Here is a 50,670-nt window from a genome sequence, read left to right as displayed (position 1 = left end):
CCACTTGGGGGGGGGGGCGCGGGGCGGGTTACCCCCGGTTCGCGGGCCCGGGCGCCATCACCCCCCGCCCCCCCCCCCCGGGGGGCCCGCCACCCTTACCGGGTGGCGGGCCGCACTGCTGCGCTCACTCCTCGCCGGTGTCCGGGCTCCAGACGGCCGGCTCGCCGCTGCGCCACTCGATCAGGAGCGGGTCGTCGAGGCGGACGTCGGGGTCCAGGCCGGCTCGCCGCAGGAACTCCAGAAGGTCGGCGGGGCCGAGGATCTCGCCGTCGCAGCGCACCCGGCGCCCGCCCTCGGCGTCCGGCGGATAGACGACCACACGCAGAGCAGGGCTCATCCCTCCACCCTGCCCCTACCCGCTCACTCCAGCACTCCGAGGGTGACGTGAGGACGGCACTGGGGGCAGCCGGGTACGCCCTCGGCCAGGGCCCGGCGCGCCTCCTCAGTGCTCAGGGCCGAGCAGCGGTTCGCTGTGTCCCAGCAGTCCCCGGGGTGGACGCGGACCGGCAGCCGGCCCGCGCCGACTCCGTGCTTGATCAGCCACGCGGGCGGCTCACGTGGCGGGCGCCGCTGGGCGGCGAAGGCCTGTCCCATCCCGACCGGGGAGGCTCCGTTCGTGCACAAGGTGCTGATGGACGAAGCCGAGGGTTTTCGGCCGCGGTTCAGCGCGTACGACGGCCTGCCGAGCGGCGGACCGGAGACCGGGGTGCTGCTGGAGGCGGCGGACGGCTTGCTGCAGGTGCTGCCGGTCGCGACCCCGTACGGGATGCCGCGCAGATGGCGGCGCCCGCCGGCGTTCGGCTGGCCCGGCCACTGTGGACCTACCGGCTCCACACCCTCAACATCGCGTACGGCTCCGCCCGGGAGGACCTGTTCCTGGGCACGCCCACCCGGTACGTGGACGAACGCGCCCTGCTGCGCTGAAGCTCAGAGATCCCCCGTCAGGGGGCCCGGTTCGGGCAGGGGGCGGGTCGGGTCGTCGTACAGCAGGGCGGGGCCGCTGGCCCAGTGCGCCTCCGGGGCGCCTTCGGCCAGCTGGGCGCGGAGTTCGGCGAGGGCGGCGGGGAGGGCCGCGGGGGTGCGGGCTTCGCGTACCAGGTGGTCGATGCCCTGCTCGAAGTCGGCGTACGACGAGCCCGGGGCGACCGGTTCGCGGCGCCAGAGGACGACCGAGTGGCCGGCGCCGATCAGCTCGTGCAGCATTTCGGAGCTGGGGCCACTGCCGACGAGCACCGGGAGGGTCTCGGGCGGCAGGGTCTGTAGCTCGGCCTGCCGCTGCCCCGGGGGGCGTGCCCTTCGCCGTCCAGCACCACAGGGACCGGCGGGCAGCTGTGGAGCGTGCGCCAGCGCTCGCGGCGTTCCTCGGTCAGCAGGGGGTCGTCGGTGGTCGTCTGGCGGTCGGCCAGGCGGACGATGACCGGGCGCGCGGCGCCAAGTGTGCGGTCGCCCAGCTGCCAGCCGTCGACAGGGATGCCGAACAGATCTGGCTGGACCGCGAGTTGCAGGGGAGCGGGACGGTCGGCCCTGTCGCAGCGGCGGAACGCCTCGGCGAGTGCCAGGGTGAGTGGGCTCTCCGGGTCCGCGATGTCGATGCCCGACATTCTGCCGCTGTCCACTGGGGAAACCCTGGCGTCGCTGTTCGACACAATGCCGACACGCCAGTGGTAGATGTCGTCCCAGCCGGCCGTGAGGATCTCCAAGAGCACCTCGGGCCGCCGCTCGTCGGAGGTTCGCGGCCGGGTGGCATCGTTGCGGGCACGCAGCCGGGACTCGTAGTCCTCAGCGAGGACGCGGCGCACCCCGCGGTTCTGGCCTTCGGCGATGGTCCGGGACCAGTCCCACAGGGCGCGTTCCGCCGCGGTCACCTCGGCGTGCGGCCGGCCAACGGTGGCGGCGTGGACGGCGTACCGCAGCGCCGACTCCAGTTCGCCGGGGGCGTGCTCCAAGCCGTAGATCATGCCGAGGCCGTCCCGCCAGGCCCGGGGCCGGGGAGATTGGCCCGGGACCGCGAAACCATGGACCGCGGTGACGATGTCCTCCAGGACCTCGGGGCCGGCAGGGGGCGGGAGCCGGGCGAGCATCCCGAGCAACTCGGTGCGCCCGCCGGCGGCGAGGGTGTTGCGAACGGTGGTGTCGAGCGCGCTGCGCGCCTCGGTCCAGGTGGCATCGGGGCCGTGGTCGGAGGAGTGGCGGTCGGCGTGGTACAGGTCGTGGGCGGTGAACACCTGCTGATACAGGTCCGCGTACGGGTCGGCGGGGAACGGCAGCCGTCGCAGTTGCTGGACCGGTACGGCAAGAGCGCCGTTCCCTTCCCTGGAGCCCGTGAGTACCCCGATGACCTCGCCGTGGGTCATGTCCACCACCGGGCCGCCGGACATGCCCGGCGGGAGTTCGGTCGCATGGGTCAGCCTCAGCAGTTGTTCGCCGTCCGGTCCTTGGAGCCCGCCGTCGAGGGTGCCGCCGTGGAATCCGCGGAACAGAGCCTCTCCGTACTCCGCGCTCCAGCCGAACCACGCCGTGTCCCGGCCGGGGACGTAGCTGCCGGGGGGCCGTTCGGTGAGCGAGACACAGGGGTGGTCGACGGGGTCGAGCACCCGGATCAGCGCCATGTCGGGCGTCGACCGGCTGGGGGTCCAAGGGCGGCGATCGGAGCTGGGCCACTCGACGACGCCGCTGATCAGCCGGTCGCCGAAGCCGATCCGCACCCTGCGCGGCCCGTCGCCCGGCAGGCCGGCGGCTCCGGCCAGGGCGACGTGGGCGCTGGTCAGCACCCAGCCGGGCGAGACGAAGAAGCCACTGCCCATGAACCGGTTCCCGATCCGGTCACTGTGGACACGGACGGTCGCCGCCGCCACGAGTGCGTGGATCAACTCCAGGGGATCCCGGCGGTCGTCCAGTACCAGGGTGCTTCGCGCGGAGGCTTCCCGGGCGCCGTCCGGCCCAGGGCCGTGTCGTGCGGTGAGCGGCTGGACCGGCGGCGCCGTCGGCCGGTCGCCGGTCTCCGGTGCGTCCGCTGCCTCGGCCAGCGCCTGCGCCAAGGCCTTGTACTCCCCGCCGACCCCGGCCAGTACCTTCGCGGCGACCCGGGCGAAGGGCTGGCTGTTCGCCGGGAGTTGTCGGCCGTCGGGGACGCCTTGGGCCGGGACGAGAGCCCGGAAGTCGAGCGTGCCGCCGAGGCGTCGGGCGACCCGGCCGGAGACACGGCTGACGACGTCCAGAGCCCGCAGCGACTCACGGCGGGTCAGGGTGTCCAGCAGCGCCTCGCGGACGCCGGGCCGGAACTCGTACAGCGTCAGGTCCGGATCGCCGCCGGAACCGGGCTGGGCCTGGGCTTGGACCAGCAGCCCGGACAGGAAGAACTCGGCGAGGTGGGTGCTGCCGGACCGGGGCATCATGGCCCGTTGGACCGAGTGCATCACGGGGAGCACGAGGGGTACGGCCGCCAGGTAGCCGGCCAGCTCGAACGCGCCGGGCGACGCCTCGCCGCGGAAGCGCTCGACGAGCGTTGCGGGGTCGGTGGCCGTAGGCCCGCGGTCCGCGGCCGGAGGCGGTTCGGCACCGACCGGAAGGGCCATCATCGGGGTCCAGTCACCCGCGTTCCCCGCCACCAGCCGGGCCCAGGGTGCGAGCCAGTCCGGTCCCAGTTCCAGAACAGGCACCCAGCGCTGCCGCCGGGTCGGCCCCTGGTACGCCCGGCGGTGCGGCGTCTGCGGGCGGAACAGTGCGGTGGCCAGTCCGCGCGCGCCGGAGCGGGCGAGGACGGGCTCCGGAACGAGGCCCGTTCGGTGCCACAGGCTGCGCGGCAGGACCTGCAGGACGGCCACGGGTCGGGTACGCGACCGACCGTGTCGGCCAGGTCGGCGAGGTTGTCCAGAAGGGGCTGGAAGCACGTGATCTCGTTCGTCTTGTCTCCGACGTCCAGCTGGGCGAGGACCAGACGGCTGGTGTGGTCGAGTGCGGCCAGCAAGTGGATCTTGCGGCCGTCGGCTCTGGCGGCGCCGCGCAGGCTCTTGCCGTCCACCGCCACTGCCCGGCGAGTCTTCGGGCCGGGCTGAGTGCGGCGATCGGCCAGCCAGGCGCCGACCGCCCGGTCAAGCGCATCGGCATCAAGGCGGGCCAGGGTGCGGCGGATCGTTGTCTCGCACGGCACCGGCCGGATGCCGGTCAACGGGCAGCGACGGGCGCCGATGCGGTCCAGGACCGCCGATGGCGCATCGGCAGCCCACTCGCTGATGGCCAGGAGCGAGGTCGCGCCGGTCAGCACGGCGCAGGCGGCCAGCGCCAGCACATACACCAGGCCGTGGCGCACACCGCGGGGCTTGCGCGGATCGGGGACAGCGGCCAACCGGGTCAGCAGCCCGGGCAGTTCGTGTTCCGCGGCATCGAGCTGGTCACGGAGTTGGTCAAGGACGGGCGGGATCGGAGAGGATACGACGGCAGGCACGGACTTTCGTAGGGATCACTGGACTCGACACCCACATGATCTTGGAAGCTCGCGCCTGTCCTGCGTCCGGGCCACCGCCGGCACACATCGTGAAAACCCACTCAAGCCGCGACTACGCCGAAGCCCTGACCCGAGAAGTGCCTCCGGCTGGAGCAGGAATAAGGACCTCGACAGTCCTCATTCTTGCTGGTCAGAGGCACTTTTTGCTTATCTGATCACCCGTCGGGCAGCCCACTTCGTGAAAGCCCGAGGCTAAAAATCAGGAGACGCATCTCTGTAAACATCGGACTCCTGTCACATCTGGCCTGAATCCAACTCTACCGAGCACCCCTCCCTTGCCCTAGCCTTGCGCTCTAAGGAAAACATATATGAGAGGGTCGAAAGCCATGCTTCTTTCGGATCGAATAAAAACACCTGCAGCGAGACGCCTTGGCTTCCTTTGTTCAGCAGCGGCAATGGTTCTGGCATCAGCGGTGGCATTGCCCGGTACCGCCCATGCGGCAGGAGGATACAACGGCGAGTGCGGTAGCGGGTACAAGCTCATTGACACCCTGTGGACCGGAGGTATTTTCAAGGTTTATCTGACTTACTCGGCCGCGACCGGCAACAACTGCGTTGTCACGATTCGCGCAAGTGTCGGATCTCCGGCCCCCATGAATGCCTGGATCCAGCGATCGAACGACGGATCTTCTTACAGGGATGATCCCGGCCAGTTCACCAACTACGCCGGGCCGGTATACCTCCACGCCAAGGGCTCGTGTATCGACTGGGGCGGTGAATTCAACGGCGGTGATGCGGAGCAATTCTATTCTCATTGCAAATAGAACGCCTACCAAACAGCCGCAGGAGCGCACATGCATGTAGGCGGGGGAGCGCATAGAGCGACCCTGATTACAAAACATCCTTGTACAGGCATCCAAAACTCGGCACAAGGAGATTAGAATGAGGCTCGGATCGAAGATCACGAAAGCCATCCAGTCGAATACCAGAAGGCGACTGTCTGCGCTCGGCGTAGCCTTGGGTTTAGCTGGTGCCTCCGTCATCGCAATGCCGGGTACGGCGTCGGCCGCAGCTGCTTATAACGGGGCATGTGGGTCCGGATACAAGGTGGTTCGCCAGATGGATGTAGGAAGCGGTGCGAGAGCCTACCTCACTTATTCGAATGCAACCGGATACAACTGCTCCGTAACCATTCGAAATGCAACAGGCCCTGCGGAGCTGACGCAGACGTCGCTGATGCGTACTGGGGATTCCGCGTCATGGACCTCTGATATCGGAAATTACACCTCCTATGCCGGTCCGTCCTACCTTTACGCAAAAGGTTCATGCATAGACTGGAGCGGGTTCTTCCGAATAGAGGTTCGGGAGCAAGGGGTCGCGTGCGGCTAAGGGCTCGTAACACGATCATGACGCGTTCGTCTCCCTCGCCTGCAGCCTCATCTGCTGGCGACGCCTCAACAAGCCCGACTCATGATCCTGTTACGAGCTCTTATGCCCTGGATGTGCAGGTGCTCGGCGAACCGCACGCTCGTATATTGCGACCCGGCATCGCTGTGATGGATCAACTGGCCTCGCGGGACGGGGTTCCTTCGTGGCCGCGGCGCCACAGTGCCATCCGCAGCGGCACGTCGACCAGCTCCACGTCCTTCCTTACGGAGGCGTGCCAGCTGACGATCTTCTGGGAGAAGCAGTCCACGATGAACGCCACGTAGGTGAAGGACTGGTAAGTCCGGACATAGGTGAAGTCGGTGATCCATTTCTGATCCGGTGCCGGCGCGGTGAAATCCCTGTCCAGCAGGTCCGGAGCCCGGGTATCCGCCGGGTTCGGGACCGTGGTTCTCGGTCTTTTCCCACGGACGACGCCAGCAAGGCCGAGCGAGCGCATCGCACGGTCGACGGCCCCGAACCCGGCCTCGGGCAGCAGGGTCCGGCGGATCAGGGCCAGCATCTTGCGCCGGCCATAGAGCCCTTCCGGAGCCAGCACACGCCGCCCGACCGCGTTGGTGCTGAAGGCCAGTGACCGGACCGCGTCCTCGACCTGGGCGTCACTCACGGTCCGGGCCGGAAGCTGGTTCGTGCTGGCGGCTGGGGCACACCAGGCCCGCAAAGTTCGTGCCGCGATCTTCAGCCCAGCCTGATTCAGGGCAGTGAGGATCGACTCGACGGCATACCCGGCAGCTCTCATCTGATCGGCGAACGCCACGATCAGCGGTTTCGGGGGTCGAGCTCCCCCGCGAAGAAAATCGTCGCGGACTTCAGCACTTCGTTGACCTCACGAAGCCGCTTGCTCTCCGCCCGCAGCCGACGCAGTTCCTCACGATCGTCGCTGGTCACACCTACGACTTGGCCGGCATCGACCTCGTACTGCATCACCCAGCGCCGCACTGACTCCCGGGAGACACCGAGCGAATCGGCGACCTGGATGTGCAGTGCACGCTCGGACGAGTACTCCGCACGATGCTCTGTGTGAAGGCGAGACGGTGCTTCCGGTGCCCCGGGCGGAGCCCGTGCTGTCCCGCCCGGCGGACGCTGAGTGCCCGGACCTGCGGGTCTGGCGACTCCCGATGTGCTGGCGATCTTCCGCTGCCTTGACGACGAGCTCATCGACCTCGACCTGCGGGAGTGCCGGGCCAGGCAGTTCCTCAGCAAGAGGTCGGCAGCAGGGGCGGGGGCCGGCAACGTGCATGACCAGCCCCTTCATCCCTGGCGCGCTGGCTGATGGTGCCGCGCGGCCCTATCGCGCGCCACCACCTACTTCCGCAGGAATGTGAAGCGCTGGTCCAGGAGGGCAACACACTCTTTGAAGTCAGGCCGCGGCAGCCCGGCGCGCTCGCGAATCACCGCGATGGCCTGCATGTTGCGCCTGATGCCAACCAGGTGGTCCACCTCTGCTCGCGCTTCGACCGAGAGCCTGTTCCACAGAGAATCATTCACTCGCACATCCAACCGTCCGAGCAGCGCGAACATCACAGCGCCCCCTCTCCAGAGGCCAGTCCCCCCTCGCTTTGATCAAACTGCAGGCAACGACCGGTGCCGAGAGCTGGCAGGCCGGGTGGTGAGGGGGCGAGCCACATTTGGGCAGAGCCGTACGGCCGACGTGCCCAGAATTCATCTGCCCCGTGAGGTAGACGGCGTCGGTGGCGTCGACCGTGTACCGGGTGAGGGCCTGGGAGTCGGGGTCGTAGCCATAGGCCCCAGGCGACCCAGGGCTTGCGCCCAGGCTGGAGGCGGGCGACGACGGCGACTGCGTTGGGGGCGGCACCGTCGTACCGGGGGTCGGAGAGCATCCGTCCGGCGGTGGGCTGGCGGGAAGGCGAGGGCGGCCAGGCGCGCGGCGGTCACGGCGAGGGCCGGGACCAAGGCGTGCAGGACGTCGGAGTGGCCGATGCCGTCGATGACCGCGGCCCCGGTGGCCATAGACGACGCCATCCAGGCGCGGGCGTACCCCTTTCCGGCAGGCGTCCCGCCAGGGCGTACCCGCGCACCGGTTCAGTACCGGATCACGAGTTGTCGGTGGTGGGGGAGAGGATGCCGGTATGACACTGTTGCCGATCACCGCGCCCGCGTCCCTGCTGCACGTCCACCATGTCGACCCCGAAGCCGGCGGATGGGGATTCAGGGTCGATCACGCGGTGGCGACGACGGCCGGCGACACCTACGTGCTGACCGGCCTGCGCCGCTACCGCGGGCGCCCAGCCGGCTCGGCCGAACCCGCCGAGCAGGATTTCGGCTACCAGCTGATCACCCGCCACGGCTCCGACGGAAAGCCCACCGCCACTGCCGTCTTCGGACAGGCGGTGCCGGGAGGAGGCCCGTCGGCCATACCGGAGGGCGACGCGGCGACCCTGGCCATCCTCCCGGACGGCGCGGTCGCAGTCAGCTCCAAGCCCGGCAGCACCCACCTCCTGGCCCCGGACCTGGATGAGGTCCTCGCCGCCTGGCCGATGTCCTGGGGCTGGAAAAAGCAGCAGGGCCACGGGGACGACCCGTTCGCCGCGTCGATCGCCGTCACCCCCGCGGGTCGGCTGTTGTGCATGACCTCCGAGTACGGGCTCAGCAACTGGGCCGGCGCCCACCCCAACATCGTCGCCGTCTCCGAACCCGGTACAACCCTCGGCCCGGGCCGCAAGCCCGTGTTGAGCGCCATCGCGACCCTGGACGCGCGCACCGACCGCCAGAGCGACGCCGACTCGTACGCGCACGTGAGGTACGGCGACGAGCCGGTGGGGTGCGGCAATCGGCCGTCGCCTTCGTTGACCGAGGCCCTGTCGGAACTCACCGGGACCAGCGGCAGCCTCTACGGCTACCTCGACTCCAAGATGACCCGCCCGGCAGCGCTCGGCGACGACCTGTTCGTCGTCCCGGTCTTCGGGAAGACCTACCGTTCGACCAATCGGGGGCAGGAGTTCAGCTTCGCCCTCGTTGACGACCAAGGCGTGTTGCAGGGCCGGCTGGGAGGCTTGCACCTGCGTGAGGACAGCCCGTTCACCGGCTTCGACTTCACCGTCGTCGCCGACCCGCACCGCGCCCGTGCCTTCCACCTCAACCGCTACGGCCTGTACGCGTGGAGCGCCGACGGGGTGCTGCGCGCCAGGATGTCCACGGCGGAGAAGCCGTTCAAGCCCCTGGTCCACTTCGCCCTGCTGGAGTGCACACCCGCAGGGGAGCTGCTCCTCGCACACCGCAAGCAGCACCTGCTGCTGCGGGTGTCAGTGCCGCAGGACCTGGGCGACCTGGCGGTGGCGGTGGAGGCCGCGCTGAAGGGCTACGGGCGCCAGCGCACCGCGCTGAAGAAGCAGTACGCGCCCGTGAACTGGCTCTGGTCGGACAGTGCGGCCACCGTGAACCATCTCTGACGATCCACCATTTCGATCGCCTTGCCAGGTGCGGAGTGGCTGATAGTCCGGCGCGTGGAATGTGACCAGGGTCCGCCGGGGGAGGTCGGGCGGCAGGACGCACACGGTCAGCTCCCGTACTGCGCCCGCCGCGCGGCTTTACAGGCCTCGTACAAGGGGCTGGCCCCGACCCCGTACCTGCACGTCGGAGCGTGGCTTCTCTGCACCACGGCACCAGGAAGTGCGGCTTGACTCATGAAGTGGGTGTAGCAGCAGGGCGCTGAGCCTCGACGATGAATGCCGTGCCACACACGGCTTGGTCCTCGTGCATGCTGATCACCAGCCCGCGTTGTAGATGCCGCCCTTGGAGGATATCGAGGGGGGTGAGCCGGAGAGTGGCTCGTCCACCGGGCTCCGGGGCCGGCGCAAATCCCACCCCTCGGAGCCAGCGCCTCCCCAGCGTGCCGGCCGGCACGAACGCGAGCCCCGTGGTGGGTGTCTTGTCCCGAACCGCAGGTCCCTCGGACTCCCCCATGCGAGAGTGTCCGGGCAGGGTCCACGCGGTAGCGCCCCAGCACGTAGTGGGGAGATCAGCGCGGGCGTGTCAGCGACGGACGGGTCTTCATGGGGGCAGGATGAGCGTGCGCAGACTGCTGTCGTTCTCGGACGCATTGGTGCTGCTCGGCGGCGATCCGCCCGTCGTCGCCGCACTGGACCGGGCTTTGGGCGGAGCGCTGAACGCGGCAACGGGCGGTATCGGGGACGGGGTGCTGCGAATCGCCGACGCCCGGGGCCGCATCGTCGGCCTGGGCCGCGACGCAGTACGGAATCTGGGGCGGCGCCTGGGCCGGTCGGAAGGGCGCTCCGAGCGCACGGAACTATTGCAGGCCGCCCATACCGTGATCGTCGTCGTGGCATGGTTCCAAGCGCTCGGTGAGTCGGACCTGCCTTTCGGCGTCGATGACCTGGAGCTCACCCGAAGTGAACAGATCGCCCTCGCGGGCGCCCCGGATCCGCCGGGCGGTGCGGCGTTCGCTCAGTCGCTGGCTGCGGTCGACGCGCCCCAGCCCGCACCCCACCGCCCATTCGAGGACGTGACGGCGGAGATGCGGCGCTGGTATGGGGGACTGTCGGAGCGATTCCTCGGCTTCGTGGAAGGGCTGCAGGTCTGGGGCGACCTGACGGAGTTGGACCGGACCTCGGCACGGCGGGTGCTGGCTACCGAGCTGCCCCGCAGGGCGGTCCGGCAATACGAGGGCCTCTACGCGCAGCTGGCCCAGCAGGCACCCGAGTTCGGATTTTGGGTGGCACAGGTTGAGCACCAGGCCACCCGAGACCGGGTACGGCTCGCGCTGGTCGGCGTGGAGGAGCTGCTGTCCGAAGTGGCCCGGGCGATGCGTCCGCCGACGGACGTCGCGGCCGCCCTCGCCCTCGCCCATGAGGCCGCGCTCACCCGGCCCGTGCTGGAAACCTCAACCGCGCCCGACGGCATCAGCGTGCCCGCCCTCCAGGACATGTACCTGGATCCGGACTTCCGAGTGCGTGCAGTGGCTGGCACCGGTGCCCCGTCGAGCGAGGCCTGGTGGGAGGAGATGCCCGTACGCCGCGACCTGACGGGCTACCTCGCAGGTGCCCTCACCTCCCCCGCCGGAGTCGGCTCCCCGCTGCTTGTGCTGGGCCAGCCCGGCGCCGGCAAGTCCGTTCTGACCCGAGTCCTCGCTGCCCGGCTGCCGTCTGTCGGATTCCTTCCCATTCGGGTGCCGCTGCGCGACGTACGCGCCGAGGACGACCTGCAGGAGCAGCTCGAGCAGGCGGTACGGGCGGCCACGGGGGAGCGGGTGTCCTGGCCGGAGCTGGTCCGCTCGGCCGGCGGTGCGGTACCGGTGCTGCTCTTGGACGGTTTCGACGAGCTGCTGCAGAGCACCGGCGTCCACCACAGCGACTTCCTCGTCCGCGTCGCCCGTTTCCAGCAGCGCGAAGCGGAGCAGGGCCGGCCGGTGCGAGCGCTGGTCACCAGCCGTACGGCCGTCGCCGATCGCACCCGGTACCCGGAGGGACTCGTCGCCCTGCGCCTGGAGCCGTTCCGTCCCGCTCAGATGCGCCGTTGGCTGGAGCTGTGGAACGAGGCCAACGCGAGCAGCCTCGCGGCCCGGGGGCTGCAACCGCTGCCCTGGGATGCCATCGCCCGGCACGAGTCGCTGGCCGCCCAGCCGCTATTGCTGCTGCTGATGGCGCTGTACGACGCCACGGACAACGGCCTGCGACGCCACAGGCGCGAGGGACGCGATGGCCACGACGCAGACGACCCGCTCGACGAGGCCGAGCTGTACGAGGAACTGCTCACCTCGTTCGCCCACCGGGAGGTGGACAAGACCGCTCGCGGGGCCACGCCGGAGGACGGACTGGCGGAGCGCGTCGAGCAGGAGCTCCAGCGCCTTTCCCTGGTCGCGTTCGCTCAGCTCAACCGGCGTCGGCAATGGGTGTCGGCGGCGGAGCTCGACGAGGACCTCACGGCACTGCTAGGCCGCCGCCCCACGGGCACCTCCGGGTTCCGTGCCCCACTGGGTGCGGCCGAGGTGGCGCTGGGTCGGTTCTTCTTCGTCCATCGCGCCCAGTCCATCCGTGACGGCCGCGTGCTGTCCACGTACGAGTTCCTGCACGCCACGTTCGGCGAGTACCTGGTCGTACGGCTGGCGCTGCACGTCCTGACCGGCCTGCTCACCGACCGGCCGGCCCTGTCCCTCGGCACGAGCCGCGTTGATGACGACCTGGCCTACGCGCTGCTGTCGTACGCCCCGCTCTCCTCACGGCAGATCTTGCGGTTCGGGGAGTCGATGGTGCGTCGGCTGCCGGACGGCGAACGCGAGCGGCTGGGTCAGCTGCTTATACGCGTCTTCCGGCAGCACACGACACGGACGGGCGACCCCCACCCTGCGTACCGGCCCGCAGAGAGCCGCACGTCGGCACGGCACGGCGTCTACGGTGCCAACCTCGTCCTGGTGGTGCTGCTGCTGGCGGAGGGCATCACCGCGGACAGGCTGTTCCCGGACTCATCGGACCCGGGTGATGCCTGGCACCGGCACGCCCTGCTCTGGCGGTCGTCGTTCGACGAGCAGCAGTGGGCGGACTTCGCACTGTCGGTCTCGGTTCACCGTAGCCGTGCAGAGGGCGGCCGACGGCTGGAGATCCGCCTGCGCACGGGGGTGCTGTCCCCGCCGGACCCTTTGGACATGTACTGGCTGTACCGCCTCCCCCGGCGCGACGTCGTGCACTGGTCCCGGCCCTACTGGGAGACGGTGTGGCACAAGATGGACGTGTCCGGAGGCACAAACGACTTGGTGGTACGGCATGCGATGGATCCGGTCATGGAGTGGCTGGGGCCAGCCGTGACCGTCTTTACCTCGCTCGGTGAGGGACAGCAGGCAACCTCACTGGCCCACGATGTGCTGCGGCTGCTGATCGGTGGCAGCGTCGGACTTGCGAGCGATGAGCTGGCAGCGCTGTACCTCAGGGTGGATCGCGCTGTGGCGCTCCTGCCCGACGACTCACCCGCCCGGGAACCGGTGACCCGGCTGCTCGCCGACATGCTCGGCAGGGACGGCTCGGCCCTCCCGAGCGACACGGTCCTCGCCCTCGCCCGCGGCTCACTGGCGCGGCCCCACCTCCGCGTGCGGCTCCGGCGGGCAGTCCAGGCCCATCATCCGGATCTGGGTCTCAGGCCGGACCTCTGATGGCACTGCCCTCTTACTGATCGTTCCAGAGGGTTACGACTGGACGACCTGTGGTTCTACAGCACGTTCGAAGGTGCCGGACCCTGACCGGATGACCGAGTTGGTGCAGTCAACTGACCATTTTGCACACGGGCCGGTCTGGCACGGGGGCCAGGTGGCGACCTGCGGTCTGGCGACGGGGCGGGGGAGATCATGGCGCTGCTCCTGAGTGCCTCTATTCCACACGTGTTCGATTATCTCGCGACGGCGTGCCGCAGGTCAGAGGTAGGTCTTGTGACTCAGCGCCATACCTGGCCAGTGAGCGTTCCAGTGGGCCGGATTCGTGCTCAGGTGGCCGAGGTAGCGGCTGAGGCGCCTTGTGCGACGGCTGAGGTGTGGCAGGAGCGCGCGGCAGACGGATCTGTTGGGTGACTGCGGTCTGGTGGGCTTCGGCGTACCCTGCCCCGGCACGGCAGCGCGGTCGGGGCCGTCGGCGGCTGTAGCTCACCGGGGCAGGCCTCAGTGCGGCCACCCGGCTCGGTGGAGGACGCGGACGCCCCCGGTCGCTCGCCCCCGCTGGCCGGCGGCGCGGTCACGGGTGAGCATCGAACGGTCGGAGCCGACGGAGCCCACCGGAAGGACGCCCATGAAGAGCGGTTCGCTTACCGAGATCGATGCCCTGGTCCGCGACGGAAGGATCGTGATGTCGGGGGACGACAGCGCGGTCGTGGCGGCCGTGCAGGACGCGTTGAAGGCCGGCAGATCGGTGACGTTCTACCTCTCTCTCGGACAGGCCGAGGCGTTCAAGGCGTGGTACTGGAGCCCCAGACGCATCAAGGAGCGGGGCATGGAACCCGTATCGCGCGAGGAGCGGGAGAGGATCACCTCGGAGCTGGGGGTCAAGGACATCGGGCCCGCCCACTCCAACCGCATCGACTGCGAGTGCGGGGCCCAGTACGGCGCCTTCGAGTTCATCGGACAGGGCATCAAGGAGCACGGCAAGGAGTCCGTGGACGCCGTCCTGGCCCTGGAGAACGCCTACGTCCTGCGGGTGAACCCGGTGACGCCCGCGGTCTGCGACGCCTGCGGCGCACGCATCCTGGTCGGCCACGAGTACGACATGACCAACAGGTACGGATGCTGCCGCTCCGAGAATCCGGTGTGAACAGCCGTGGCGCACGGCCCCGTCGACCGGCGGATGTCCGGCGGGTGCATGGAACGACAACATCGACCTGCCGCCCCGAGCGTCCCGAATCCGAAGCGGCCCCACAGCGGTAGCGAGCTGAGCGCGTAGTTGGCCAAACTGGCCAACTACGGCGCTAACGACGTGGTGCGCGATAGTCGGATGGTCAATCGGCAAGGCGAAGGTCGGTGACGAGGCGGAAGCGTTCCAGAACCGTGAGCGTTGCGTCGTCAACGGTGAACGCGGGGTCCTCCAGCGCCGCACGCATCTCCTCGCTGTGCCAGAACCGCTCGTGGCCCGTCCGCCACTCTGCGACGCTGGTGTCCCCTTCCCCCTCGTCCACCACGTGGGCGAGATCCACCTGCGCCAGCGGGACGACGCGCACGCCAGTCACCTCGATGACCGCGACCGGCCGGTCGTTCGAGTCGATGACCACCGAACGCTTCCCGACCTCCGGCAGGGGCTCCCCCTCATGCTCGTAGTCGACGACGAGCCCTGTCGTGGAAGTCTTGGAACCGCTGAGGATCGCTGCGACGAGCTGGTCGCGCAGTGGGCCGGGGAAGGCGAACTCGGCCCTGGGCATCGATGCGAGGTTTGTGAGTGAGGCGGAGTCAGGCGTCATGCGGTCACAGTAACGACCCCTTCCGCATGCGCCTGGACGTCACGACGCAGGACGTACCCCGGTTCGGCCAGGGTCCGGCTGCGGCGGCCGGCTGACCGGCGCATCCCGCTGCCGGCTTCTTCGTTTCGCCGGGCATGAAGATCCTTGGTTCTTCCACGCTTGCTGTCGCGGCCCTGCTTCTCGCCGCTGTTCCCGCCTCAGCCGACGACACCCCCAGAGGGGGCGGCGGCATTGGGCAAGCCCGCTCAACGTTGGATAGCGGCGGTTTCGGGGACACTGCTGATGGCCGCGCGTCCGAGCACCGCAATCTCGTGAAGATGGGCGAACCGGGTGCCATCTCCGACCTGGTCAACAACCTGACGAACCCGCAGCCGAACTGAACAAGCTCTGAGCTCTAAGCCCTCGTTGTGCCTGGTGGGGCGGCTGTTGGGCCGTCGACGGCGGCCGTGCTCTGAAGTCTTCCCACGGATAACACCCCAATATCTGCGGTAGTTTGATCCATCATCTGCGGTGACGCCCTCCGGGTCCTACACGAAGCGGCTCTGTTATCTGCGGCAAGGGGGGAAGCAGTGCCCACCGTCGTGCAGCTGCCAACCGGCAAAGCGCTCACCGTCCGGACGGCGGCCGATCTCTTTCTCGACTCCCTCGGCAACCCGAACACGGTCCGCACCTATGGGATCGGGGTGGGCAAGACTGCGCTGCGGCTCGGCGCGGGCCGGCCGCTCGGCTCGGTCGCGGACGACGAAGTGGGAGAAGCCCTCGAACTGCTCTGGGGCACCGCGGCAGTGAACACCTGGAACTCCCGTCGGGCATCGGTGCTGTCCTGGCTGGCGTGGTGCCGCGAGCGCGGCTACGAGTGTCCGGCGGTCCCGGCCTGGGCTAAGCGGCTGGCGGTGCCAGACTCCGAGACCACGGCCCGCTCGCGCATGGCCATCGACCGGCTGATCGCGCGGCGCGACGTGCACCTGCGGGAGAAGAGCCTGTACCGGATGCTCTACGAGACCGCCGCTCGATCCGACGAGATTCTAGGCGTGAACATCGAGGATCTGGACTTCGCCGGGCGCCGCTGTCAGGTCAAGGCCAAGGGTGCCCGGGCGAAGGCCCGACGACGGGGCCAGACGCGCGAGGACCTCGTGCTGGACACCGTGTACTGGGACGCGGGCAGGGCCAAACTTTTGCCCCGTCTGCTCAAGGGACGCACGCGCGGGCCGGTGTTCGTCACCCACTGCCGAGCCGGCCCTGGGAAGGTGATGGGCCCGCGAGACGTGTGTCCGGACACAGACTTCGCCCGGCTCTCGTACGGCCAGGCCCGCGCCCTACTGGATGGGCACACCGCAGTACGTGGACCGGGCAGCGGTTGGGACCTTCACGAGTACCGGCACTCTGCCCTGACCCACCTCGGCGAACAAGGTGCGTCGCTGCTGATGCTGATGGCCAAGTCGCGTCACAAGAAGCCGGAGAACCTCCGCCGTTACTTCAAGCCCTCACCGGCGGCCATCGCCGAGCTGACCAGCCTTCTGGCCCCCGGTGACAGCCGGCGGTGAGCCAGAGCCTTGATCAACCTGCGCACTGACGGCAGGCGGGGTTGGAGCGGGCTCGTGCGGCGCGGATCGTGCACCGCCCGCCGGTGCTCGCTGCGCGGGGAGTCCGTTCGCTCACTGGGGCGGTGCCACCAAGCCCGCCTCATAGGCCAGGATCACCAACTGCACCCGGTCGCGGGCATCGAGCTTGGCGAGCAGGCGGGTCAGGTAAGTCTTGGCGGTGGCGATGCTGATGCAGAGCTCGCCTGCGATCTCCGTATTGGACAGGCCCCTGCCGACCAGGGTCAGCACCTCGCGTTCCCGGGCGGTGATGCCGCCGAGCTTCGCCCGCCGCGGCGGTGACGCTGCGGGTCGGGCGGTGAACTCTTTGATCAGCCGACGTGTGACAGCCGGTGCGATCAGCGCGTCCCCGGCGGCAACGATCCGGATTGCGGAGAGGATGTCGTCCAGGGCCATGTCCTTGACGAGGAATCCGGACGCGCCGGCGTGCAGCGCCCCGTAGACGTAGTCGTCGTCGTCGAAGGTCGTCAGGACGACGACGCGTGCGGAGCCGGTGCCCTTCGTGATCAGCCGGGTGGCTTCGATGCCGTCCATGCCGGGCATCCGGAGGTCCATCACGACGACATCGGGGGCGAGTTCCTCCGTCAGTCGTACCGCTTCCGCGCCGTCTCCGGCCTCGCCCACCACCTCGATGTCCGCGGTGTCGGTGATGACCATCTGCAGAGCGGCGCGGACCAGGGGCTGGTCGTCGGTGAGTACGACACGGATGGTCATCTGGCTCCCGCCTCGGTCGTTGCCGGTAGCGGCAATCTGACCGCTACCAGGAAGCCGCCCCCGGGACGGGGCCCGGCCGTGAAATCGCCGTGCAGCAGGGCGGCCCGCTCGCGCATGCCGATCAGGCCGTATCCGCTGTCCGTGCTGGTGCCGCCGCCTTTCCCTCGGTCCGAGACTTCGACCGCGAGTTCGTCCGCGCGGTAGTCGACGAGCACGAGGCAGGAATCGGCCCCCGAGTGCCGTACGGCGTTGGTCACCGACTCCTGGACGATCCGGAACGCCGCTAGGTCGATGTCAGCGGGCAGCGGGCGACGCCTGCCCTGCCAGCACACCTCCACGCGGACACCGGCGGCCATGGCCGTCGTGGCGAGCCGTTCCACGTCCGACAGGCCGGCGGCCGACTGCAGAGACGCTACTGCACGCCCATGGTCTTGGCCGGGGCCTTCCTGATCCTGGTCAGCCTGTCGCAGGGCGCCGAGCATCCGCCGCAGCCCGGACAGGGTCTCGCGCCCCGCCTTCTCCACGGTGAGCATCGCCTCCCGGGCCCTGGCCGGCTGGGTCTCGACGACCCGGGCTGCGGCGCCGGCCTGCAGGGCGATAATGCCGATGCTGTGGGCGACGGTGTCGTGCATTTCGCGGGCGATGCGCAGCCGTTCGGCGGTGACGGCCTGCGCGGCGGCCCGTGCGTACAGCTCTTCGGTGTGGGCGCGGGCCTGATGGACCGAGTTGCCGATGAGCCAGGCGATGGCCACGGTCAGGGCCAGGAAGGGCTCAGGAGCGATCCCGGAGTCGTCCCCCGTGAGCAGCCGCAGAATGGAATAGCAGGTGAGCACGCCGAGTGCCCCCGCGGCCGCCGTGAGCGAGTTCCGCCGGGGTCGGACGGCCGCGATGTAGCAGAGGGCCACATCCACTGCCAGGAACTGCAGGGGTGGGATTTCGTCCTGGCGCCAGGCCACCGTCGAGGCGACCGTACCGGCGAGCACCAGTGCGTACGCCGGCGAAGTAGTGCGGCGCAGCACTGCACTACCGGCCAGGACCAGCACGAAGGCGAGCGCAAGCAGAGCCCTGGCGCCAAGCGAATCGAGCCCGCCCCGGGGAAAGTTGAGCGAGTACGTCGGCCCCGGCGGCATCACGACGTACTCGACGATGGGCTCCACCGCTGCCGACAACCACGCCAGCGCCGTCCACAGGCCCGGCGGTATGCGCTTGAGTAGCGGCAAAGACACGGAGGCTGACATCTGGTGATCGTAACCGTGTGCTGTTGAGGGGCCATCGACCCGGGGTTGTACAACCGGGGTTGACACTCGCGCCCGGCGGTTGTCAGCTCCGGCCCGACGACCGGCGGGGCCGCCCCCAGGCATCGTTGTCCCCGTGATCGAAGTCAACGAACTCACGAAGCGATACGGCGGCACGACAGCTGTCAACGACCTGACCTTCACCGTGCGGCCCGGCCAGGTGACCGGGTTCCTCGGACCGAACGGCGCTGGCAAGAGCACCACGCTGCGGATGATCCTCGGCCTCCACGAGCCCACCAGCGGCGCCGTCACCATCGACGGCCGCCCTTTCCGTGACCGCCCCCGCGGCCTGCGCCACATCGGCGCTCTCCTCGACGCGCACGACGTGCACGGCGGGCGCAGCGCGCGGGCGCACCTGTCCACCCTGGCCCGCAGCAACCGCATACCGCAGCGTCGGGTGGAGGAGGTGCTGCGGGAGGTCGGCCTCGCCGCCGTCGCCCGCCGCCGCATCGGAGGATTCTCGCTCGGCATGAAACAGCGGCTCGGCATCGCCTCCGCCCTGCTCGGCGATCCACCGGTCCTGCTCTTCGACGAACCGCTCAACGGCCTCGACCCGGAAGGAGTGAAGTGGGTGCGCGACCTGTTCAGGCGGCTCGCCGCCGAAGGCCGCACCGTGTTCGTCTCCAGCCATCTCATGTCCGAGATGGGGCACACCGCCGACCAGCTGATCGTCATCGGTCGCGGCGAACTGATCGCGGCGGAAAGCCTCACCGAGTTCTTGGCCCGCGGCACCCGGCAGAGCGTCACGGTGGGCACGCCCGCCGCCGCTGTCCTGAGAGACCTGCTGACGGCCGAGGGAGCGGCCGTACACACGGCGGGCGACCGGCTTGCTGTGACCGGTGTGACCGCGGTCCGGATCGGTGAGATCGCCATGGAGCACCGCATTCCGCTGCATCACCTCAGTACCCGGTCCGCCTCCCTGGAAGAGGCGTTCATGGAGCTCACCGCCGACAGCGTGCAATACCTCGCAGGAGACCTTCAGTGACCACGACATACGCTCCCGTTGGCGGACTCGGCGCCGACGAACCCCGCGCCCGCTTTCTCGATCTGGTGGCCGCCGAGTGGATCAAGCTTCGGTCGCTGCGCTCGACCTGGATCGCGTATGGGGCCACCGCATTGGCCGTCATCGCGTTCAACGCGGGCACCGCCTATGACACTTACAACTACTGGCCGGAGCGGAGCGCGGCGGACCGGGCCGACTTCGTCCGGGCCGGAATTCCGCTGCAGGAGGCGTTCACGGCGAACGCTGCCATGGTCATGATGCTCGCCATCGGTGCCATCGGTGCCGTCGCGATCATCGGCGAGTACAGCACCGGCACCATTCGTACGACGTTCGCGGCCGTTCCGGCCCGCCGTTCGGTGATGGCCGCCAAGTCGGTGGTCGTCACGGCGGTTACCACCGTCTTCGGCGCGATCGTCGCGGGGGCCTCGTTCGGGCTGACGCAGGCGATCCTCGACGGCCGGGACGCAGGCGTATCGATCAGCTCCCCGGGCGCCCTGCGCGTCGTAGTGGCGTCCGCCCTCCTTGCGTCCGTGTGCGCGGTCGCCGGCATGGCCATCGGCTCCGTCATCAGGCACACCTCGGCCACCATGCTCACCTCGGTGGTAGTCATCCTCGTGCTGCCCATCGTCTTCACCGACGGCCGCCACTGGTCGGCGGTCGCCGGGCACGCCACGCTCTACCAGGCGTGGTCACGGCTCGTGGAGGTCGGCTCCCCCCAGACCGACTTTCCGTGGACGACCGGCGGAGCCTGGACCGTCTACGCAGTGTGGACGCTCACCGCAGCTGTGCTCGCCGTCACCAGCGCGCAACGGCGCGACCAGTGAGAGGCCCGGTCGGCCAACTGCTCGGGTGGCAAAACGGCCGCCCGTACCTGGAAGTGATTTCTAATCGGCTCGGCCGCGTCGTCGTTGCCGTTACGCCGAGACCGTCAGGGACAGCCTGACCGAGACGCGTTCTCCGACCGCCCCGCCTACCGGGCCTGCCGCACGAAGCTGGTACGCGAAGCGGTCACCACCGCCGTCGGCACCTCGGCCTCCGTTACTGACTCCGCGTCGTTGACGAGCATGGCCGCGGAGGCCGCGACCAGGATGACGGGTTGACGAAACTATTCCTCATCGACGGCACCCGGGTCGCGCAGGGACCGCAGGCCCGGCAGGTCCGGGAGCTGGAAGGAGTACCGGCCGAGCATGTTGATGTGGTGGCGCACAAATGGCGAGAGGCGGGCCATGTCCTCGTCGCGGACATCGAAGCCGTCGGCCCGGAGTTGGGTGATGGCGGCATCCATGTAGCGGGTGTTGAAGAGCACCAGAGCGTTCAGCACGAGCCCAAGGGCGCCGATCTGGTCCTCCATGCCGTCCTGGTAGCGCTGGTAGAGCTGCCCGGCCTCGCCATGGAAGATCTTCCGCGCGAGCGCGTGGCGTCCCTCCTGGAGGTTGGCCTGCACCTTGATCTTCCGACGGTAGGCCGGCTCGCGTGCCAGGCGCAGAATGTGCAGGGTCTTGGCGATCCGCCCGTAGTGCGCGATCGCGTCGCCCAGCGGGGTGGGGCGGCCGTCGCGCGACAGCATCCGGATCACGTCGTAGGCCCGGACGGCTCCGGTGTGGATGGAGCCGATGATCCGCAGGATGTCCTCCCAGTGCCGATCTATCCGGACCAGGTCGACCCGGCCCCGGGCCGCGTCCTGGAACGCGCCGTAGCCGGCGGCACGGTCGATGCGCCACATCTTCTGGTCCGGCAGGTCAGCCAGCTGCGGCGCATAGGTGAACCCCGCCAAGGTCAGCAGGCCAAAGACAATGTCGGAGTACGAGGCGGTATCGATAACGATCATGTTGTCCGGGCGCTTGCCGCCATCGCGGTCGTAGAGAACGTCCAGCACGTACAGCGAGTCGCGCGGGGTGCCGGCCACCACCTTCCCGCCCAGTCCGGCTGCCTGGTCATTGATCATGTTGAGCCAGGTGGCACCGCCCCGGCGCCCGAAGTACTTCGGGTTTGGTCGTGCGTAGACCGAGGGCACCGGCACTACGAACCGCAACCCGTCCACGGAGGCGACCAGCCCGACACCTCAACGTCCCCAGACAACACATCGAACCCGTGGCCGTGGACGACCAAGGACTGCCCGCCCGCGACACCCGACAACAGCAAGACGTCCACGAGCTCAAGCTCGGCGCCTTCATCGCAAACTGCCGCACCAAGAGAACGTCACTGAGCGATAACTGCATCACACAACTCGACACCATTGCAATGCGCTGGCCGTAGCGAGCGCGCCAGGACAAAGCCCACATCGTCCAGCCAAGCCTCGCCGCCAGTCGACCAGCTGACCAGTGCAAACACTCCACTGGCGTCACCGGAGAACTGCGCCTCGCCGAACCTGGCTGCATTGCACGCCTCGCTGCTCGACCCGGATCTGGGAGAGACAGACGACTACCTCGAGCAGTACTGGAAGAAGATCAGGTCCCTTTACCCGCGCCATAAGTGAGCGCTGGCGCCGTGATCCTGCCTGAATGGCACGCGGCGCGGGGCGCGAACGTCTTGGGCAGCCGCGCCCTGCGCCCGCGACCAAGACGCCACCGTCCGCACGGGGCGGGCTCAGCACCGCGGCTGAGGCGCAGCCAGAAGCGGGATCTGTGCCTGTCGGCCCCGCTCTTCTCCATCCCCACTCGGGATCGACCGTTGGCATCGCGCCCAGCGTCTGCTCCGTGTCAGCCGACACGCTGTGTCTCGACTGCCGCCTGAGCGGGCACGTGGGGCAGCGGGACGGTGCAGGAGGCGCAGCGCCGGGCCTGGGCGGGGACGGGGCTGAGGCATTCGGGGCAGTCGCGCTTGGGTGCCTGCACGTCCTGGTGGGGGGCGAGGTGCCCGTGGAGCTTGTTGATGGGCAGGACCACCAGGAAGTACAAGGCGGTCGCCAGGAGCGCGAGGCTGATCGCCGCATTGATGAACGCTCCGTACGGGAACTGAGTGGCGCCGATCGTGAACGCCTTCTTGCTCATGTCCCCGGCTACGCCCGTGGCCAGCCCGACCAGCGGGGTCAGGAACGCACCGACGAAGCCGTTGACCACGGCGGTGAAAGCGGCGCCGATGACGATACCGACGGCGAGGTCGACGACGTTGCCGCGAAGGATGAAGCTGCGAAAGCCCTTCACCTGTGACTCTCCTCTGCATTTGGGCCCGGGCCGGTGGCCGTTCCACTCTCATCCCCGCGTGCCCTGCGTTCGCTCCACGATGCGGTTCAGCGACGGGCGTGGCGGGCGCGGGGCCGCCGGTGCAGCGGGGCGGTCCGCGGGGCGAGGAGGAGTTCCTCGTACCGGCCGAGGGCGAGAACGCCGGCCAGGAGTGCTCCGGGTAAGGCCAGCGCGAGCAGGGCGGCGGTCGGCGCCGCCGGGTCGGGCATCACGCGCCGGGCACGCCGGCGAGGGCGGTGCCGGGAAGGACCTCGCTCACGGGGAGATCGAGGGCGTGGGCGAGTTCGCGCAGCTCCTGCTCGGTGGGGTGGATGGGGCCTGCGGTGCCGTCCTGGACGAAGACTCTGATGCGCGGGGTGCGGATACCGGTGCGGTCCGCGAGCGCCTGCACACTGAGGTGCCGGCGGCGCATGGCTGCTTCGAGGACGTGCGACAGGTCGGCCATTTCCCGCTCATGCCCCGGTCCCTGACCCTCATGCCGTGCCGTACCCGAGGACACCCGAATGCGCGTGGGTTACAGCGCTGCAGCAGCACAATGACGGTCTTGGCAGTGGCCTGCGGCCGCGCACAGGAAATTAAGGTGCCTGACGCCGGTGAGGCATGCAGGAGGGGCCGAGGGGCGAGGCGGGCAGCGTGGCCGTGGCGATCGGCGCCGGCGCCCGATTCGGCCCGGATCGCGCGACGTGGCCGAAGGCTGCCCGCGGTCGTGCGGCCGCGGCGAGGGCCTGCACGACCTGTCACGGTCGTGCAGGCCCTCGCCCCGGGGGCGCATCACGGTGGCACGCGGGGTGAGGGGGACGCGGCGGTGATGCGGCGGGAGGGGTCAGACGCAGATGCTGCCGGCGCAGACGCCCACGTTGACGGGCAGGACGACGATGCTGAACTTCTGCAGGTAGGTGGTGATGGCGGCCGTCTCCAGGTTCAGCAGCTGGACCGTGATGGGGGCGTTGACGTTGTTGTCGGCGACGTTGACCAGCGCGGCCTGGAGGTCGCTGAGCTGGGCGCCGGTCAGGACGTAGACATCGCCGATGTTCACGGTGGTGCGGTTGAGGACGTTGTTGACGGTGATCAGGCCGGAGCAGTTGACGGTGTGGTTGGGGCCGCCGCCTTGGTTGGAGCAGGTGTAGCTGTGCGGGCCGCCGGCCGGGCTGTGCTGCTGTGCCGCTGCCGGCGCGATGGCCGCACCGGCCAGTGCTGCGGTCAAGGCGGTCGCGGTCGCGAAACGGGCAAGCTTCCCAGTCGTCTCCTTCACGCTGTTCCATCGGCACCACGTTCGGGCGCCCGTATTGATCGGGCTCTTGCGGGGACGAGGAAAGCCTTGAGGACCGACCGGACCACCCCAAGGCGGTAACAGGCTCATCCGCCGTACCCCCGGGCTGCGGGGAGGTCTTCTTCGCTGTCTGTGCAGCCCACAGAGGGTTACGACAGGTAGTAGCCCGCTGGCTGTACGTTACATTTCGGCTTTCAGTCATCGTGCGCTCTGCATGTACGCGGGCACGTACTGATAGGTCAGCTCTGCCACGTCCAGCCGAAGTGGCCATCGGGTCCCGGACGAGTTCCATCGTTCAACGACGTCCGAAAGTGCCACTACGGCTGGCCTGGGACACGTACCGCGCCATGGGTGCCGGTGACCCAGCTGGGGGTTTGGCCTAGAGTCAGCCGTTGCGGCGGAAGGCGCGGTAGAGGAGCCCGGACGCCAGCGCCATGAGGCCGAGGGCGAGCGGGTATCCGTAACTCCAGCCAAGCTCGGGCATGTGCTCGAAGTTCACCCCGTAGACGCCGGCGACCATGGTGGGGATCGCGAAGATCGCCGCCCAGGCCGAGATGCGGCGCATGTCGTCGTTCTGCCAAGTCCCCACCCGCGCCTGCTGCGCGTCCAGAACCGAGGTCAGCAGCTCATCCAGCGACCGGACCTCGGTGTCGGTGCGGTTCAGATGGTCCGCCACGTCACGGAAGTAGGGCAGCGCCTTCGGCGGGTAGCGCTGCCCCTCCTGGCCCGGTCCGGCCAGGAGCCCCTGCAGGACGGGGACGAGGGCTGTATAGCGTCACGGAACGCCCGCACCTCCCGCTTGAGGGAGTAGATCGCCTCGGTGTGATCCACGCGAGGTGCAGTCCTCCAGCTTGGTGAGCGCGCCCCGCACCTTGGCCGCGGCATCACTGTAGGCGTCCACGACCACGTCCAGGACGGCATGCAGCACCGACAGCGGGCCGAAGCGCAGCATGCCGGGGTCGGCTTCGAGCCGCGGCTTCGGCGGCCGGGTCGACCGCACCGTGCCGCACGGTGAGCACATAGCGAGGGCCGACGAAGACCATCAGCTCCCCGATCTCCACCGCCGCATCCGCATCGACGTACCAGAGCGTCTTGAGCGCGACTGCCAGGACATCGCCGAAGTGCTCGCGCTTGGGGCGCTGCTGCGCCTGGACCGCGTCCGCGACCGCCAGGGGACGCAGGCCCAGCTCCTGAGCCAGCTGGGCCAGCTCGCCCTCGGTCGGGTCCACGAGGCGCACCCAGCCGAATTCGCCTCACCCAGGCCGCGCAGCCGCTTCAGCACCAGCTGGCAGGTATCGTCCTCCAGGCCGCACTCCACGGTCTCCGACCGGCCGGAGCGTTCCTCGTACATCACGCATTCCATCCCACACGCATGCTTCAACACGCCGATTGCGTGCGTCACCAGCCACCCTGCGCTCTCGTCCCCCTGGCTTCCCCTTGCTGCTCCCACCTGCGCAACCGCGCAGCGCGCAGGTATGACGACCGCGAGGCGGGTAGACGGGCCGCATGTCACTGTCAGGAGAACTGCTGTCCGAGTCCACGATGCGGGACATGATCGGGTGGCTCGTCCACGCGATCGAAGCCGCCGGAGCCCTCATCATCTTCACCGGGGCCATCTGGGCCTTCGTCCGGTTCGCCGCCACCGGACTTCGCGGGCGCTCCCTCATCACCGAGTTCAACAAGATCCGCCTCAGCCTCGGACGCTTCCTGGTACTCGGCCTGGAGTTCCAGCTCGCCGGCGACGTCCTGCGCACAGCGGTCGCGCCCAGTTTCACCGAAATCGGCCAGCTCGCGGCCATCGCCGCCATCCGGACTCTCCTCAACTTCTTCCTCACCCGGGAAATCGCCCAGGAACGCGCAGAGATCGAGCACGACCAAGGGGAAACCGCACCGCGTCCCGCTGCCCTCTGAGCATGCGCGTCCGGCCCTGTCGCGTCACCGGTCAGCGGCTGAGAGAGGTATCGCGCCACCAGCTGGCCGCCTGCAGGGAGGTGCAGCCGGGCGGGTCGTGCAGCAGCACGGCCAGCCGACTTGACCGCCCGCTCCTACAGGAGAGGTCTCAGCGGAGCGTGCGGCGGTGGCGGCCGGAGCGCCGGATGTGCATCACCAGGTACACCAAGGCCGCGACGAACACCACAATGCCGATGAGCAGCAGGTAGAACAGCCCTTTGGCGACGGCGCCGATGATGCCCAGCACGATCGCCGCGATGACGAGGAGCAGGAAGAGCGTCATGACGGGAGACCTCCTCGATAGGCCGGTCAGCGGCGGGCGAGCTGCCGCTCACCGTTCGCGCCGGGCTGGTAGGCCAGGCCGTAGTGCGCGAAGACCGCCGCCTCGTCCTCGGCGGGCAGGACGTCATCCGTGCCGATCCCCGGGCACTTCTTGACCAGCGACCGGTCGTAGTCGACCTTCACGTAGCCGGGCCCCACGATCGCGCCGTTCAGCGGGACGAAGACCAGGTGGCGGCGGGTAGGCAGCCCGACCTGAACGGTGGCCATGGCGGGCTCGTCGGTGCTGGTGTCCACGTAGATGGCCTCCAGAGCGCCGATCTTGTGGCCGCCCGCGTCGACGACGTCGTGGCTTCGCCACTCACGGATATCCGCGATTCGGATCATCCCGGGTTCCCTTCGCACGGCGGTGCGTCCGCCCGATTCGGTGCACTTCTCAGCCTGCCCCGCAGAGGCCGTCCACACCAGCCCGGAAACCTCCCCGCTGTGCCCCCGGCGGCCGGTCATGACCACGCGACGACTCCCTCGTCGGGTGGCGTGCCGCCGCGGGAGAAGATGGGGATAGACACGGTGCCTGGCCAGGGAGCCTTCTGGAGACACGACAGCGCCGCGACATCGAAGTCGAATGGGGGCGCCGTGTACGACATGATCCACGTGGACGTCCACGCCACCGGGCCCGGCAGCTGCCGGGTGACCGTGGGGGGCGACCTCGACGTGGTCAGCGCCCCAACCGTCCACGACCCCCTGCGCGCGGCGATCAGCATGCGCTTGGGCGGCGTCGATGTCGACTGCGCACAGCTCTCCTTCTGCGACTGTTCCGGCCTGTCCGCGCTGCTGGCCGCCACCCGCGGAGTGAAGGCCGCCGAGGTGGAGCTGCGGCTGCGCGCCGTCCCGCACGTCCTGGCCCGGTTGCTGCAGCTGTCCCACACCGGCACCGCCTTCACGATCACCGGCACCGCCTTCACGATCGAGAGAGCCGATCGCATAGTGAAGGCAGCGGCGAGACCCTGCCGCGATGAACTCTGAAGGATCGAAGGAGTAGTTGTGGTTGGTGTAGAAGCCGCCGCGGTACTTGGCTTCGATCTCCTTGAAGAGCTCATAGTTGGAGAGTTCGAAAGCCATCTGCCGAAGGTAGCGAATGCTCGTCGACCCGGTACAGGCGGAACACCGGAAGCGGATCGCCAGGCGATGACCGGTGACCATCCGAGACACGGTGACCCCGACAGACGTGGTGTCGCGCGCGGTCGCCTACCGGAAGAGTCCGCGGCGACGCCACCGGAGCCTGTGGCCTCGGTACTGACGCAGCCCCGGCCGCCTTGTGATCACGATCGGGCACGACGACAAAACTGGCACACCGACGGCTCACGGATCGCCCATGCTGACCACCCTCGGACTCGTCCATCAAGGGACATCAGTCGAATTCCAAGCCTCCGACCGGCTCACGCAGCTGCGCCTCGGGGTGCTGCGCCCGGTGGGGCTGACCACCACATCAATCTCACAGAGTTGTGTTCATTCGAACTCGTCTGTGTTAGAAAGTGGGTATGGGAGTAGCGAATCGTCTGGATCTGACGTTGCGGCTGGTGCAGGGCGCGGGCCGGGTTTCCGTCGCGGAGCTGTCGCACCGTCTGGGCGTCTCGGAGATGACGGTGCGGCGCGATCTGGACGAACTGGAGCGTCAGGGGCTGGTGAAACGGGTGCGTGGCGGCGCGGTCGCCACCCGTTCGCGTGACGAGGAGGCCGGGTTCGCCGCACGGGAGGGATGGCAGGCGGCGACGAAGGATCGTCTGGGGCGCGCGGTGGCGGAGTTGGTGGAGCCGGGCTCAACGGTGCTGCTCGACGCGGGTACGACGACCGTGCACGTTGCTGAACATCTCCTCGCCCGGGCGCCGTTGACGGTGGCGGTGCTCAGTCTGCAGGCGGCGGTGCGGCTTGCGGACCGGCCGGGGATCCGACTGCTGGTGATCGGTGGCCAGTCCCGCCCGGGTGAGCGGTCTCTCGTCGGCCCGCTCGCACTGCGCGCCCTGACGGCGATGGCGTTCGACGTGTTCGTGATGTCGATCGGGGGTGTGCAGGCCCAGCACGGGTGGTCGGAGTTCTCTCTCGAGGACGCCGCCGTGAAGCAGACCGGACTCGCCCAGGCTTCGCGGACGATCGCGGTGGCCGATGCCACCAAGCTCGGCGTGCGCGCCTTCAGCCAGGTCGCCGCCGCTGGCGCGGTGGACACCTTCGTCACCGATACCGCCGCCGATGACGCCGCCACTCACCCCAAGGGGCCCGAGACGCTGTCCGCCCTGCGCGACGCGGGCGTCGACATCGTCCTGGCCTGACGGCCTCCCCTTCCCCCGTCCTGGCCCCCTCGGCCCGGGACCCCGACTGCGTACGGAGTGATGTCATGCCTTCCCCGCACCCGCTGATGATCCTGGTCGCCGGCCCCTACCGGTCGGGCACCGGGGACGATCCCGTCAAACTCGCCGCGCATGCGCGGGCGATGCACGAAACCGCCCTCGACCTCTTCCGTGCCGGACACCTGCCGGTGACCGGCGAGGCCCTGGCCCTGGCCCTGCTGGAGATCGCAGGCAGCACTCGCCCGGGAGACGCCCCCTTCGAGGAGATCTTCCACCCCATAGCCGAGCGGCTACTGACACGCTGCGACGCGGTGCTGCGGATCGGCGGCCCCTCGGCCGGGGCGGACATGATGGTGGAGCAGGCCCGCGCCGCCGGCAAGGACGTCTACACCGCCCTTACCGACATCCCGGTGGCACGATGACCGCGGGCATCGACACTCCCGACCGTCGGGGCCGCACCGGCCTGGACCGCCAAGGCCGCGGCCTGAGCGGGAACCCGCGGGTGCGGGTGCGCGAGGTCGAGGTGCTGTCCTGCGACTGGTACGTGCTGCGCAAGACGACCTTCGACTTCCAGCACACTGATGGCCACTGGAGCCGCCAGCAGCGCGAGACCTACGACCGGGGCGACGGCGCCACGATCCTGCTCTACGACCCCGCCCGCCGCACCGTACTGCTGACCCGGCAGTTCCGCTTTCCCGCCTACGCCAACGGTCACCAAGACGGAATGCTGATCGAAGCCGCAGCCGGACTGCTGGACGGCGACAGCCCCGGCGGGGCGGTCCGCCGTGAGGCGCTTGAGGAGACGGGACACGTCATCGGCGAGGCCCGGCCTGTCTTCGACGTCTACATGAGCCCCGGCTCGGTCACTGAACGGCTGCACTTCTTCGCCGCCCCCTACGGCCCGGCCAGTTCCACCACACGCGGCGGCGGGATCGCAGCAGAAGGCGAAGACATCACCGTCGTCGAACTGCCGTTCACCGAAGCGCTCGCGATGATCCGCGACGGGTCGATCGCCGACGCGAAAACCATCATGCTGCTGCAGTGGGCTGCCCTGGAGGGCCCATTCCGGCCGGCGCCCGCGCACCAGGAACCCACAAGAATGCGCAGTGAACCAGCGCGAAGCCCAGCCCCTATAACCGCGGAGCCGCAGGCGCGGCTCCTGCACGAGGCCTATGTGGCAAAGATCAACGCCGCGGTCGCCTCCGGCCAGGAGCACCTGGTCACCGAACTTGCCGCCACCTACAAACGTGAGTCCGCAGAGCAACCCGGAACAGCTGGCTGAGCTCGGTCGGGTGAAACCGGCCACCAGCGTACGAGCATCTGCGCCTCGGACCACCCACGCGATCTGCTCGATCTGCCTGCCCGTCCGCGGGAATGCCTGCCGGACTGGCCGTGGCCCCAACCCGTCCCCGCTGCCTCACCCACCGCGGCACCGCTGATCGTGGCACGGTTCACCAAGAGCCAGGGCCGTCCTTGCCCGGTCCGTACCCGTTGCACGACCACCGCCGACAGTGCCCGGACCGTGGGCTTTCCCCCGCGAGAACTCCGCGACCTCCAACTCCGCATCCGCGCCGAGCAGCAGACACCCGCCTGGAAGGCCCGCTACGCGGTCCGCTCCGGAATGGAGGGCACTACCAACGAGTTCGCCGCGGACACGGCATGCGCCACTGCCGCTACCCAGGACAGCCGAAAGCCCACCTGCAGCACGTATTCACGGCGATCGCCGTGAACATCGAGCGCCTCAGCGGCACGACACTGGCCGAGGAGCGCCGCGCACCACGACCGCCGACCGCCTTCCAGGACTTCCTGGACCGACACGAGACCCCCAGGTCAAGGTCCTGGCGAACCCTCGGCAGCTGACCTCGACCACCCCAAGATCCCCGACAGAGTCAAGCTGACGGACGGGCAGCGCGAGCGCCTGGAGCCGCTCGGCATCGTGCCGTTCGCCTCGGCAAGTACAAGGCCCGCGAGGGCTCTGTGAAGGTCCCCAGGGCCCATGTGAAGCGGCTTGAGGACGGTACGGAGGTCAAACTCGGGGTGTCTCTGAGCAACAGCAAGAGCAGGCGAGCGAAGCTGGCCGCCGACAAGGTCGCCGCGTTGGCCGGCCTCGGGCTCAACTGGGCGTGAGCTGGTGACGAAGGGCGGGGTGCCGGTGTTGGTGTCCCCGCCCTTCGTCATCGGCCGTCGCGTTCGTCGCGCACGATGGGCTTCGCCCAGGTACCGCTTCAGCAGTGCGAACAACTCACGGTTCGAGCTGTCCAGGAACCTGCGCTTCGTGAGCGGGTCCGGGGCGTGGGAGGACACGTGCTCGACCTCGCACTGCGGGCTGGCCCCGGGCGTGGGCGGGGCCAGCCGGCGGCCCCTCAATTGGGGATGGAGCAGTTGGGGTCGGGGGCGCGGCCCGCGGGCCAGGCGATGCCGTCGAAGACGGCGGTCTTGGTCGTCGGGTCAAGATGGACGATGGAGACGGTCTTGTTGTACGGGTTGCCGTACTGGTCGAGGCAGATCCAGCCGCTGGCGCCCTCGACCCGGTTGTTGCCGTGCAGCCGCAGCCAGCTGTCGGCGACCTCGGAGAGGGACGGCATCTTCACGCTGCCCACGGCGTCGTTGCGGATGCCCGCGATGGCGGTGGAGACCGCGTCGTAGGTGATGATGACGCGGCCGTCGGAGAGGTTGGCGGGGCCGATCGAGTCGGGCTCCTTGGTGCCGAGCTTCTGGACCAGGTCGGTCAGCTCCTTCAGCGCCGCCTTGGAGCCGCCGGTCGGCGTCGTGCTTAGGTCCCCCCAGGCATCGGGGTGGGCCAGGCCCGGGTAGCGCAGGGTGATGCCGGCGCCATTGGTGAGGGCGCCCCACTGGTCGGCGAACTTCTCGTCGACCGTCAGGGTGGAGGCGTGCGAGCCGCTGATGACCGTGTAAGGCTTGTTGCACTTGCGGTTGCTCAACTCAACGAGGAACAGGCGCAGTTGCACCGGACGGCCGACGAAGTAGATGGTCTTCGCCTCGGAGGAGCAGATGTCCGGCACCATCTGGTGAAAGTCGTTGGCGAGGTTGCCCTCGTCGTTGAAGTCGGGCGGCGACCGGAAGGTCTCCGGGGCGTTGGGCGCGCCCTTGGCCAGCTTCTCGAAGGTCTGGCGCAGGCTGGCCAGGTAGTTGTCGCCCTCGCGGATGTCCTCGACCACCAGCGTCTCTGCGGGCTTTATGTCCGACCCGTACGAGGCGAGGGCGTCGGCCTGGTCGGTGTTGCCGGGGGCGATCCGGGCCAGGCCCGGGTAGCGGTGCGGGTCGGCTGCGGTGTTCTTGATGTCGTCCGCGGTCATGGGGCCCGCGACGACCGGGATCCCCTTGTCCTTCGTGAGGTAGCGGACGGCCTCTTCGGTCTCGGTGATGCTGATGTTGATGCCGGTGACGGCGCGCAGGTTCTCCTTCGTGTCGGCCGCGGCCCGCGCGAGCTGGTCGGCGACGGTACGCCACTCCTTGTAACCCCGGCCGGGGTTGGCCAGCACCAGCCGGATGGGCGGCTGCTTGCCGTTGGCCTGGTGGTTGGCGCGGTACTGGGCCAGATAGGCGCCCTGCACCTGCTCGACGTACTCCTGCTGCTCTGCTTGGGTGTCGGAGATCATGGGGATCATCAGGGCGATCGTGGCGGGCGACTTCCCGGCGACGCTGTCGTTCTCCGCCTTGATGCGGCCTGTGACCTGCTTCAGCGACGGGGCGAATACGTAGCCGCCGTCGGTGACGCCGACGCACTCGTGCCGGGGGCCCCGCTTCGCCACGCCGGGGGCGCAGGCCGGGTCCTCGGCGAGCCACCGGTCATAGGAGACGTAGCCGCCGGTTCCCAGGACGACGGCGACGGCGGCGATCAGCAGGGCGCGGTTCAGCGGTCCGGCGGGCCAGATTGTCATGGGCGGGGCTCTCCGTAGGTCGGCAGATCGGGTGCCTGGATCCAGCGGTTCAGCAACTGGGGCCACTCCTCGTAGGCCTGGTAGAAGACCTCCTGGGGGCCGACGGCGCTGTTCTGGGCCAGGGTGAGCAGCTGCAGCCGGACTGCGTTGACCTTCCTCGGGTCAGGGTGCGCGAGGGGGAGCGACTGCCGCCACAGGTTGAGGACGAGGAGCTGCACGGCCTGGCGCATGGGGTCGTTGTCGGCCGCGAGCCGGTCTTCCACGGGATCCGCAGCCGGGACGGCCGGGTGCTCCGGGGGATGCGGTGCGGCGCAGACCAGGTTGAGAGTGGCGAGCCACCCCGGCGCGTCCTGCTCGGCCAGGCGGCGGTGCAGGGCGCGCACGACGACGTCGGTGTCGCCGATCGCGAGCGAGTGGTGCAGGTAGCAGGCATCGCGCGGGTCGGCGGCGCCCGGCGCGTACAGGAGGCGCAGCCGCCGGTGCCTGCTCCGCCAGTCCCCACCCCCGGGCGTCGCGCCAGTGCGGGTGCGGAGGTCGTGCACGAGCAAGGCCCGCAGGGTGGGATCACCGACGAAGGGCCCGCCGGTGCCCGGCCAGGGGTGATGGCTCCAGCAGTCCTTCCGCAACAGGCGCTTGGTCTGCGCCACTGGCACTCTCACGGTCGCCGCCACAGGCTGTCCGTCAGCTCCGTGCGGCACGTGGTCGGCGTCGAGCGCGTGGGCGGCCGCGTCGTCGAGCGCCGGGGTGTAGGAGGCGAGGCGGGCCCGGGCCTCCCCGTCGGGGATCAGGAGCCGGAGCAGCCGTTCGTACACGGGCAGCGTCGGCCCGTCGTCGAGCGGCAGTTCCAGCGGCAGGTCGAGCAGCGCGCCGTGGTCGACGGGCTCATGGAGGCCGGTCTTCTGCCGGACGGACAGCACCAGGGCGTGGGTTATCCCAGCGCGCCCGGCGCTGAGCCGGTGGATCACGTGGGCGGTGTCGGGCTCCGGCCGGTCGTCGCCGAACATCTCCTTGACCTCGTCGAGGTCGAGCTGTGCCATCGGCAGCCTCAACACCCAGCCGGCCGCCGTCTGTGGCCTGTCCTGCCGCCAGTACGGGCCCGCCGCACTCCTCGTCGACGGGGCGGTGCCCTCGGCGTCGGGCACGGCGGGCTCCTGGGCGAGGGCCGCCGCGACGACGCCGGGGTGCGTCCGCGTGGGCTCGTCGTGCCAGGCGCGGGTCAGCGCGTCCAGGACCGCCACACCGAGCGGGGTGTGGACGTTGTCCAGGAGCAGCAGCGGGCGCGGCACCCGGTTCTTCAGGCGCATCCAGGTGTAGTGGTCGGCCATGTCCTCCAGGAGGGCGGCCACCAAGTGGTGCTCCGCCCGCCGCCGGTCGCCCCCGTCGCCGCGGAAACACATGGCGAGATCGGTCAACTGGGCGTGTCCGTCCCCCTGGGGGCCGACCCGGCGGCCGGCCCACCAGCCCAGGCCCTGCTTGTTGGCGCGCGGGCCGAGCAGTTCGGTGGTGACGATGTCGGTGAGCGGCCCCACGAGTTCGCTCACCCCGGGTCCCAGCCCCGCTGCGGCGCTGACGCCCTGGGTGACCTGTCCGATCCAGCCCGACACCCGCTGGTTGCGCGCCTGGAGGTCGGGCTGGCTCTCCCGTAACAGCCCCGCGAGGCGGCGACGGGCGGCCTGCAGCTCGGCGGGCTGGACGTCCTCGGACTGCCAGCTGGTGACCGCGAGCAGCCCCTGGGTAAGCCGGGGGAAGGACAACTTCCCGGCGAACTCGTTCGGTTTCCGGCTCAACCCGTCCATCAGGTAGAAGAGCAGGTCCGAGGTGCGCGAGGCGTTCGCCGTGGTCTCGTCGGCCAGGGAGGCGAGGCCCGGCTGGCCGAAGTCCGCCGCCCCGAGGTCGGCGTACGCCTGCGGTAGGCGCTGCGCGTAGCGCTTCGAGAGCTCCTTCAGCAGCGCGGTCTTGCCGGTGAGCCGCCCGCCGCCGCACTCGATCAGCAGCGGACTCCCGCCCGGTATCCGCAGCCGGGCGGCCCCCTGCGACTCGAGCCCCACCAATGAAGGCACGACGGCATCGAGCACCGCCGCCCGTCCGTACAGCGTCACCATGACCCCCCAGTCATGCGGCTCGATGGTGCACCGCCGCCGCATGGCAAGGAGCGTAAGGGGACGGCTACATGTCGCCACCGACATTCGACGAAGCCGCACCTCTCGGTTACGCTTTCGTGACCGACAGTGGGCGGAACGCTCCTTTGGTCGGTTGTGTCGCCTCTCCGAGCTCTGGGGGACCTTCCAGCACAGAGCCGGTGACGCCAGGCCCAAAGCCATCTAGCGCTGTGACCGCGTTGGTTCGCCGGGTTTGGGCCCCCTCTGCGGATGGGGCCGGTTGGATGGGGGCTGACATCCCATCGAGCGTGTGGAGGCGTGGTGGCGGAGCCGGTCAAGGTGCGTCGTCTGACCGACCAAGAGGGGCAGAAGCTGCAGCAGATCGTGCGGCGGGGCAGCACCAGCACGGTGCGGTACCGGCGGGCGATGATGCTGCTGGCGTCGGCCGGCGGGAACCGGGTGCCGGTCATCGCGCAGTTGATGGCGGCCGACGAGGACACGGTGCGCGACGTGATCCACCGGTTCAACGAGATCGGCCTGGCCTGCCTGGACCCTCAGTGGGCGGGAGGCCGTCCCCGCCTGCTGAGCGCTGACGACGAGGACTTCGTCGTGGCGACGGCCACTACCCGCCCGACCAAGCTCGGCTACCCCTTCATCCGCTGGTCGATCCGCAAACTCGCCGCCTACCTGCGCACGGTCCACGGCCGGACGATCCGGATCAGGCGTGAGGCCCTGCGCTGCCTGCTCGCCCGCCGCGGCGTCACGTTCCAGCGCACCAAGACGTGGAAGGAGTCCACCGACCCCCACCGGGACGCCAAGCTCGACCGCATCGAGCACGTGCTGGAGCGGTTACCGGACTGGGTCTTCGCCTTCGACGAGTTCGGGCCGTTGGGCATCCGCCCCACCGGCGGCTGCTGCTGGGCACCGACGTCACACCCCGACCGGGTCCCGGCGACCTACCACCGCACCCACGGCGTCACCTACTTCCACGGCTGCTACTCGGTTGGCGACGACACCTTGTGGGGCATCAACCACCGCCGCAAAGGCGCCGTGAACTCCCTGGCCGCACTGGGGTCGATCCGTGCGGCCCGGCCGGACGGAGCCCCGATCTACGTGATCATGGACAACCTCTCCGCCCACAAAGGCACCAAGATCCACGCCTGGGCGAAGAAAAACAAGGTGGAGCTCTGCTTCACCCCGACCAACGCATCCTGGGCCAATCCGATCGAAGCCCACTTCGGGCCGCTGCGACAGTTCACCCTGGCCAACTCGAACCATCCGAACCACACCGTGCAGACCCGTGAACTCCACCGGCACCTGCGCTGGCGCAACGCCAACGCCCGCCACCCCGACGTACTGACCGCCCAACGCCGCGAACGCGCCCGCGTCCGCGTCCGCAGCGAAAAGGGCATCCGGTGGGGCCGCCCCGCCGCGCGAGCGGCGTGATCAATCCAGGTGCAACCGAGAGCCCTGCCTCATAGCCTCGGCCCCATGACCGACCATGCCCTCGTCCCCGACGACTTCGTCGTCCCCGCGGACCTGATCACCCCGCAGTTCCGTCTGGAACCTCTGGGACCCCAGCACAACGCCGCCGACCACGCCGCTTGGACCAGCAGCATCGACCACATCCGTGCGACCCCGGGCTTCCAGGACCGAGGATGGCCTCCTGCGGACGGGATGGCCCTGGAGGCGAACCTCGTCGACCTGCAGCGTCACGCGGACGACTTCACTCAGCGCCGCGGATTCACCTACACCGTCATCGAGACCGCTAGTGGCGAGGTGATCGGGTGCGTCTACATCTATCCCTCCCGCAGCGACGACCATGACACCGACGTCCGCTCCTGGGTCCGTGCCGACAGAGCCGGGCTGGACGCGCCCTTGCAGGCATCCGTCACGACCTGGCTGTCCACGAACTGGCCCCTCGGAACCGTCGACTACCAGCCCCGCTGACCACCATGTGGTCCCGCAGCAACCCGGCCACGCCGACCCCTGCGGGACAACTGGCCTGCGAATGCCCCGACCGCGGGATCAAACGGATCCACTTTCCCGGTGAACCCTCCCGGTCACAGCACTAGCCAAGACCACGCCTCAGTCACGCCCGTGCCCGGGCACGTCGGCGGGCAGGCGGTGATGCTGATCCCGCAGCGGGCGCCAGGGGTGGAGCAGACCACGCTCCCGCCGGACTACCAGCGGATCCTCGTTGCCGTTCGGCAGGCCGCCGGACCCGTCAGGGCCCGACAGGTCGGCGAGATGCTGGGAGTGGACATCAGCGTACGGGCCAAGCTGGAACCGCTGCGTGGGAAACTGGTCAGACTGGCCGACCGCGGCCGGCTGCGCAAACTGCCCGACGGACGGTTCACCACCCGTCTGTGACCTGGGCCGCTGTTGCCCGCAGCGCGGCGGCGTGGGCGTTGATGAGGGTTTCACTCAAGGCGCTACCTGTTTCCGCATCTCAACATGAATGTGGGCATAATTCTCCCCATGAATGCGACCCGAATACTGGCGGAGTTCGGCCGGACGGCCAGGATCGGGCCGATCGGTTGTAATGCCTCTCTACCCGAACTGGTGGAGGGACTGGGGCAGCCCTTCATCGGCGACCCCGTGTACTCGAAGGGCCGCTGGCCTCGCTGGTTCGGCTACGGCAACCTGCAACTGGTCGTCTGTAGCTGTCAACTGGTGGTCCAGGTCATCGTCCCGGTCTGGCACGGGGAGATCGAAGTCCCTGATGCACGGACGAACACGATGGTCAGCCATCCGTCGGACGTGACCTACTCCCAGTTCACCGCCGCGCTGGACGCCGAGGGATGTGACTGGAGCCGAGGGCAGGAGTTCCCCGGACAGTACACCGTGGAGACCGAGGTGGACGGGATCCGGACGGAGTTTGTGTTTGTCACCATCGAGGGCTGTGAGGGGCCTGGGCTCTCGGATGCGACGCTGGACAAGGCCGTCTCCTCAGCATTCCACGACTGCGCACCCACGACGTCGAACAAGGAAGACACCGGTCCTGGCTCGGGTTAAGCAACCTCAGTCCGCGCCAGGCTGGACACCTACCTACGTGCCGCCGATCTGAGGACTCACGGAGCTGCGACCAGACCCGTCTCAACGGGCGCCATCAGCGTAACCAGGGAGCCCTCGACGGCCGTTGGATCCGTGTGACGAATACCAAAGAACGCCCTGAGGGCACCTTCCCGCTCGTCTACCAGTGCCGTCTGCCGCTGTCCACGCACACCGTCAACCACCTCGCCAGCCTGCTTCGGCGTCACCTGAAGGCGATTGGGTCCAGGTGGCGGATCCTGCCGCCCGGGAAGATTGCGGTGATCGTCCTGGCCGTGCTACGTCACGACCAGCGCCTGGCCGACATGGCAGGCGGCAACAACGTGTCCGAGTCCACCGTCCGCCGCTGGCGCGACGAGCTGATCGGACTGCTCGCCGCCCAGGCGCCGCGCCTGGACCGAGCCCTGATGAAGGTCGCCAAGCAGGGCGGGGAGGTGGTCCTGATCGACGGCACCCTCATCCGCACCCAGCGTCGCACCGGGAGGGCCGACAGACGGAACTATCGGGTACTTCTGGAGCAAGGCGCTGGGGTGGCCGCTGGTCTGGGACGAGGAGACCGCGATCCGCTCGCCGCACGGGGGTCCGAAGATCACCTGGGGTGGTCCGCCGGTGGCGCCGCGGGTGGGCAGGACACGGGTGCGGTTCGAGCTGGCCGTACCGGAGGGCAGCGACCCGGAGGCGGAGGTGGAGCGGCTGCTCTCCCTCGGGGCGACGCGGGTCGGCGGCGGGGCCGGCGAGCGGGTGGTGCTGGCCGACCCCGACGGAAACGAGTTCGGCGTGCTGACGAGCCGCTGAGCGGGATGGGGCGGCCTCAGCAGGCGGCGGATTCGCCCAACGGGTGGAGGGTTCGCCAGCGGCGGGCGCGGACGGGGTCGAGGTGTGGGGGCGGGGGGTGAAGCGGAAGCGGATGCGGGTGGCGAAGTCGGGCCCGGACAGGGGAATCGGCCACCATCACAGTGGCCGGGACGACCGCTTCCGGGACGGCGCCCCGGAACACACTCCGCGAGACGGCAGTCTTCACCTCGCCGAGCCACGTGCCCGACGGCGTCACGACTACCCGGATGTCCGGCGCGGAACTGCTCGCAGGGCTCCCACCGCAGACCGTGATCCACATCAACCCGGCCTCCCCGGTCTCGTACCGACTCGACAGGACCGACAGTGCCGCGGCAGCCCCGTCACGAAATGGCAACACCGGTCACGGCTCTCCTCCAGAGGCGCTCAGATGGGCTCCTCACGCACTCCAGGGGATCCCATGAACCGAGCCACCCACGCGGCTGCAGCCGTCATCACTTCCGCACTGCTCGCCAGCTGTAGCACCGCCACAGCACACCCCAAGGCCTCCCCTGGCGGAAAAGCCGCCCCCGCGCCGGTCACCCAGCCGCGGCTCGCCACGCGCCCGCGGGTCAGCTCGCGCCGGACAGGTCGATGTGGGCCGACGGTTCAGCTCGACGAGAGTGTGTGCTGGTGATCCCCGTTCAGCGGCGGCCGGTGGCCAGGATGACGAGGAACTGGCCGCCGCCCGGCTCGATGTCGACGGTCACGGGCAGCCCCGGTGCCAGTCGGGAGAACCGGTCCACCAGCCAATCCGCCGCTTCTTGGGCGTCCTTCTTGGTCGGGCAACGGCCCACGATCTCGCGGCCCCCCTTGCGCTCCAGCCGCGCGGCAACGGTGACCAGCGGCGCGGGTTCGACCACGTACAGGCGGTCCGGCCAAGCGATGACCACCTTGACCGCGCCCTTGCGGCTGTTGCACCCGCGGTGCGCAAGCCGCTCGGCGACCTTGGCCTTCCGGTCGGCGGTCCGGCTGTCAACGCTGTGCCCCTGCTGGTCGTTCACGGACTTGTCGGGGTCGACTGGTTCGTCGCACACCCAGCACCGCCAGCCGTCGCGCTCGGCCACATCATCGAGAAGACTCACTTGAGCAAACTGGCCTGCCCAGCCGCGACCCCGCGCACCCGGGCCCTGCGCACCGCACGCACCCCGTCGAACTGACCTGGCCTCGATCGTCGCCTGCGCCGTGTCGTAGTAGGTGTCCGGTAGACCTCCGTCGACAGTCGGCGAGCGGGTGGGCCGCCGGTTTGAAAAGGTGCCCTTGGCAAGTGAGTTGCATGATGAAAGCCTTGCGGGCATGAAGATCCTTCTTATCGGTGGAACCGTTTTTCTGGGCCGGGCACTCGTCGACGAGGCGCTGCGGCGCGGGCACGAGGTGACGTTGTTCAATCGCGGGCAGTCGGGTCCGACGCCCGCCGGTGTCGAGTCGGTCCTGGGCGACCGCGAGGACGAGGACGCCCTTGGGGCGCTCGTGGAGGGGCGCAGCTGGGACTGGGTGGTCGACACCTGCGGGTTCGAGCCCCGGATCGTGCGGCGCTCGGTCGAGGCCCTGGTGGGGCGTGCCGACACGTATGCCTTCGTCTCCTCTTTCCACGCCTATGCCGACTGGCCCGCCAAGGGGGTCGACGAGTCCTTCCCCCGGCACGCGTGCGCGGTGGACGCCTCGCCCGACGACGTGCCGTACAACGCGCTCAAGGCGGGCTGCGAGCGGGCTGTCGAGGAGGGCTTCCCGGGGCGTGCGCTCATCGTCAATCCCGGCATCATCGTCGGGCCCGGTGAGAACGTCGGCCGGCTGCCGTGGTGGCTGGAGACCATCGCACGCGGTGGCCGCGTACTGGCGCCCGGGTCCCCCAGCCGGGCGATGCAGCTGGTCGACGCCCGTGACATCGCCGCCTTCGTGCTCGATCGGCTCGCCGTGGGCGGAGGCGGGCGCTATCTGACCACCGGGGTGCCCGGGAACACCACCATGGGCGAGCTGCTGCGCGCCTGTGTCGAAGCCACCGGCGCGCAGACCGAACTGGTCTGGGCGGACGAGGAGTTCCTGCAGGACCAGGGGGTGCAGCCGTGGACCGAGGTGCCGCTCTGGGCCCCGGACATCCCCGAGGTCGTCGGCACCTGGACCGCTTCTTCGGCCAAGGCCCTGGCCGCCGGGATGCGTTGTCGCCCCGTAGCCGAGACGGTCGCCGACACCTGGCGGGCGCTGAACGACGGCGGGTACCCGCGGCCGAAGTACCTCCAGGGGAAGATCCCCGTCGGTCTGGAGAAGGACAAGCACGACGCGGTGCTCGCCGCGTGGGACGCCCGAGGCTGACCTCGTGACCGGGCGACGGGGCGTTCGTCAGCCCAGTTCGGCCAGCAGCCGCTTGCGGTCCGTCTTGCCGTTCGCGTTCAGCGGGATCTCCGTCACGTGCCGGTAGTGGCGTGGGACCATCTGGCGGGGCAGGCGTTCGCGCAGGCGCGCGGACAGCTCCTGGGCGGGCAGTGGGGTGCCGCGGTAGACGGCGACCAGCTCGATCGAAGGCGAGGCCCGGGGCCGCGTCGGCGCCGGCCTGCTCATGCCAGGACCGCAGGGTGCCCAGGAAGCAGATCCCCAGCTCGAACAGGGCGAACGAGTGGTCACACGGCACCGCTTCCTCGTCCCGGTCGGGCAGGTTGGTTGTCGGGATGACGATGTGGTGCGCGACCTCCAGGAACAGCACGGGCATCCGCGGCTCGGCAGCGACGAACTCCGCGGCGGCCTCGGTGTCGCCGGCCTCGACCGCCCGGAGGTAGTTGAAGGCACTCATCACCGCGTGGGGAGTCATCGGGGCGAGCGGCATGGCGATGGTCTCGAACATGGAGGCTTCTCAGGTACGGGCCGCCCCGCTGATCGCGGCGGCCTCAAGAGGAGCCTCTGATGGCGGCCCTGTGGACAGAGACCGCGCTCGGGAGGGAGAACTCTCCCTCCCCGCCGGCCCCGGCAACCCCGGGGCGGGAATGTGGTGCCGGTCACGGATATGTCGGCCTGGTCAAGGCGTTTCCGGGACATAGGAGACACCGTCCGGGCGGGGCGATCAGACAGCGGTCAAGGGGGTCCTCCTCACGGTGGCCACGGGTTCGTGCGCAGCGGCGCGCGACCTGGTCCAGCTCACCGACCCGGCCACCGGCCGGAGAACCGAGGATCCGATGCCCGCCATCACCCCGACCGCACAGCCTGATCCGGAGCCGCGCCCGACCTGGTCAAGGGGTGCTGAGCGCCCTGTGGGCGGCCCGGAATCCGGTGCCGTATCCAGTGCCGTGAACGATTCCAACGTCGTGCCCATTACCGCAGCTCACACCGCCCGTAAGGAGGCCTCCCGGCACGCTGACACCTCTCTCCCTTCCCCTGAGACACGAGCGAAGGGGAAGAGGTCCACTCCCACGGCCGGGAAGGTGAGGGCCGATGCGCTGCGGTTGCTGGGGTGTGTGCGGATGGCGACGGTCCGGCAGATGGCTCAGGTGATCACGAAGGGGGAGTCGGACGGCCGGTCGTACGTGCGCAGGGCGATGAAGGACTGGCGGAGCTGGGACTGGCGGAGACGAACGGTAAGGACGGCAAGCACCAGATCTGGAACCTGGCGGTGGCGGGACAGAAGGCTCGGGCCGATGGCAATGAGCTGCCGCTGCCTCCGAAGGCCGGCACCGGAGCGAAGGCCGTTCGAGCCGGGCTCGGCCCGCACGGTCTCGCGGTGACGGACATGATCCTCGCCTACACCGACACGGTCCTGTCCGGAGACCGCGAGTGCCTGACCGACTGGCAGGTGGAGGTGAACCACGCCATCAAGCAGACCGGCCTGTCCTTCAACACCGACGCCGTCCTTGCCGTGCCGACCAAGACCAGCGAGGTCCGCCTCTTCGAGCTCGACAACGGCACCATGTCCCAGGCCCGCCTCGCCAAGGAGATCTGGGACTACGAGCGCTACGCCGGGCACCGCGTCTGGGAAGGAGCCCGCGGCACCAACGGCAGCACGTACCCGTTCTGGCAGCGCCACCGCTACACCCGCTCCGAGCGCTTCCCGCTGCTCTATGTCGTCCTGGCGGGGAAGGAGGAGCACCTGCTCGACAACCGCCGCCGGGCGCTCACCGCCGACGTGAGGGGCATCACCGTCGCGGTGTGGGTGAACACCATGCCCCGGCCGAAGCGGGGCGAGCCCTGGTACGAGATCGGCGTCGACGACCCGGACCGGCGCCGCCGGCGCTACCCCGAGCCCGCCGGCCGCTGACGGGCGCTGGGCAAGCCCAAGGGGAGCCTGGGCAAGCCGCCCCGAACCGGGCTTGCCCACCCCGGCCGGGCTCGCTGGCAGGGCGGCGCCGGTCACGGTCCGCCCGGCGAGGCCGCGGCTGACGGATGACGGGTAACCGATGACCGGTCACCGGCACAGGCGGGAGTTGCACGGGCCGGTCACGGGCCTGACATGCCGTTTGGCCGATCGGGGGAGTGGATCGGTCACAGGTCTGCGGGCGACCGGTCATCGGTCACGGGCCCGGTGGCTGGGCAAGCCTCGCCGACCGAGGCTTGCCCAGCGTCCGGGCCGCAGGGCGGGACGGGGCCCGAAGTCGCGGGGTCACTGTCCGGGACGTGTCGGCCTGGAGCCGGCCGACGCCTTTTTGCTGGCCGTAGACAGGAGCCATGACACGAAACAAGCTGCAAGAGGACATGGCCGGACTCCAGCGCCACGATCCCGACGACATGTGGCACGCCCTCACCCGCCTTCACACATCCCACCCCGAGCCGGTCGACCGCTTCGAGTCGTTCGAGCGGCCGGAGGTGCTGCTGTCCCTCGCCAATCCGGACGACGTCCTCTTCAGGGCGTGAGTGGAGCTGTCCGGGGGAGAGGCGATGGCCCACCTGCACAACCTCACATCCGCGTTGACCAGCTCTGTCCGGACGGCGCCGGGCTACGCCGTTCAAGGGGAGATCCAGGAGATCCTGGTGGGCAAGCGCCACGACCTCGCCCTGCACCCGGCCCACGTCTACGGCCTCACTCAGCTCCTGCGCGACGCTACGGCCACCATCGGCGCCCGGAGCACGTCCGAGGGTGGCCGGTGCTTCCACTGCGACGGGACCGGGCGTGCCCGCCCGCTGTGGGAGCCGGCGGCCGGGCAAGCCTGAGCGGCTGGGCAAGCCCAAGGGGAGCCTGGGCAAGCCGCCCCGAACGGCGGCTTGCCCACTCCGGCCGCGCGCGCTCAGGGTGGTGCCTGTCCTGCCGGATGTTCCGGCAGGGCCCGTACGAGGGAGGCACCCGGTGGAGACCTTCGAGGCGGGGGCGACGGTGGTGCGGCGCGATGTGCACCGCTCCGGGCGGGTGTGGAGCGAGCAGGCGCTACGGGTTGTCGCCGACACCGGCGAGGCGCTGGTGACCGCCTGCGCGCCGGGTGCTCAGGCGCTGTGGCCGGCCCTGTACGCCAAGGCCCGCCTCGACGGCGACCGGTCGGTGCGCACGGAGGGGTTCGACGCGATGGCGACGGGGGAGTGGGAACTCGCGCCCGGCATGTGGCAGGAGACGGAGCTGCTGCTGTGGAAGTCGCCGGCGGCGTGGTTCAGCATCAACGCCTTCTTCACCGCGGCCGGGCTGAGGAACTGGTACGTCAACTTCGAGCACCCCACCCGCCGCACCGCGGCCGGGTTCGACACCTTCGACCTGACCGTCGACCTCGTCATCGACCCCGACCTGGGCACGTGGACGTGGAAGGACGAAGACGAGTACGTCCACGTCCGGCGCCTGGGCATCGTCACCGACATCGAGCACCAGGCGGTGGAGCTCGCCCGCGCCCACGTCCTCGCGATGCTCGAGGAAAGGGCCGGGCCGTTCGTGGACGCCGACCGGTGGGCGTCCTGGCGCTGGGAGCCGACCTGGCCCGCGCCGCGCCTGCCACGCAGCGGCGGCGAGCCGTTGGGACAGCGCTCTTGACCGAGGGGACCAGCCTGCGGGACGGTCATCGCGCAACTATGCGCAACCGACTCGACACGGGAGCACGCGATGACGTTACGGTTCGTCGGGATCGACCCGAACACCGGCGGCGAGGGATCACCGACGGTGTGGGTGGAAGAGGAGAGCGCGGACCTGATCCTCCAGGGCGAGGAAGCCGACGAACTCCTGAAGACCCTGGTCGGCTCCACCGAGTGGGTGGCCGGCCACACGACGGGGATCCCCGCGCACGAGCGGGTGATCCGGATTCCGGTCCGCATGGCGGCGATTTTGAGGGAGGCGTGCGATGCAGCGGAACGCGCAGCAGCTGAACACCGCGACGTTCGCTGAACTGCTCGCCGACACCCACCACACGGCGGTCCACCTGGAGATGCGCGACCTCTACGCGGTGGGCGACGAAGCCGACGACTTCGAGAGCTTCCAGCGCACCGGCCTTCCGAACCTGGACCCGGGCCGCTCGTTCTGGCCCCAGTGGATGCCGCTCGTCCAGGACGCGGTCGCTTCCGCGGCCCCGATCACCCGGGCTCCGGCAAACGCCGCTATATCGGACGCCGGTTCGTCAAGAACAACCGGCTCAACCACGTCGGCCACCTGTGGGCCTTCGCCTCCCTCAGCGGTTCCACAGGCGCGGACACCCACTACCGGCGCCGCCGGGCAGGAGGGGACTGGCATATGCAGGCTCTGCGGCACCTGTTCAACCGGATGCTCGGCCAGCTCCACCACTGCCTTCAGGCGCGCAGTCTGTTCGACGAAGCGATCGCCTTCCCCGCCAACGTCGCTACGGAGTCACTGACGGGAGCTCCTCCTCCGGCACAGCCTTGACGAGACCCGAGCTGACGGGACGCTCGTCGTTGACAAGAATGAGCCGGTTCCCGGCCCAGGTATCGAGCCGGTCGCATGCCCAAGCGGGGTCATACGCTGCCGTGGGCAGCTGCGGTTGGCGCTTTCGGCCGGTGTCGTCGAGCCGGTAGGGAACCTCGAAGGCTGTGTTCCAGTTGTCCAGGTTCGCGCCAAACCGCTGTTCCGCTTCTGCCGGACCGATGCCCAGGTACTGGGCGATCTCCGTCCAAGAGCTGCCTCGCTCCCGTTCGTAGATCACGGCCGAGACCAGCGCGCGCTCCGCGAGTTCGATGAGCTGGATTGCCTGGCTCACCCGGCCTCCGGGACCGGTGTCAGGGTCGTTCTCGGTGGCGACCAGGCCGGCGGCGCCATCCGCAGCGTCCGCTGCGTGATCGCACAGGACAAGGCGTGCCAGAGCCTGGCGGGTGAATCGGGCACGGTCGGCGTCGTAAGGGGTCGTCTCAGTCACCCCCACAGCCTCGCAGGCCGTATCCGCGGCGAGTACCCGATTTCCACCAGGGACCGGCCTCCGCTTGACGGCTTAACTGCATGAGGTGTCCTTCCTCGTGATAGCCGAGGGAAGAGGTCTGCTTCGATTCTGGTGGCCGGCGGCGTGCGACGGGTACATGTACTGACCGGGTGCCACGTAGGCGACCCGTTGTTGCGCGAGCGCCCTGCAGCGCCGTGCGCGATGAGACCGAGCTCGTTGGCGTCCTCGCCAGCCGGGCGGGCGGTCACGTAGACGAGGGTGCCGTCGTCGTACAGGCCCGCCCCGGCCCAGCGGAGGGCGAGGTCGGCCCGGCCGAGGGTGCGGGCGGAGGAGCCCGCTGGACAGCTGATGTCAGCTGTCGGTGTCGAGGTGGGCTCGCACGGCGTCGACGAACTCGTCGCCATATTGGAAGACCCCGCCGTGCCCGGACCCTGGGTAGATGATCAGCGTGCTGCCGGGGATGCGGGCGTGCATGTCGTGGGACAACTCGGTGGGGACCATCCGGTCGTGGTCGCCGTTGGCGATGAGCGTCGGGGCGCCGATGCGGGAGAGGTCCTGCGGCTCAGCCCGGCCCCAGCCCCGGATGGTCGTGATCTGGCGGTGAAAGGACGACAGTGTGATGGGGTCGTCACGGTCCATGACGCGCTCGCGCAAGCGCGCCAGGTAGGCCTTGGCTGCCGCCTTGCCCGCGGGGGGTGCGGGGAAAGAACAGGAACTCCTTGGCATCGGTGCGGGCCATCGTGGCACGAGCCATGTCCCAGTAGACGTAGGCTCCTCCGGTCGGACGGTCGATGCCGGCTCCCCCGGCGGGGCCGGTTCCGGCCAGGACGAGGCGGCGCACGAGTCCCGGCGCATCGAGGGCCACCTGCTGGGCGACGAAGCCGCCGAGCGAGAATCCGAGCAGGTCCATCTGGGTCAGGCCGAGGGCGGCCACGAACCCCTCCGCCGCGCGCGCCATCGCGGCGACGGTGCCTGGGACGCGGCCGGTGGATCCGCCGACCCCGGGGAGGTCGAGCGCGACGACACGGCGGTCGCGGGCGAGCGCGTCGACAAACCGGGGATCCCACTCGTCGAGCGTGGCGCCCAGGTGAGCGAGCAGGACCAGCGGGACGCCGTCCTCGGGGCCGAGGTCGCGGTATACGAGCGTGTTCGAACCTACGATGATGCGGCGGTTGGGCGCCGTGGCCCACGTGGTCGGGCGGGGGCGGACATTGGACTCAGCCATGGTTGGTCACCGCCTTCGGGTCGGTGGTGACCAGGACCTTGCCGCGTGTGCCGCCGGCGAGCGTCTCGGTGAGAGCCCGCGGGGTCTGGTCGAATGGGAGCACCCGGTCGATGACCGGGCGCAGCACCCCGTCGTCGACCAGCCCGGCGACCTGGCGCAGCGCGGCACTATCGGGTGTGATGAACAGGAACCGGTAGGTGACCCCGAGCGCGCGTGCCCGGCGGCGGGTACGGGCACTCAGGGCCCGGATGGCGAGCCGGACGACGGGGTTGACGCCGACGCGCCGCGCGAAGACCGGGTCGGGCGGGCCCGTGATGCCGATGACGGTGCCGCCGGGGCGCAGCACACCGAGAGAAGCCTGCAGGGTGGCTCCGCCCTGGGTGTCGAGGACGAGGTCGACGGGCGTGCTGGCGAGGCTCTGTGCGAGGTCGTCGCGGCGGTAGTCGATGACAATGTCGGCACCAAGCTCGCGGGCGGCCTCGATGTTCGCCGTCGAGACGGTGGTGGCGACGGTGCAGCCCAGGTGCTTGGCGAGCTGGATCGCGACCGATCCCACGCCACCGGTCCCGCCATGGATGAGGACGGTCTGGCCCTTCGTCACCCCGCCCATCTCGACGAGGGCCTGCCAGGCCGTGAGCGCGACGACTGGAAGCCCCGCGGCCTCGACCAGGCTCACCGACCGGGGCACGGGTGCCATCGTGGCGGCGTCCACCGCGACGAACTCGGAGAAGGTGCCCGTGGCCGCCAAGTCGACATAGCCGTACACGTGGTCACCCACGGCGACGTCGCGTACCGCGGAGCCGGCCTCGACGACCTCGCCGGAGAGCTCACCGCCCATGACTTTGGGTAGCCGGAACGGGAAGATTGTCTTGAACTCGCCGGAGCGGACCCGCTCGTCGGCATGGTTGACGCCCGACGCGACCATGCGCACGAGCACCTCATGGGGGGCGGGGACCGGTACGGGCATCTCGACCTCCCGCAAGGGGGAGCCGTACCTCTCGAGGACGAAGGCCTTCACGGAGCACTCCTGGCAAATCGTTTCTGGGGGTCGGGTATCTCGGCGGCGCGCAGGCCGGATTGGCCGCCGTACTTCTCGGCCATGAAAGCCCTCATCGTCGTCTCCGTTCCGTTTCCCGTCCGTGAGAGGGCGGGGTCTTCGCTCGCCCCGGGCTTTTCCCAGTACGAGACAGTTTGTGTTGTTTTCCTGGCTGCGGCGTGGGCGCACTGCGTCCTCAGCCGCGTTCCACCCATCAGGCCACCGTCACGACCGCGTAGCGTCAGCCGGCGTTCGGCTTGGGTGCCGCGGACAGGCTCTGCTTGACGTACCGGCTGGTCTCGTCGGCGAGGATCTCGGGCAGGCCGGTCTCGATGCCGTACAGGGCCTGGGCCGCGACGTCGGCGGCGGCGACCTTCTGATCGGCGGGCACGCCGGCGGCCATGTCGGTGTCCATGTAGCCGACGTGCAGCGCCGAGACGGTGATCTTGCGGGGTGCCAGTTCCTCACGGGTCGCGTCGCTCAGCGCCCATGCGGCGGCCTTGGAGGCCGCGTAGGAGCCGAGGCCAGCCGGGTGGAACCAGGACAGGGCGGACAGGACGTTGAGTACGGCGCCGCCGCCGTTGCCCTCGATGACGGGGGCGAATGCGCGGGTCGCGGCGAGCGGGCCGAAGAAGTTGGTCTCCATCTCCCGGCGCACCTCATCCACGTCACCTCCGATCAGCGTCGCGCCGGTGGAGATGCCCGCGTTGTTGATCAGCAGTGTCGCGTCGGACGCCACGCGGGCAGCCTCCCGTATCGACGCCTCGTCCGTGACGTCCAGTCGCAGCGGGATGACGCCCGGCACGTCGACCGTCTCGGGTCGTCGGGCCGCGCCGTACACCTTTGCGCCGCGCTCGACGAGCTGGGCGGCCAGGTGCCGCCCGAGCCCTCGGTTGGCGCCGGTGACGACCGCGACCGCGTTCTTCAGTTCCATGCTCGCTCCTGGTCCTGGCGGGCGCCGTAGGCCACCCGCAACAAATTAGATTATGTATCCAATCTAAACACGGGTCTATGATAGATGCCAGTCGACATCCAAATGGGAGGTGGTCATGGGCCGCGTATCGCAGGCACAGGCGGAGGAAAATCGCAGGCGGGTGGTGGGCACCGCATCCCGGCTGTTCCGGGAGCAGGGCACGCAGGTCAGCGTCGCCGACCTGATGAAGGCGGCCGGTCTGACCCACGGCGCCTTCTACAAACAGTTCGCCTCCAAGGAGGCACTCGTCGACGAGGCCACCACCCACGCCTTCGCCGAGCTCACCCAACGCCACAGCACCGGGCTCGAGCGGCACGACGGGCAGCGCGACGCCGCCCAGCAGGCGCTGATCGACTCCTACCTCTCCATCGAGCACCGAGACGCCCCGGCGGACGGCTGCCCGGTCGCCGCACTCGCCACCGACATCGCGCGCGAAGGCGGGGCGCGCGAGGCCCGTCGCGTCTACGCCGAGGGGGTGGCCGACTTCGCCGATTTCCTCGCCAGTGACGACCAGGACGGCATCGCCCGCCTCTGCACCCTGTTCGGTGCGCTGGTCCTGTCCCGGGCCACCAAGGGCTCCCCGCTCTCCGAGGAGATCCTCGCCGCCGCGCATGCAGCCTTGACGGAAGCCGGCTGATCAAGGGCGTGGTGCGGGCGCACGTCGACCGCACTCGTGGGCGACGAGGCGTCCGCGGCCAGGCGGAGGCGGTGAGAGAAGGCCGCCGGCGTCCTGCGCCTGGACACGGCCGTCGACGATGTGCCCCGGTTTGGTGGGGCCCGGCCAGGGCCGCCGGGTGAGCGAAGACTGCCGCCGTCGGCGGGAAGGCCACCGCATCGGGCAAGACCGCGGCCGCGAAGAAGCCCGCCGCCAAGAAGCGGATCCGCTCCAGTTCCAAAGAGGACCTCACCGGCCTGTCGAAGGCCGGCCTCTACAAGAAGGCCGCCGCCGCCAACCTCCCCGGCCGCTCGCAGATGACCCGCGAAGACCTCGTCGAAGCACTGACCTCCCGAAGGTGATGGGGCGCCTGCCCGGGCAACGTCCACCAGGTACCGCGATCGGCCAGTGCAGAAGGCGCGTGAAGTGTACAGTTCTGCACATGAGTGAGACACTGCCGATCACCGAAGCGCGAGCGAAGTTCGGCTCGCTGGTCCGCCGTACCTCCCACGCCCGTGAACGGATCACGATCACCGATCACGGGCAGCCGGCAGCAGTCCTCATCAACCCGCAGGAACTCGCGGACCTTGAGGACGCTCTCGCCGTTGCGCTCTACCGGGAACGGCAGGCCTCCGGTTCCGCCGTCCCCGTCGCCCATGACGACGTCCGCGCCCGGCTCGGCCTGGAGCGCGCGTGACGTACGCGGTTGTCTGGGACGAAGCCGCCATCGACGCGGCCGTCCGCTTCCTCAAAGACGACCCCGACGGGCTCCGGCAGCTGATGGACGCCGTCGACCTCCTCGCCGACCAGCCCCGCCCGCAGGGCACCGCCGAATACGGCTCCCCGGACCTTCGCCGGATGCACGTAGGGCGTTACCGGGTTCTGTACGAGATCACCGACGCCACTGTCACCATCGTGGTCATCCACGTCGGCCGCCTCGGCTGAGCAGACGCCGCCTGGGCTCTGGCCAGTCGCGGTCCGGCCCGCCCCGGCGACCGATCCGGCCCAAGCCACATCGCGGCAGCAGCCCGCCCCCCTCAGCCCGGTCCGGGCGGTGCGCTCGCCTCGCGCAGGGTCCGGACCGACGGCGGGGGCCGCAGCAGTGGGGGGGGGGGGCCCGCCGCCGGGGGGGGGGCGCGCGGGCGGGGTGGGGTAAAAACAAAACCAAACCCCCCCCCGACAACC

The 50,670-nt window shown here is 69.5% G+C and carries 54 protein-coding genes and 8 pseudogenes; 33 read left to right on the top strand and 29 right to left on the bottom strand.

Translation table 11 applies throughout. The features are described 5' to 3' along the window. Window positions 1-124: 124 nt before the first annotated feature. Together ACFWBF_RS24555 and ACFWBF_RS24550 are read right to left on the bottom strand one after the other, a co-directional pair. Window positions 125-337, bottom strand: coding sequence for a hypothetical protein (locus tag ACFWBF_RS24555; RefSeq protein ID WP_385605622.1), 213 nt, complete (start codon window positions 335-337; stop codon window positions 125-127). 23 nt (window positions 338-360) lie between these two features. After that, window positions 361-624 carry a DUF6233 domain-containing protein gene (locus tag ACFWBF_RS24550; RefSeq protein ID WP_385605620.1) on the bottom strand — a complete coding sequence of 88 codons (264 nt, stop codon included), beginning with the start codon at window positions 622-624 and terminating at the stop codon, window positions 361-363. A 153-nt stretch (window positions 625-777) separates the two neighbouring features. Here ACFWBF_RS24550 and ACFWBF_RS24545 point away from each other — a divergent pair, with 153 nt between their 5' ends. After that, entirely contained in the window at window positions 778-924 is a 147-nt protein-coding gene (locus tag ACFWBF_RS24545) for a hypothetical protein (RefSeq protein WP_385605619.1), read from the top strand. A 3-nt stretch (window positions 925-927) separates the two neighbouring features. On the opposite strand, the gene ACFWBF_RS24540 is transcribed toward ACFWBF_RS24545, so the two are convergent. From ACFWBF_RS24540 to ACFWBF_RS24530, 3 genes and pseudogenes are all read right to left on the bottom strand, one after another. Continuing rightward, window positions 928-1,329: a hypothetical protein gene (locus tag ACFWBF_RS24540; RefSeq protein ID WP_385605630.1), complete on the bottom strand. Its 402-nt coding sequence runs from the start codon at window positions 1,327-1,329 to the stop codon at window positions 928-930. 1,010 nt (window positions 1,330-2,339) lie between these two features. Next, window positions 2,340-3,890, bottom strand: a pseudogene (locus ACFWBF_RS24535) (SAV_2336 N-terminal domain-related protein); the annotation flags it as partial. 239 nt (window positions 3,891-4,129) lie between these two features. Next, a pseudogene (locus tag ACFWBF_RS24530) lies at window positions 4,130-4,294 on the bottom strand (ISAs1 family transposase); the annotation flags it as partial. Window positions 4,295-4,830: 536 nt separating this feature from the next. Between ACFWBF_RS24530 and ACFWBF_RS24525 the strand changes: the two are divergent. Beyond that, complete coding sequence (locus tag ACFWBF_RS24525) at window positions 4,831-5,268, top strand: spore-associated protein A (protein WP_385605618.1); 438 nt, start codon at window positions 4,831-4,833, stop codon at window positions 5,266-5,268. Between the two features lie 737 nt (window positions 5,269-6,005). On the opposite strand, the gene ACFWBF_RS24520 is transcribed toward ACFWBF_RS24525, so the two are convergent. The 3 genes and pseudogenes from ACFWBF_RS24520 to ACFWBF_RS24510 all read right to left on the bottom strand — a co-directional run bounded on the left by ACFWBF_RS24520 (window position 6,006) and on the right by ACFWBF_RS24510 (window position 7,411). Further along, the gene (locus ACFWBF_RS24520; protein WP_385605616.1) at window positions 6,006-6,647 is read right to left on the bottom strand and encodes a DDE-type integrase/transposase/recombinase; all 642 of its coding nucleotides are present in this window, start codon (window positions 6,645-6,647) and stop codon (window positions 6,006-6,008) included. 2 nt (window positions 6,648-6,649) lie between these two features. Further along, window positions 6,650-6,883 (bottom strand): annotated as a pseudogene (locus ACFWBF_RS24515) (transposase); the annotation flags it as partial. A 312-nt stretch (window positions 6,884-7,195) separates the two neighbouring features. Further along, window positions 7,196-7,411: a hypothetical protein gene (locus tag ACFWBF_RS24510; protein ID WP_385605614.1), complete on the bottom strand. Its 216-nt coding sequence runs from the start codon at window positions 7,409-7,411 to the stop codon at window positions 7,196-7,198. A 569-nt stretch (window positions 7,412-7,980) separates the two neighbouring features. On the opposite strand from ACFWBF_RS24510, the gene ACFWBF_RS24505 reads away from it, so the two are divergent. From ACFWBF_RS24505 to ACFWBF_RS24495, 3 genes are all read left to right on the top strand, one after another. Further along, window positions 7,981-9,300, top strand: coding sequence for a hypothetical protein (locus ACFWBF_RS24505; RefSeq protein WP_385605612.1), 1,320 nt, complete (start codon window positions 7,981-7,983; stop codon window positions 9,298-9,300). Window positions 9,301-9,914: 614 nt separating this feature from the next. After that, window positions 9,915-13,010 carry a hypothetical protein gene (locus ACFWBF_RS24500; RefSeq protein ID WP_385605610.1) on the top strand — a complete coding sequence of 1,032 codons (3,096 nt, stop codon included), beginning with the start codon at window positions 9,915-9,917 and terminating at the stop codon, window positions 13,008-13,010. A 625-nt stretch (window positions 13,011-13,635) separates the two neighbouring features. Further along, window positions 13,636-14,154: a hypothetical protein gene (locus ACFWBF_RS24495; protein WP_385605609.1), complete on the top strand. Its 519-nt coding sequence runs from the start codon at window positions 13,636-13,638 to the stop codon at window positions 14,152-14,154. A gap of 184 nt (window positions 14,155-14,338) precedes the next feature. Here ACFWBF_RS24495 and ACFWBF_RS24490 read toward each other — a convergent pair whose 3' ends face one another. After that, window positions 14,339-14,794: an ASCH domain-containing protein gene (locus tag ACFWBF_RS24490; RefSeq protein ID WP_385605607.1), complete on the bottom strand. Its 456-nt coding sequence runs from the start codon at window positions 14,792-14,794 to the stop codon at window positions 14,339-14,341. Between the two features lie 134 nt (window positions 14,795-14,928). On the opposite strand from ACFWBF_RS24490, the gene ACFWBF_RS24485 reads away from it, so the two are divergent. Next, a complete protein-coding gene (locus ACFWBF_RS24485; RefSeq protein ID WP_385605606.1) occupies window positions 14,929-15,174 on the top strand; it encodes a hypothetical protein in 246 nt (81 codons plus the stop codon). A 189-nt stretch (window positions 15,175-15,363) separates the two neighbouring features. After that, entirely contained in the window at window positions 15,364-16,338 is a 975-nt protein-coding gene (locus ACFWBF_RS24480; RefSeq protein WP_385605604.1) for a tyrosine-type recombinase/integrase, read from the top strand. Between the two features lie 111 nt (window positions 16,339-16,449). Here the strand turns inward: ACFWBF_RS24480 and ACFWBF_RS24475 are convergent, their stop codons facing one another. Together ACFWBF_RS24475 and ACFWBF_RS24470 are read right to left on the bottom strand one after the other, a co-directional pair. Beyond that, on the bottom strand, window positions 16,450-17,109 hold the full coding sequence (locus tag ACFWBF_RS24475) for a response regulator (protein ID WP_385605602.1): 660 nt from the start codon (window positions 17,107-17,109) through the stop codon (window positions 16,450-16,452). Further along, a complete protein-coding gene (locus ACFWBF_RS24470) occupies window positions 17,106-18,347 on the bottom strand; it encodes a sensor histidine kinase (protein WP_385605600.1) in 1,242 nt (413 codons plus the stop codon). The genes ACFWBF_RS24475 and ACFWBF_RS24470 overlap by 4 nt, the downstream gene beginning before the upstream one ends. Window positions 18,348-18,480: 133 nt before the next feature. On the opposite strand from ACFWBF_RS24470, the gene ACFWBF_RS24465 reads away from it, so the two are divergent. Together ACFWBF_RS24465 and ACFWBF_RS24460 are read left to right on the top strand one after the other, a co-directional pair. Then, entirely contained in the window at window positions 18,481-19,389 is a 909-nt protein-coding gene (locus ACFWBF_RS24465) for an ABC transporter ATP-binding protein (protein ID WP_385605598.1), read from the top strand. After that, on the top strand, window positions 19,386-20,231 hold the full coding sequence (locus tag ACFWBF_RS24460; protein ID WP_385605596.1) for an ABC transporter permease subunit: 846 nt from the start codon (window positions 19,386-19,388) through the stop codon (window positions 20,229-20,231). Before ACFWBF_RS24465 ends, ACFWBF_RS24460 begins: the two co-directional genes overlap by 4 nt. 281 nt (window positions 20,232-20,512) lie before the next feature. Here the strand turns inward: ACFWBF_RS24460 and ACFWBF_RS24455 are convergent. Next, window positions 20,513-21,469: pseudogene (locus ACFWBF_RS24455) on the bottom strand (Tn3 family transposase); the annotation flags it as partial. A gap of 29 nt (window positions 21,470-21,498) precedes the next feature. On the opposite strand from ACFWBF_RS24455, the gene ACFWBF_RS24450 reads away from it, so the two are divergent. Continuing rightward, window positions 21,499-21,663, top strand: coding sequence for a hypothetical protein (locus ACFWBF_RS24450; RefSeq protein ID WP_385605594.1), 165 nt, complete (start codon window positions 21,499-21,501; stop codon window positions 21,661-21,663). Window positions 21,664-22,106: 443 nt separating this feature from the next. On the opposite strand, the gene mscL is transcribed toward ACFWBF_RS24450, so the two are convergent. From mscL to ACFWBF_RS24420, 6 genes are all read right to left on the bottom strand, one after another. Further along, window positions 22,107-22,550, bottom strand: coding sequence for a large conductance mechanosensitive channel protein MscL (gene mscL, locus ACFWBF_RS24445; protein ID WP_385605592.1), 444 nt, complete (start codon window positions 22,548-22,550; stop codon window positions 22,107-22,109). Window positions 22,551-22,636: 86 nt separating this feature from the next. Next, window positions 22,637-22,798: a hypothetical protein gene (locus ACFWBF_RS24440; RefSeq protein WP_385605590.1), complete on the bottom strand. Its 162-nt coding sequence runs from the start codon at window positions 22,796-22,798 to the stop codon at window positions 22,637-22,639. Beyond that, complete coding sequence (locus ACFWBF_RS24435; RefSeq protein WP_385605589.1) at window positions 22,798-23,034, bottom strand: XRE family transcriptional regulator; 237 nt, start codon at window positions 23,032-23,034, stop codon at window positions 22,798-22,800. The genes ACFWBF_RS24440 and ACFWBF_RS24435 overlap by 1 nt, the downstream gene beginning before the upstream one ends. Before the next feature lie 378 nt (window positions 23,035-23,412). Next, a complete protein-coding gene (locus ACFWBF_RS24430; RefSeq protein WP_385605587.1) occupies window positions 23,413-23,841 on the bottom strand; it encodes a preprotein translocase subunit TatB in 429 nt (142 codons plus the stop codon). 403 nt (window positions 23,842-24,244) lie between these two features. Further along, window positions 24,245-24,598 carry a CorA family divalent cation transporter gene (locus ACFWBF_RS24425; protein ID WP_385605628.1) on the bottom strand — a complete coding sequence of 118 codons (354 nt, stop codon included), beginning with the start codon at window positions 24,596-24,598 and terminating at the stop codon, window positions 24,245-24,247. A 145-nt stretch (window positions 24,599-24,743) separates the two neighbouring features. Beyond that, window positions 24,744-25,088 carry a CorA family divalent cation transporter gene (locus ACFWBF_RS24420; protein ID WP_385605585.1) on the bottom strand — a complete coding sequence of 115 codons (345 nt, stop codon included), beginning with the start codon at window positions 25,086-25,088 and terminating at the stop codon, window positions 24,744-24,746. 283 nt (window positions 25,089-25,371) lie between these two features. On the opposite strand from ACFWBF_RS24420, the gene ACFWBF_RS24415 reads away from it, so the two are divergent. Then, window positions 25,372-25,770 (top strand): DUF1622 domain-containing protein, encoded by a 399-nt coding sequence (locus ACFWBF_RS24415; protein WP_385605626.1) that lies wholly within the window; start codon window positions 25,372-25,374, stop codon window positions 25,768-25,770. Window positions 25,771-25,918: 148 nt separating this feature from the next. On the opposite strand, the gene ACFWBF_RS24410 is transcribed toward ACFWBF_RS24415, so the two are convergent. Next, window positions 25,919-26,092 carry a hypothetical protein gene (locus ACFWBF_RS24410; protein WP_385605583.1) on the bottom strand — a complete coding sequence of 58 codons (174 nt, stop codon included), beginning with the start codon at window positions 26,090-26,092 and terminating at the stop codon, window positions 25,919-25,921. A gap of 26 nt (window positions 26,093-26,118) precedes the next feature. Next, the gene (locus ACFWBF_RS24405; RefSeq protein ID WP_385605581.1) at window positions 26,119-26,475 is read right to left on the bottom strand and encodes a PRC-barrel domain-containing protein; all 357 of its coding nucleotides are present in this window, start codon (window positions 26,473-26,475) and stop codon (window positions 26,119-26,121) included. Between the two features lie 258 nt (window positions 26,476-26,733). On the opposite strand from ACFWBF_RS24405, the gene ACFWBF_RS24400 reads away from it, so the two are divergent. The 6 genes and pseudogenes from ACFWBF_RS24400 (at window position 26,734) to ACFWBF_RS24375 (ending at window position 30,293) form a co-directional block, all read left to right on the top strand. Further along, a complete protein-coding gene (locus ACFWBF_RS24400) occupies window positions 26,734-27,114 on the top strand; it encodes an STAS domain-containing protein (RefSeq protein WP_385605625.1) in 381 nt (126 codons plus the stop codon). A gap of 515 nt (window positions 27,115-27,629) precedes the next feature. Next, window positions 27,630-28,415 carry a DeoR/GlpR family DNA-binding transcription regulator gene (locus tag ACFWBF_RS24395; RefSeq protein ID WP_385605580.1) on the top strand — a complete coding sequence of 262 codons (786 nt, stop codon included), beginning with the start codon at window positions 27,630-27,632 and terminating at the stop codon, window positions 28,413-28,415. Between the two features lie 65 nt (window positions 28,416-28,480). After that, the gene (locus ACFWBF_RS24390; protein WP_385605578.1) at window positions 28,481-28,855 is read left to right on the top strand and encodes a DUF4406 domain-containing protein; all 375 of its coding nucleotides are present in this window, start codon (window positions 28,481-28,483) and stop codon (window positions 28,853-28,855) included. Further along, window positions 28,852-29,499, top strand: a pseudogene (locus ACFWBF_RS24385) (NUDIX domain-containing protein); the annotation flags it as partial. The gene ACFWBF_RS24390 and the pseudogene ACFWBF_RS24385, both read left to right, overlap by 4 nt. A gap of 375 nt (window positions 29,500-29,874) precedes the next feature. Beyond that, window positions 29,875-30,162, top strand: a complete 288-nt coding sequence (locus ACFWBF_RS24380) for a transposase (RefSeq protein ID WP_385605576.1) — start codon at window positions 29,875-29,877, stop codon at window positions 30,160-30,162. Next, entirely contained in the window at window positions 30,159-30,293 is a 135-nt protein-coding gene (locus ACFWBF_RS24375) for a hypothetical protein (protein WP_385605574.1), read from the top strand. Before ACFWBF_RS24380 ends, ACFWBF_RS24375 begins: the two co-directional genes overlap by 4 nt. Window positions 30,294-30,796: 503 nt before the next feature. Here ACFWBF_RS24375 and ACFWBF_RS24370 read toward each other — a convergent pair. Next, window positions 30,797-32,335, bottom strand: coding sequence for an ABC transporter substrate-binding protein (locus ACFWBF_RS24370; RefSeq protein ID WP_385605572.1), 1,539 nt, complete (start codon window positions 32,333-32,335; stop codon window positions 30,797-30,799). Next, window positions 32,332-34,479 (bottom strand): hypothetical protein, encoded by a 2,148-nt coding sequence (locus ACFWBF_RS24365; protein WP_385605570.1) that lies wholly within the window; start codon window positions 34,477-34,479, stop codon window positions 32,332-32,334. Before ACFWBF_RS24365 ends, ACFWBF_RS24370 begins: the two co-directional genes overlap by 4 nt. 276 nt (window positions 34,480-34,755) lie before the next feature. Between ACFWBF_RS24365 and ACFWBF_RS24360 the strand changes: the two genes are divergently transcribed. The 5 genes and pseudogenes from ACFWBF_RS24360 to ACFWBF_RS24340 form a co-directional block, all read left to right on the top strand. Further along, window positions 34,756-35,880, top strand: coding sequence for an IS630 family transposase (locus ACFWBF_RS24360; RefSeq protein WP_385605568.1), 1,125 nt, complete (start codon window positions 34,756-34,758; stop codon window positions 35,878-35,880). A 45-nt stretch (window positions 35,881-35,925) separates the two neighbouring features. After that, entirely contained in the window at window positions 35,926-36,384 is a 459-nt protein-coding gene (locus ACFWBF_RS24355; protein ID WP_385605566.1) for a GNAT family N-acetyltransferase, read from the top strand. Between the two features lie 150 nt (window positions 36,385-36,534). Next, on the top strand, window positions 36,535-36,807 hold the full coding sequence (locus ACFWBF_RS24350) for a hypothetical protein (RefSeq protein WP_385605564.1): 273 nt from the start codon (window positions 36,535-36,537) through the stop codon (window positions 36,805-36,807). Between the two features lie 108 nt (window positions 36,808-36,915). After that, on the top strand, window positions 36,916-37,452 hold the full coding sequence (locus ACFWBF_RS24345) for a hypothetical protein (protein ID WP_385605563.1): 537 nt from the start codon (window positions 36,916-36,918) through the stop codon (window positions 37,450-37,452). A gap of 537 nt (window positions 37,453-37,989) precedes the next feature. Continuing rightward, window positions 37,990-38,283, top strand: a pseudogene (locus ACFWBF_RS24340) (VOC family protein); the annotation flags it as partial. 680 nt (window positions 38,284-38,963) lie between these two features. On the opposite strand, the gene ACFWBF_RS24335 reads toward ACFWBF_RS24340, so the two are convergent. After that, window positions 38,964-39,404, bottom strand: coding sequence for a hypothetical protein (locus tag ACFWBF_RS24335; protein WP_385605561.1), 441 nt, complete (start codon window positions 39,402-39,404; stop codon window positions 38,964-38,966). Window positions 39,405-39,615: 211 nt separating this feature from the next. Between ACFWBF_RS24335 and ACFWBF_RS24330 the strand changes: the two genes are divergently transcribed. Continuing rightward, window positions 39,616-40,629, top strand: coding sequence for an NAD-dependent epimerase/dehydratase family protein (locus ACFWBF_RS24330; RefSeq protein WP_385605559.1), 1,014 nt, complete (start codon window positions 39,616-39,618; stop codon window positions 40,627-40,629). A 27-nt stretch (window positions 40,630-40,656) separates the two neighbouring features. Here ACFWBF_RS24330 and ACFWBF_RS24325 read toward each other — a convergent pair whose 3' ends face one another. Next, window positions 40,657-40,875 (bottom strand): hypothetical protein, encoded by a 219-nt coding sequence (locus ACFWBF_RS24325; RefSeq protein WP_385605558.1) that lies wholly within the window; start codon window positions 40,873-40,875, stop codon window positions 40,657-40,659. 976 nt (window positions 40,876-41,851) lie between these two features. On the opposite strand from ACFWBF_RS24325, the gene ACFWBF_RS24320 reads away from it, so the two are divergent. The 7 genes and pseudogenes from ACFWBF_RS24320 to ACFWBF_RS24290 all read left to right on the top strand — a co-directional run. Continuing rightward, window positions 41,852-42,559: a replication-relaxation family protein gene (locus tag ACFWBF_RS24320; protein WP_385605623.1), complete on the top strand. Its 708-nt coding sequence runs from the start codon at window positions 41,852-41,854 to the stop codon at window positions 42,557-42,559. Window positions 42,560-42,966: 407 nt separating this feature from the next. Beyond that, on the top strand, window positions 42,967-43,152 hold the full coding sequence (locus ACFWBF_RS24315) for a hypothetical protein (protein WP_385605557.1): 186 nt from the start codon (window positions 42,967-42,969) through the stop codon (window positions 43,150-43,152). A 24-nt stretch (window positions 43,153-43,176) separates the two neighbouring features. After that, complete coding sequence (locus tag ACFWBF_RS24310) at window positions 43,177-43,449, top strand: hypothetical protein (RefSeq protein ID WP_385605555.1); 273 nt, start codon at window positions 43,177-43,179, stop codon at window positions 43,447-43,449. Window positions 43,450-43,582: 133 nt separating this feature from the next. Then, window positions 43,583-44,248, top strand: a complete 666-nt coding sequence (locus ACFWBF_RS24305) for a DUF402 domain-containing protein (RefSeq protein WP_385605553.1) — start codon at window positions 43,583-43,585, stop codon at window positions 44,246-44,248. Between the two features lie 69 nt (window positions 44,249-44,317). Next, window positions 44,318-44,596, top strand: a complete 279-nt coding sequence (locus ACFWBF_RS24300; RefSeq protein WP_385605551.1) for a hypothetical protein — start codon at window positions 44,318-44,320, stop codon at window positions 44,594-44,596. Further along, a pseudogene (locus ACFWBF_RS24295) lies at window positions 44,553-44,729 on the top strand (DUF6879 family protein); the annotation flags it as partial. The gene ACFWBF_RS24300 and the pseudogene ACFWBF_RS24295, both read left to right, overlap by 44 nt. Window positions 44,730-44,765: 36 nt before the next feature. Beyond that, window positions 44,766-45,088 (top strand): annotated as a pseudogene (locus tag ACFWBF_RS24290) (IS110 family transposase); the annotation flags it as partial. Here ACFWBF_RS24290 and ACFWBF_RS24285 read toward each other — a convergent pair. From ACFWBF_RS24285 to ACFWBF_RS24265, 5 genes are all read right to left on the bottom strand, one after another. Next, window positions 45,045-45,575: a hypothetical protein gene (locus tag ACFWBF_RS24285; protein ID WP_385237632.1), complete on the bottom strand. Its 531-nt coding sequence runs from the start codon at window positions 45,573-45,575 to the stop codon at window positions 45,045-45,047. The pseudogene ACFWBF_RS24290 and the gene ACFWBF_RS24285 overlap by 44 nt on opposite strands. Before the next feature lie 372 nt (window positions 45,576-45,947). After that, window positions 45,948-46,235 (bottom strand): alpha/beta fold hydrolase, encoded by a 288-nt coding sequence (locus ACFWBF_RS24280; RefSeq protein WP_385605549.1) that lies wholly within the window; start codon window positions 46,233-46,235, stop codon window positions 45,948-45,950. Then, a complete protein-coding gene (locus ACFWBF_RS24275) occupies window positions 46,225-46,821 on the bottom strand; it encodes an alpha/beta fold hydrolase (protein ID WP_385605547.1) in 597 nt (198 codons plus the stop codon). Before ACFWBF_RS24275 ends, ACFWBF_RS24280 begins: the two co-directional genes overlap by 11 nt. Further along, window positions 46,814-47,839 carry an NADP-dependent oxidoreductase gene (locus tag ACFWBF_RS24270; RefSeq protein WP_385605545.1) on the bottom strand — a complete coding sequence of 342 codons (1,026 nt, stop codon included), beginning with the start codon at window positions 47,837-47,839 and terminating at the stop codon, window positions 46,814-46,816. Before ACFWBF_RS24270 ends, ACFWBF_RS24275 begins: the two co-directional genes overlap by 8 nt. A 259-nt stretch (window positions 47,840-48,098) precedes the next feature. Continuing rightward, window positions 48,099-48,791 (bottom strand): SDR family oxidoreductase, encoded by a 693-nt coding sequence (locus tag ACFWBF_RS24265; protein ID WP_385605544.1) that lies wholly within the window; start codon window positions 48,789-48,791, stop codon window positions 48,099-48,101. A 115-nt stretch (window positions 48,792-48,906) separates the two neighbouring features. Here ACFWBF_RS24265 and ACFWBF_RS24260 point away from each other — a divergent pair, with 115 nt between their 5' ends. The 3 genes from ACFWBF_RS24260 (at window position 48,907) to ACFWBF_RS24250 (ending at window position 50,430) form a co-directional block, all read left to right on the top strand. Next, complete coding sequence (locus ACFWBF_RS24260; RefSeq protein WP_385605542.1) at window positions 48,907-49,467, top strand: TetR/AcrR family transcriptional regulator; 561 nt, start codon at window positions 48,907-48,909, stop codon at window positions 49,465-49,467. A gap of 460 nt (window positions 49,468-49,927) precedes the next feature. Continuing rightward, window positions 49,928-50,182 carry a type II toxin-antitoxin system Phd/YefM family antitoxin gene (locus tag ACFWBF_RS24255; RefSeq protein WP_385605540.1) on the top strand — a complete coding sequence of 85 codons (255 nt, stop codon included), beginning with the start codon at window positions 49,928-49,930 and terminating at the stop codon, window positions 50,180-50,182. After that, window positions 50,179-50,430: a type II toxin-antitoxin system RelE/ParE family toxin gene (locus tag ACFWBF_RS24250; RefSeq protein WP_385605538.1), complete on the top strand. Its 252-nt coding sequence runs from the start codon at window positions 50,179-50,181 to the stop codon at window positions 50,428-50,430. The genes ACFWBF_RS24255 and ACFWBF_RS24250 overlap by 4 nt, the downstream gene beginning before the upstream one ends. Window positions 50,431-50,670: the final 240 nt, after the last annotated feature.

This window comes from Streptomyces sp. NPDC060028, assembly GCF_042736725.1.
GTDB lineage: Bacteria > Actinomycetota > Actinomycetes > Streptomycetales > Streptomycetaceae > Streptomyces.
This window is presented reverse-complemented; position numbering and strand designations above follow the sequence as displayed.

Coding starts and splice junctions, on each gene's coding strand:
- ACFWBF_RS24410 (WP_385605583.1), bottom strand. CDS start 26,092: ATGACGCTCTTCCTGCTCCTCGTCATCGCGGCGATCGTGCTGGGCATC.
- ACFWBF_RS24510 (WP_385605614.1), bottom strand. CDS start 7,411: ATGTTCGCGCTGCTCGGACGGTTGGATGTGCGAGTGAATGATTCTCTG.
- ACFWBF_RS24275 (WP_385605547.1), bottom strand. CDS start 46,821: ATGGCTGAGTCCAATGTCCGCCCCCGCCCGACCACGTGGGCCACGGCG.
- ACFWBF_RS24470 (WP_385605600.1), bottom strand. CDS start 18,347: ATGTCAGCCTCCGTGTCTTTGCCGCTACTCAAGCGCATACCGCCGGGC.
- ACFWBF_RS24435 (WP_385605589.1), bottom strand. CDS start 23,034: ATGGCCGACCTGTCGCACGTCCTCGAAGCAGCCATGCGCCGCCGGCAC.
- ACFWBF_RS24400 (WP_385605625.1), top strand. CDS start 26,734: ATGATCCACGTGGACGTCCACGCCACCGGGCCCGGCAGCTGCCGGGTG.
- ACFWBF_RS24300 (WP_385605551.1), top strand. CDS start 44,318: ATGACGTTACGGTTCGTCGGGATCGACCCGAACACCGGCGGCGAGGGA.
- ACFWBF_RS24325 (WP_385605558.1), bottom strand. CDS start 40,875: ATGAGCAGGCCGGCGCCGACGCGGCCCCGGGCCTCGCCTTCGATCGAG.
- ACFWBF_RS24405 (WP_385605581.1), bottom strand. CDS start 26,475: ATGATCCGAATCGCGGATATCCGTGAGTGGCGAAGCCACGACGTCGTC.
- ACFWBF_RS24260 (WP_385605542.1), top strand. CDS start 48,907: ATGGGCCGCGTATCGCAGGCACAGGCGGAGGAAAATCGCAGGCGGGTG.
- ACFWBF_RS24370 (WP_385605572.1), bottom strand. CDS start 32,335: ATGACAATCTGGCCCGCCGGACCGCTGAACCGCGCCCTGCTGATCGCC.
- ACFWBF_RS24390 (WP_385605578.1), top strand. CDS start 28,481: ATGCCTTCCCCGCACCCGCTGATGATCCTGGTCGCCGGCCCCTACCGG.
- ACFWBF_RS24475 (WP_385605602.1), bottom strand. CDS start 17,109: ATGACCATCCGTGTCGTACTCACCGACGACCAGCCCCTGGTCCGCGCC.
- ACFWBF_RS24440 (WP_385605590.1), bottom strand. CDS start 22,798: ATGCCCGACCCGGCGGCGCCGACCGCCGCCCTGCTCGCGCTGGCCTTA.
- ACFWBF_RS24495 (WP_385605609.1), top strand. CDS start 13,636: ATGAAGAGCGGTTCGCTTACCGAGATCGATGCCCTGGTCCGCGACGGA.
- ACFWBF_RS24365 (WP_385605570.1), bottom strand. CDS start 34,479: ATGCGGCGGCGGTGCACCATCGAGCCGCATGACTGGGGGGTCATGGTG.
- ACFWBF_RS24545 (WP_385605619.1), top strand. CDS start 778: ATGGCGGCGCCCGCCGGCGTTCGGCTGGCCCGGCCACTGTGGACCTAC.
- ACFWBF_RS24265 (WP_385605544.1), bottom strand. CDS start 48,791: ATGGAACTGAAGAACGCGGTCGCGGTCGTCACCGGCGCCAACCGAGGG.
- ACFWBF_RS24315 (WP_385605557.1), top strand. CDS start 42,967: ATGACACGAAACAAGCTGCAAGAGGACATGGCCGGACTCCAGCGCCAC.
- ACFWBF_RS24485 (WP_385605606.1), top strand. CDS start 14,929: ATGAAGATCCTTGGTTCTTCCACGCTTGCTGTCGCGGCCCTGCTTCTC.
- ACFWBF_RS24555 (WP_385605622.1), bottom strand. CDS start 337: ATGAGCCCTGCTCTGCGTGTGGTCGTCTATCCGCCGGACGCCGAGGGC.
- ACFWBF_RS24355 (WP_385605566.1), top strand. CDS start 35,926: ATGACCGACCATGCCCTCGTCCCCGACGACTTCGTCGTCCCCGCGGAC.
- ACFWBF_RS24500 (WP_385605610.1), top strand. CDS start 9,915: ATGAGCGTGCGCAGACTGCTGTCGTTCTCGGACGCATTGGTGCTGCTC.
- ACFWBF_RS24345 (WP_385605563.1), top strand. CDS start 36,916: ATGAATGCGACCCGAATACTGGCGGAGTTCGGCCGGACGGCCAGGATC.
- ACFWBF_RS24395 (WP_385605580.1), top strand. CDS start 27,630: ATGGGAGTAGCGAATCGTCTGGATCTGACGTTGCGGCTGGTGCAGGGC.
- ACFWBF_RS24525 (WP_385605618.1), top strand. CDS start 4,831: ATGCTTCTTTCGGATCGAATAAAAACACCTGCAGCGAGACGCCTTGGC.
- ACFWBF_RS24310 (WP_385605555.1), top strand. CDS start 43,177: ATGGCCCACCTGCACAACCTCACATCCGCGTTGACCAGCTCTGTCCGG.
- ACFWBF_RS24330 (WP_385605559.1), top strand. CDS start 39,616: ATGAAGATCCTTCTTATCGGTGGAACCGTTTTTCTGGGCCGGGCACTC.
- ACFWBF_RS24255 (WP_385605540.1), top strand. CDS start 49,928: ATGAGTGAGACACTGCCGATCACCGAAGCGCGAGCGAAGTTCGGCTCG.
- ACFWBF_RS24490 (WP_385605607.1), bottom strand. CDS start 14,794: ATGACGCCTGACTCCGCCTCACTCACAAACCTCGCATCGATGCCCAGG.
- ACFWBF_RS24505 (WP_385605612.1), top strand. CDS start 7,981: ATGACACTGTTGCCGATCACCGCGCCCGCGTCCCTGCTGCACGTCCAC.
- ACFWBF_RS24280 (WP_385605549.1), bottom strand. CDS start 46,235: ATGGACCGTGACGACCCCATCACACTGTCGTCCTTTCACCGCCAGATC.